The following is a 57,671-nucleotide window of genomic DNA, read 5'->3' as shown; positions in this document are numbered from 1 at the left end:
CTCCTAAAATAGAAATATTAACCTTTATTATCATAAAGGAAAAACTAATAGAAATCGATGGTGTTTCTACCTTAATTTCAGTGTTGTGTTCTATGTTAAAACCTGGTGTAAATACCCAGTCCAAACCCTTCCTCGCTCTCCGCTTCAATTAGCTCCCATACCTGCTTGCAGCTCGTGCTCTATCATCCAACCCGTCTGTCGATCAACAGCAGACGTTTCTTGTCGTCCTCACTAAACACCCGATGACCGTTCGCCTTTCGTTTAACCGGCAGAAGCAAGCCGATTTTCTCATCATAACGAACTGCATCCTCAGTCATTTGGCACTGCTTTATGGCTTCTAATAATGTATAAGACATGCTTTTTAATGATCTCTGGTATATTTATATAGTAGAAAAGAAAGGATAAAAGACTCATTTTTCAGTAATATCAGGATTTTATCACCATATCATATTGCAAAAGCTTTTTTTACAAAGTATACTGTTCCAGATTAATTCAAAGGAGAGAGAAATATACATGGAAAAACCGGCAGGATTTTGGATTCGTGTTTTAGCTTATTTAATTGATGGCATTATTGTATCTGTTCCTAGCTATATTATTCTATTTATTATCAATTCCGTATTTATCGCTGGATCCATCGCAACAGACCCATATATGACGCAAGACGAATATATGGTGAAATACTTGACGCTTGCCTTTTTGCCAACCATGCTGATCATGATCGTCATCAGTGTGTTATATTACGGGCTGCTTACAGCTTCTAAAATGCAAGGCACGCTCGGCAAAAAAATTCTCGGGCTGAAAGTAGTCAATGAACAAGGCGGACGCGTGTCTATCGGGCAGGCAATCGGCCGTTACTTTGCGTACATATTATCTGGAATTATCTTTTATATCGGCTTTATCATGGTCGCATTCGGAGAGAAAAAAGGCCTGCATGACATCATTTGCCGCACACGGGTTGTATATAAATAATTGAAAACCTGAAAAAGTCTAGACTCCAATATGAGTCTAGACTTTTATTTATCTATGATTTCTTCAAGATCGGCTGCCATTTCATATACGTAATGCTCCTCCAAAGCCACTCAAACGGCCCCATTCGAAATGCCCGAAGCCAAAGATGGCTGAAAATCATTTGAAGGGCACATACCGCGATCGTGATCAGCACGCCCGCAGCCGGATACACTTTGCCGTATAACCCCAACCCGTAATGATAGAAAATCAACGTACAGATGATCGATTGCATGAGATAGTTGGTAAATGCCATTCTCCCGACTGCAGAAAAGTATTGCAGCGGCTTAGCCAGTCTTGTCTTATGATATAGATACACAATCGTTGTGACGTAGAAAAACATAAGAAAAGGCGCTCCAACCAGCAAACATACTTCTATTTCGGTCACACTGTACAATATATGAGCGCTGATGCCAATGACCAGCCCAGACAGCCATACTCTTTTTAACGCTTTGCGGTGCTTTTCCGGCTGATGCAGCAATCTTGATTTTGCCGCCGCGGTGCCCAGCAAAAACATACTGAAATATGGGATGGAGGCAAAAAAGAAATTCAGCGGATTATAGGTCAGCATGCCATTCATTGACATATAAACGAAACGGTCGTGGATTCGCTGTTCCGCAATGTCTTTCAGGCTGCCGTTTCCGTAAGCATGCAGCGCCTGCTTCGCCTGCTGAATGGCCGCTTGTGCCCATTCTTGACCGTTCGCTTGATGAAAGCTTGCCAAAATGAACGGAAGCGAAAACAGGAGATACAAAGAGACTGCCCATATCAACAGTGTTTTCGGCTTTGCTTTTCTGAACAAAAGGAAAACCAAGCCAAGCAGGGCGTATTCCGTTAAGATATCCCCGTCCCATATCAAAAAAGCATGAATGGTTCCAAAGATGAAGAGTGCCAATAATCTCCTGATATAAAGCGGGACAAAACGTTTTCCTTTGCTTAACGCTTTCTCCATCATCACCACCATGCCAAACCCAAATAAAAATGAAAACAGTAAAATACATTTGGTTTGAATCAAAAATTTCAATATGTCTGCTGCAGCAAAATCTGCATCAGACCACTTTTCCGTGAAAAAATTATCCTTTCCAAGCATAGACAAATACATATCCGGATAACTGAAGTGCGCCAAGTTCACAAATAGGATGCCGAAAATGGCAATTCCTCTTAACACGTCAAGTACACCAATCCGCTCATTTGTCAGAGTCGGCTGTAATGAAGCCATATGAATCACGCTCCTTTATTTCTATACCTCAAGCGTATGAAAAATAGAAGCGAAGAAACATCGATTTAGATGGCAACGCCAAGGAAAAACCTTACAATCCTGTCACCTTCACAATAAAAAGCCAGGCTTCACAGGAAGCCCGGAGATATTATGGTTTCATGACCTTTAAATCTAATGTGTCGATATTCTGCAAGACACGGTCGAATCGCAAAGCTTGAGGTTCACTCGGGAAGATATGCCCCTCATACGGATCTCCTAACGTGCGGAAAAACGGCTCGAATAAGCCCGGAACCAATACCCCCACCATTTTTGTATAGTGAGAATCCAAGCGATAGGAGTGTACAGTGTTGGCAGGAACATGCAGAAAATCTCCTGGATTAAGCTGAATTTCTTCACCATCGGCCCACATCGTCATTTGCCCTTCAAGGCAATAGAATGTTTCTGTATGATGCTCATGGTAATGATCAACGATGCGATCGCCTTTAGGGCCTTCAGATGATACAACGATAAATTGCCCGTCTGTATTCTTTTGCGCAGCCACTATCCGGTGTAGCTGATCGCCCGTCAACAACCGGTCTCCTTCTCCAGACTCAAGCACATATGGAACAACGCCATCCGGAAGTTCTGTATTCTCCACTAATGTTGGAGCCCCGGCAGGGTTTTCATCCTCCGCAAACATAATGTCCGCCACCTCAGCCGCTTTTTCAAAACGCTCTTTTGACACTTCTTCGCTTGCGTGCGGCGGATGTTCAGCGTGATCATATGGCGTTCCAAGCACGGAATACATATGTGCGACATTTCCTTTCATTGTGTAAGACACCAGCCGTGTTCTATGGCTCTGCATCCGGTAGCTGTGCGGCGTTCCGGCCGGAATATTCGCATAATCACCAGCTACTAAAAGATAATGTTCACCATCAAGCGTTAGTTCAAGCTTACCGTCCAGAACAAGAAGCCCTTCATGCGTATTTTTGTGAATATGAAGCGGAAAGGCATCCCCTTTTCCCCCAGAAAGCAGTACGATCTCGAACAAATCTCCCGTGCTCTTTCCGTTTGCCATCACTGTCGCAACCTGTCTGCCGAACAAGTAGCGCTCTCCCTCTCCGCTGCGGAGCAAGTAAGGCACTTTTTCTTTGGGCAGTGAATGTTTACTTAACGTTTTCATGTTGTTTCCTCCAATTTAGACCAGTCTATATATTTTAGGTTTCTGACTAGACCGTTCTATATAATTGTAGGGGAAAGGATAACAAATTGCTACCCTTTTTTCCTCACCAATACTGGAATTTGTTCGGCAATGAGAAGAAGGGGCGTTTTGTCTTTATTCGTTAACGAAAGCATAATACCGCCTTCAATCATCGAATTGATCAGCATCCCAAGCTGATTTGCTTCTTCTTCTGCAAATCCGTTTTCCTTTAATTTTCTGGCGAAAACCGCTTCCCAGCTTTTAAACACCTTCATGCAAACCGTGCGCAGCGGCTCGCTGATTAACGCCGTTTCACTCGCCAGCAAGCCGACTGGGATCCCTTGAATGCTTTCCGTATTGTCAAACTGGCTGGCGGTTTTTTTGATAAAATGCTGAATCGCTTCTGTTGGATCAGAGGATTCATCCATACTTTGCTGTATCACATGCTCAACGATCTTTCCTGTATATGAAACCGCTTCAATTGCTAATTCTTCTTTGCCATTCGGAAAAAAGTGATAAAGCGATCCCTTAGGAGCACCGCTTTCTTTCACAATCTGGTTTAAGCCCGTCGCGTGATATCCTTGCAGCTGGAACAGACGTGACGCTGTGTGAAGGATTTTTTCACGTGAATCTCCTCTGCTAGTCATTGAAACATTCCCTCCTAGGTATGGTAGAGCGACTTATATAATATAAAAAAGAACCTTGGGATTGTCAAAAAGGGGTAGTGGCCTCCCGGTTGGGGTAAATGTAGACAAACATGTCTAGGAGGGGATTCTCGATGCCAAATGATGATACGGTCACCAATACCGAACAGCTTGAAAAACAGCAAAACCCGAAAACGAAGCTCAAACTGAAAAAAGTAAAGGATCAAGTCATCGTCATTACCGGTGCTACAAGCGGAATCGGCCTCGTCACCGCGAGAATGGCAGCCGAAAAAGGAGCAAAAGTCGTCGCAGCAGCCCGAAATGAAGATGCCCTTCAGGAGCTCGTTGACGAAGTAAAGAAAAAAGGGCACGAAGCCATCTATGTAAAAGCGGATGTGGGAAAAGAAGAAGACGTCAACCGCATCGCAGAAACCGCAATCAGCACATTCGGCCATTTTGACACATGGGTAACAACGCAGCAGTTTCGGTTTTCGGACACGCCATGGATGTGACCACCGAAGACATGAAGCGCGTGTTTGACACCAATTTCTGGGGTCCGGTCTATGGAACAAGGGCAGCCGTCAAACACTTTACAAGCAGAGGCGATCCGGGTGCTCTCATCAATGTAGGAAGCCTATTCGGCGACAGAGGAACCGTCATTCAATCCACCTACGCGTCTGCGAAATTCGCGCTTCACGGATGGACAGAAAGCATTCGAATGGAGCTTGAAAAAGAACAGGCACCCGTCTCAGTCACACTCATCCATCCAGGCAGAATCGACACACCCTACAACGAACACGCCAGAAGCTACTTGGACAAACAGCCGGCTCATTCCCGCTCTATGATCTATCCGCCGGAAGCTGCAGCCGAAGCCATCCTGTTTGCCGCTGAACATCCGAAACGCGACATGTACATCGGCTCGCAGGCAAAATCCATCGCCATGCTGGGTACACTCTTCCCCCGGCTGACCGACAGGCTGATGGAAAAAATCATGTACTACAGCCAGCATGCGGAAAGACCGTCCAAACCGCGTGAAGAAAGCGCGCTTTACCATGCGGGCTACGGCATGCATGACAGGGGGACAAATAAAGGGTGGCTTCGGTCAAGAAGCTATTATGCAAAGGCCACAAAGCGCCCGGCGGTAACTGCGGCTGCGGCTGTCGGGCTTGCTTGTGTCTGGGCTGCCGTTAAACGCACCAAATAAGAGCTTCCCATTTGATTGCACACCATAAAAACCCATGCAGATTTAACATGCATGGGTTTTTTGATGTTAATCGACAAAGGCCTTGTTCATACGCTGCAGAAGTTCGCCAAACATCTCTTTTTCATGTATTGACCACTCTTTCAGCATCTGTTCATAACGTTCTAGGCGCATCTGCTGATCTGCCTTTAATGCTTGTTTGCCGAGTTTTGTAATAGTAAACAGACTGACTCTTCTATCGGAAGGATCGGTAAAACGATAGATGAGCTCCTTGGCTTCTAAAGCTGCAGCTTGTCTCAAAAGCATTTGAATATGGAGAACTAGCCGTATCCATGAGTTCTGTCTCCATGACACTCTATGTGGTTCTCGGCTCATTTTTCGGACCGCTTGTCATCTGGCTGTTTCATATTTAATAAAGAAAGACTGCCCCGGAGGAGGGCAGTCTTTTTTGGGATACGAATCGGCGAAAGTAAACAGGCATTTTGGCCTGTTTATTTTAGTTCTCCGATATCTCTTAAATATTGTTCACGCTCTTTTTTATCGGGGTAAGCGGTTTTGATGTATTCTTCTTTTTCTTTCTTGGTGTATTCGCTCCAATCTGTAAAACGATTACCTACATCCTCAGGGTAACTCATTCCGTCCACTTTATTGGAATCATAAATTAAATCTGCTGAGAAGTAAAACTTATCTGGATTGTCATTTATATATCCATTTACTATTATTCTTCCCATTGGGTTTATTTCAACTTTATCCTCGAAAGTAATTTTTTTAATAAAATTATGAATATCTTCCTCCTTTAGATGTTCTTTAATTTTTGGTTTCATCTTTTCTACATATTCTTCTGCTTTTTCTTTATCGCTTTTTTCTTCTTTTTTCACTGTCTGTTTACCTCCAGTCTCTTCTGTTGTTCGATCTGATATATTCATTTTTTTTACTATTCCGTAAGAAATACCTAATACAACAATCAATACGATCGTACCTATTATAAGTATTTTTTTTACAAATGACATGGTATTTCATCCTTTTTTAATTTATTATACAATATATACAAGTTTTTGGAGAGTGAAGTTATGTCTAGAAAAAAGAATTCACTTACAGACGAAGATTATAATAAAGCATCAAGTGCTGCATATAATCTTAGAAACTATCGTATTGGTACTAACATTGAGATAAGTAATGGACAAAAGTTATATGTAGTTGATCATAAAAAAACGAAAAAAGGGCTTGATGCCCTTACTTTAGTATCCGAAAAAGATTACAAAATTTCCAACCATGGAAAAGACAAAGAAAAAATCCAAAACGCCATCATCGCATACCGTGGATCAGAACCCATCAGCCCCGGCCAATTCCAAGATACAATAAAACAATATCGTGATGAGCGGGAACAGCTTATTAAAGAAGTAGAGAAAAAGGGAATCAACATTCCTGAAGATGAAGATGGTTCCTTTTATGATTCAGCAAAAGGGCTTCGTGAATATTCAAATGAGATTTTGCAGGATTGGCTTCACATGGATACTAGTTATCTAGTTGGCAAAAAGCCGTTTGATGATGGAACAGATAATCAGGCCATACAGGCAGATCAATATGCAAAAACAATACATCAAAATTTTAAAAATGCTGACATTCAAGTAACGGGTCACTCATTAGGCGGTTCTAATGCAGGCTATGTCGTAGTGATGAATGATTTTATAGAACGCGGTGTCACTTTCGAGAATCCTAACATATATGAAAACCTGCCTGAGGATGTAAAAGCCCGAGCGTTAAAGGGAGAGTTTCGCAGTCGTTTAACAGAATATATTAATTTAAATGATGGATTATCCTTGCTGAATCGGGATGCTGCTGAAGTAGGCAAAGTAAAAGTGATGTATGACGAAGCTTTGCCGAATGGTGTACAGAATAATAGCCTCCCTGATGAAGTGAAAATGCTGGGCCTTGGACTTAAACATTATGGCAATCAATCTCTTGATATTACACTATTTGCTGAAGCCTTGATGGGAAGTCACGGCTTGGATCGATACAACTTCCATTCAGATGGCTCTGTCCAAACTGTGGATGATGTTTTAAAGAACAACCCTGACTTTGCATTAGCGATGCTTAAGCAAATGAAATCAACGAATGTGAAGGCCAATACAGGTGTTTCGATTCTGATCAAATCACATGTATTAATGAATACAAGTACTCAGTTGAAGCATATTGCCGAAACGGAATGGTCAAAAATGATACGCCAGATTGAAAGAATCGATGACAAAGTAAAGGATTCAATTGAGGATGTCAGGAATATGCATGCACGAATGGTTGGTTTTGGCGCCTATGATGAATTATCAGTTTCCGATGTCGATGATCTGATCAATAAGATCAAAATGAACAAACCGCACCACCTTTTTTACTCAAAAGAAAAATATGATCAGGCAGTAGATGCAGCGCTCAATCTGCAACACTTTCTACAGATGATTGCAGATGATCTCGGACATATGGGACATGCGTATCATGATGCAGATCTGGCAGCGGCCAGTCGAATGGGGATTTCATAAGGAGAGAAAGATACATGGATTTTATGAATAAGAAACCAACAGACGCTGACCGTTTTATGCAAAGAATGACGAGTCAGCATTCAAGCACTTCGATTTTTTCAAATGCTGGTGTAAATACCTCTGAAATGACACCTGAACAATTGGCTGCGTTCAAAGAGAGGAAGAGACAAGAACAAAAATTGGCGTTAATGAATTCAATCAAAAAACAATTAAGCTATGCATTCCAGGAAGACCGTAAGAATTTGTCTTCGATCCTTGAAAACATTACAGATGCCGAGCAGGCTATAAAGACAAAACGAGAAATCCTCAACCATCATATGTCTGGAAAAGCAATAGATAGTATCACTGATAAAATGAAAGATCACCTTTCATTCGATAAAGTTCATTCTGATGTTTCGAGAGTAATCAATTCCATTGGCTTATAAGGTAGATAGTCAATATCCCTTAAACTAAAGAAGATATCATCTCCGAAAAGTGGCGCAGCGAGAACGAATCACGAATGAAACTGTGCGTCTGGAAAACGATCATTAGCACAGAAAAAAGCAGACTGTTCCCAGTCTGCTTTTCCCATTACGATCTAAAGAAATCAACCAGCGGCTGAAAATCCTTAGACAAATCAACATCATTCGGCTCTGCTTGAAGCAGGCGGTCAATCATTTGCTCTAATTCCTCAATATCATTTTTATCTGTGTATTCAATGAAGTTTAAGCTTTCAAGCCAATCCCGGTAGGAATGTTTAGCTTTGCCGTAGCTATTTCCAAAGACGAGGCATGGCGTTTTTGTGATAATCGAGAAGATCATCGCGTGAAGGCGGTCGGTAATGACCAATTTACTTGAACCGATGCGGTCAAGCATCTCCATAAAATGCTTTTCCCGATCCTCGTAATCAATCATATCGACCGTATCAAGCACCGTGTCTGTACGCTCCGCGTAGGTTGTTTTTTCTGCCCATTTCATCATGTGTGAAATAAAATCTTCATCGGTTACCTTCTCCTTGTCCGCTCTTAAAATAAAAAGAACGCCGTCCCGTTCAAGCTCTTTCGGTACGATATCCAAAGACAGCACCATATCCGGTGTAAAGATCACATTTGAATTGAAGGTTTCTTTCACAACATCGAGCGTCTGCGTCTCCCGCACGGCAATCGTTAAATGTGGATTTTGATGGTACGCATCCTGTGTTTTTTTCTTTTCTTTGTTTCCGTCCTCTGTATCTTCAAAATAAACGGATTGAGGAAGAGAAATGGATTTATAGTCTTTAAACGCTGCAAAGACCTTCCTTCTGTCCTCCTCAATATCGAGATAAAGATTGCCTAAATTTCCTCCGCCGGTAAAGCAGACAATATCGTCTTCACGGATAATTTCCTTCACCAATTCGATGCCTTCATCCGTCGCATAGTCCATAATTTCAATATATTCATAGTACGGAAAACGATTTTTAATAAATTTCTCTTCCGCATACGCAATCGCTTGGTCTCCGATGTTTGTGTAACTCGGGGAACCAAACAAAAATACTTTTCGTTTATCATTTAATAAGGCTTCGGGTTTTACATTCGGCGCGATCCCTTTACCTAGTTTTTTGCCTTTGATTTCTTGTACAGTCATGTCTGCGTCCTCCTTCTAGGTTGTGCTTGTTACCTGTCTGTACCCATAAAGGAGGGTGAATATGCACGGGTATGTGCTTGCCCGGCTTTATATCAGATACATCGTTTTCGCCAGTTTTAAGGATGCCGCAATGTTTCTTGCCGTTCTTTCCATATTCTCGGCTGCATGCCCAATTGCGTCTGCAAGGGGCACGGCTCCCGGCACGATGCTAAAAAGGGCATCCATCCCGTGTGCATAGACTGCATCACTGTCTCGCGAAACGGATCCCGCAAGTCCAATGACAGGCACATCGTATGCCTTAGCAGCTTTGGCCACGCCAATCGGCGTCTTCCCGTAAACTGTCTGGCTGTCAATCCGCCCTTCGCCGGTAATCACAAGATCTGCATCCTGAACCTCGCTTTCAAACTGGACCGCATCGAGGACGATGTCAATGCCTCTCTTCAAATCAGCACGGAGAAAAGCAAGAAGACTCCATCCGAGACCGCCTGCTGCACCGGCGCCCTCTGTTTCCCTGAAGCTTGTTTCAAGCGTTTTCTCTGCCACATCCGCAAAGTGAGACAGGTTCTGGTCAAGGATAGGCACCATGTCAGGCGTGGCGCCTTTTTGAGGACCGAAAACAGCGGAAGCCCCTTTTGGCCCTGTTAACGGGTTATCCACGTCGCAGGCGACTTCGATTTTTACATTTCGTAATCTGGGATCAAGTCCTGCCAAATCTATTGAAGAAAGCTGAGAAAGCGCACCGCCTCCGGGTCCAATTTCATGGCCTGATTCATCAAGAAGCCTTCCGCCCAGCGCCTGAACCATCCCGGCTCCGCCATCGTTTGTGGCGCTTCCGCCGATTCCGATGATCAAATGCTCTGCACCCGCATCAAGAGCGGCTCCGATTAATTCTCCCGTTCCTTTAGTAGATGTGGCAAACGGATTTCTCTTCTCTGCGGGCACAAGGTGCAATCCCGATGCGGCAGCCATCTCAATCACAGCCGTTTTTCCGTCTCCCATTAGGCCAAAAAACGCTTTTACTGGTTCCCCGAGCGGACCCGTAACCATCTGCTCTTTTATGATTCCGCCTGTGGCATCGATTAATGACTGTACCGTTCCCTCACCGCCGTCCGCCATCGGCAGCTTCCGATATTCAGCATTCGGGAAAACTGTTTTGAAGCCTCTTTCTATGGCGTGAGCCGCCTCCAACGCTGATAAGCTTTCCTTAAAAGAATCTGGTGCAATAATGATTTTCATCCAATCGCCTCTTTCAAAAAGTGATGATTTACAGTGTCTTTTCTTCAATTTACCATAATTACTTTTGGAGATATATACCAATTTACCAGTAAAAATTTTATTAAAAATTAGAAATGAAAGTGTTTGCATTAATAAAACATTCACGTTATCATACTTGTATACAAGTATACTCCTTAGTGAAGAAGGTGAGCGTATGCTAGACTCCAAGGACCTGTTATATCCCGCAAAATGGCTTTCAAAAGCGTCCACCGGCGTTCGCGTTGCTTGCGAGCTGAGAATGCGAATTATTTCAGGCATGATTGAAAGCGGTACCATTCTATCAGAAAATACAATCGCGGCTGAGTTTTCCGTAAGCCGTTCGCCGGTTCGCGAAGCGTTAAAAATACTGGCTTCCGAAAAAATCATCCGATTAGAACGAATGGGAGCGGTTGTGATTGGGTTAACTGAAAAGGAAATCGCAGAAATATATGACGTGCGTTTATTATTAGAAACGTTTGTCTTTGAACGGCTTGTCAAAATCGACGTTGAGCCTTTAGTCAAAGATCTCAGCAAGATTCTAGAAATCATGAAAGTCTCCATCAAATACGAGGACGCGGACGAGTTTTCATTTCAGGATGTGTTATTCCATGAAACGATTATCCGCGCCATTGATCACTCATACATTCAGATGATCTGGAACAATCTAAAACCCGTAATGGAAAGCTTTATTCTTTTATCAATGCGGGTACGGTTAAAGGAAAAGTACGAAGATTTCTCAAGGATTCTGGACAACCATGAGCTATATATTCAAGCAATCAAAACAAAGGACAGGGCGCTGATGGTTCAGTCTCTGCACCAGAATTTTGACGATGTGCAAGAAAAAGTAGAGGACCTCTGGCTCTCACAACAAATGCTGGCAAAAGGAGCTGAACACCAAAATGACTAGTTATATGTTAGGAATCGATATCGGTACGACCAGCACAAAAGCTGTATTATTCACTGAAAACGGAGACGTGGTACAGAAAGAAAGCATCGGCTACCCGCTCCATACACCGGACATCTCAACAGCTGAACAAAATCCGGAAGAGATTTTTCAGGCTGTTATCCATACAACTGCAAGAATCACGAAACAGCACCCGGAAAAACAAATCTCATTTATTTCCTTCAGCAGCGCCATGCACAGCGTCATTGCCATGGACGAAAATGATCAGCCGCTGACGCCATGCATCACGTGGGCAGACAACCGAAGCGAAGGCTGGGCGCATAAGATTAAAGATGAGCTCAATGGGCATGAGGTTTACAAACGAACAGGAACACCCATTCATCCAATGTCACCGTTAAGCAAAATTACATGGATCACAAACGAACGAAAAGAAATTGCTTCTAAAGCCAAAAAATATATCGGCATCAAAGAGTACATTTTTAAACAGCTATTTAATGAGTATGTAATCGATTACTCATTGGCATCAGCGACAGGGATGATGAACCTGAAAAGCTTGGATTGGGACGAGGAAGCACTGACGATCGCAGGCATTACGCCGAATCACTTATCCAAACTCGTGCCGACAACCGAGATCTTTCAGCACTGCAGCCCGAAATTAGCGATACAGATGGGAATCAATCCAGACACACCTTTTGTCATCGGCGCAAGCGACGGCGTACTGTCCAATCTCGGCGTCAATGCCATTAAAAAAGGAGAAATCGCCGTTACGATCGGTACGAGCGGCGCTATCCGAACCATTATCGACCAGCCGCAAACCGACGAAAAGGGGAGAATTTTCTGCTACGCGTTAACGGACAAGCATTGGGTTATCGGCGGTCCGGTGAACAATGGGGGCATCGTTCTTCGCTGGATCAGAGATGAATTTGCTTCGTCAGAAATCGAAACAGCGACAAGACTGGGAATTGACCCGTATGACGTGCTGACGAAGATTGCTGAACGCGTCAGACCGGGTTCTGACGGCCTGCTGTTCCATCCGTATCTCGCCGGGGAACGCGCTCCGTTATGGAACTCGGATGTACGCGGCTCATTTTTCGGCCTGACCATGTCACATAAAAAAGAACATATGATACGTGCAGCATTAGAAGGGGTCATTTACAACCTGTACACTGTGTTCCTGGCGCTAACAGAATGCATGGACGGACCGGTCACCCGAATTCAAGCGACTGGCGGCTTTGCAAGATCAGAGGTTTGGCGGCAAATGATGTCGGATATCTTTGAATCAGAGGTTGTCGTTCCGGAAAGCTATGAAAGTTCATGTCTCGGCGCCTGCATTTTAGGCCTGTATGCGACAGGGACAATCGATTCGTTCGATGCCGTGTCCGACATGGTCGGCAGCACGTACAGACATACGCCAATTGAAGACTCAGCCAAAGAATATAGAACATTAATGCCGATTTTCATTAATTTATCAAGATCATTAGAAAATCAATATACCCAAATTGCAAATTACCAAAGAAGCCTAATTACACACAAATAGCACATGACATGAAGGGGAGGGCATTACCATGCCGTTAATCATTGTTGCACTTGGGATCCTAGCTTTACTGATTTTGATTATGGGCTTAAAATTAAACACATTTATTTCATTACTGATCGTATCATTCGGCGTGGCACTGGCACTTGGGATGCCGTTTGATAAAGTTGTCAGTTCCATTGAAGAAGGTATAGGGGGGACACTTGGCCACATCGCACTCATCTTCGGACTCGGTGCGATGCTGGGCAAGCTGATTGCTGATTCAGGCGGCGCACAGCGTATAGCAATGACGCTCGTCAACAAATTCGGCGAGAAAAATATACAGTGGGCTGTTGTGATTGCTTCATTTATTATCGGAATCGCGTTGTTCTTTGAGGTAGGATTGGTTCTCTTAATCCCGATTGTATTTGCGATTTCAAGAGAATTGAAGATTTCTATTTTATATCTCGGTATTCCGATGGTCGCAGCATTATCCGTCACACACGGTTTCCTGCCGCCGCACCCGGGACCGACAGCGATTGCCGGGGAATACGGCGCAAACATCGGTGAAGTGCTGCTGTACGGCTTCATTGTTGCTGTTCCGACCGTCCTGATTGCAGGGCCAATATTTACAAAGTTGGCGAAAAAAATCGTTCCTGCATCATTTGCGAAAAACGGAAATATTTCGTCACTCGGCACACAAAAAACATTCAAGCTTGAAGAAACACCAGGCTTTGGAATCAGTGTATTTACAGCAATGCTTCCGATTATCATCATGTCGATCGCTACCATCATTGATTTGCTTCAGGAAACAATAGGATTTGCGGATAACAGTTTCCTCGCTTTCATCCGTTTAATCGGAAATGCATCGACTGCCATGATCATCTCACTGCTCGTTGCTGTTTACACAATGGGAATCGCACGCAACATTCCAATCAAAACCGTCATGGACTCTTGTTCTACAGCCATCTCGCAAATTGGCATGATGCTGCTGATCATCGGGGGAGGCGGCGCCTTTAAACAAGTGTTAATCAACGGCGGTGTCGGCGACTACGTTGCAGATTTATTCAAAGAAACGGCATTATCACCGATTCTGCTGGCATGGCTCATTGCAGCGATCCTGCGCATCTCCTTAGGATCAGCAACCGTTGCCGCATTAAGCACGACGGGGCTCGTCATTCCCTTGCTGGGACAGTCAGATGCCAACCTTGCATTAGTGGTGCTCGCAACAGGCGCGGGAAGCGTCATCGCTTCACACGTCAACGATGCCGGCTTCTGGATGTTCAAGGAATATTTTGGATTAAGCATGAAAGAAACCTTTTCCACATGGACCTTGTTGGAAACAATTATCTCCGTTGCTGGACTAGGATTTATATTATTGTTAAGTTTAGTTGTATGAAATTAATGAAGGAGATGTAACACATGTTCAATACAATTGGTGTCATAGGCTTAGGCGTAATGGGAAGCAATATCGCCTTAAACATGGCAAATAAAGGCGAAAAAGTCGCCGTCTATAATTACACCAGGGATTTAACGGACCAGCTTGTGAAAAAGCTGGATGGACAATCGTTAAGCCCGTACTACGAGCTTCAAGATTTTGTTCAATCACTAGAAACACCAAGAAAAATCTTTCTGATGGTCACAGCGGGAAAACCAGTCGATTCCGTCATCCATTCGTTAATGCCTTTGCTTGAAGAAGGAGACGTCATTATGGACGGAGGCAACTCCCACTACGAAGACACAGAAAGAAGATATGACGAGCTGAAGGAAAAAGGAATCGGCTACTTAGGAATCGGCATTTCCGGCGGGGAAGTCGGCGCATTACAAGGGCCTTCCATCATGCCGGGCGGAGATCGAGACGTCTATGAAAAAGCCGCTCCGATCCTGACCAAAATCGCAGCGCAAGTCGGAGAAGACCCTTGCTGTGTCTACATCGGGCCAAAAGGGGCAGGGCACTTTACAAAAATGGTGCACAACGGCATTGAGTATGCAGATATGCAGCTGATTGCAGAAGCCTATACATTTCTTAGAGAAACGCTTCGTCTGCCGCTCGAAGAAATCGCCAGCATCTTTGAAACGTGGAATCAAGGTGAGCTGAAAAGCTATTTAATAGAGATTACAGCGGAGATTTTACGGAAAAAGGACGAACATACAGGTCAGCCGCTAATCGATGTCATTCTTGATAAAACCGGCCAGAAAGGCACAGGAAAATGGACAAGCATGCAAGCCATTGATAACGGCATTCCATCCGCTATTATCACCGAGTCCTTGTTCGCCCGCTACCTGTCGTCCTTAAAAGAAGAACGTATGGCGGCTGAACCATTGTTAGCCGGTCCGGAAACAGAGGAAAAACATTACGATAAGGACCTCTGGATTGAATACGTCCGACAAGCCTTATACATGGGAAAAGTTTGCGCCTACGCACAAGGCTTTGCTCAATATAAAATGTCATCTGAGCTTTACGGATGGAACCTGCCGCTGAAAGACATCGCTTTGATTTTCCGCGGCGGCTGCATCATCCGCGCGGATTTCCTAAATGTCATCAGCGAGGCATTCCAAGAGCAGCCAGATCTCTCAAACCTGCTGATTGCACCTTATTTTTCAGAAAAAATGAAAGCCTATCAGACAGGCATGCGAAAAGTCGTTTGTGAGGGAATCAGCGCCGGCAGCGCGTTCCCATGCCTAAGCACCGCGCTCTCTTACTACGACGGCTACCGTACAGGGCGTTCCAACGCCAACCTATTACAGGCGCAGCGCGATTATTTCGGCGCCCACACGTACGAGCGGACAGATATGGATGGCGTTTTCCATACCAATTGGTCTGATGCAAACTAATAGATAAGGCTGACAGCTGGAGCTTTTATACCAGCTGCCAGCTTTTTTTATAGGATAAACTCACATATCACAACTAATTGAGAATCAAACATATAAAATTTAATATGGGTCAAAGTGCAATTTATGCTGATAACACCAGCACTTTCCTTCACGATGAGTGGAAAAAGAGAAAATAATTAAGGGGTTTTGTCTTGACAAAAAATATATATTAATTAATAATTCATATATAATTAGAATTATTATTGAAAGCACTATTGCTTTCTAAACCATTTTTAGGAGGAATAACATTATGTCTTTAATCGGTAAAGAAGTACAACCATTCGAAGCAAAAGCATTCAAAAACGGTGAATTCATCGATGTAACAAACGAATCTCTGAAAGGCCAATGGAGCGTATTCTGCTTCTACCCAGCAGATTTCTCTTTCGTATGCCCAACTGAGCTTGAAGATCTTCAAAACCAATACGCTGCACTTAAAGAATTAGGTGTTGAAGTGTACTCTATCTCTACAGATACTCACTTCGTACACAAAGGCTGGCATGACAGCTCTGAAAAAATCGGCAAAATCACTTACGCAATGATCGGTGATCCATCTCAAACAATCTCTCGCAACTTCGATGTGCTTGACGAAGAAACTGGTCTTGCTGACCGCGGAACATTCATCATCGATCCAGATGGCGTGATCCAAACTGTTGAAATCAATGCAGGCGGTATCGGCCGTGACGCAAGCAACCTGATCAGCAAAGTAAAAGCAGCACAATACGTTCGTCAAAATCCAGGTGAAGTTTGCCCGGCTAAATGGGAAGAAGGCGGCGAAACGCTTACACCTAGCCTTGATCTAGTAGGTAAAATCTAAGGAGTGCATTCAATTGGTACTTGATCCAAATATCAAAGCACAATTAAATCAATACATGCAGCTAATTGAGAACGACATTGTTCTCAAAGTGAGTGCAGGTGAAGATGACACTTCTAAGGACATGCTGGCTCTCGTTGATGAGCTGGCTTCCATGTCATCTAAAATCACTGTTGAAAAAGCTGAATTGAACAGAACGCCAAGCTTCAGTGTGAACCGCGTCGGAGAAGACACTGGCGTCACTTTCGCCGGTATTCCTCTTGGACACGAATTCACTTCTTTAGTGTTGGCATTGCTGCAAGTGAGCGGCAGACCGCCTAAGGTAGATCAAAAAGTCATTGATCAGGTGAAGAAGATCAGCGGTGAATACCACTTTGAATCTTATATCAGCCTGACATGCCACAACTGTCCTGACGTTGTACAAGCTTTAAACATGATGAGCGTGCTGAACCCGAACATCACTCACACCATGATTGACGGTGCGGCATACAAATCAGAAGTTGAAAGCAAAAACATTATGGCAGTGCCAACGGTTTATCTAAACGGCGAATCCTTCGGAAGCGGCCGTATGACCCTCGAAGAGATTCTTGCGAAAATGGGCAGCGGCGCAGATGCATCTGAGTTTGCTGACAAAGATCCTTACGACGTTCTTGTTGTCGGCGGCGGACCTGCCGGCGCAAGTGCAGCCATTTATACGGCGCGTAAAGGAATCCGCACAGGTGTTGTCGCTGAACGCTTCGGCGGACAGGTTCTCGACACACTCAGCATCGAAAACTTCATCAGCGTAAAAGCAACTGAAGGACCGAAGCTTGCTGCAAGTCTTGAAGAGCACGTGAAGGAATATGATATTGATGTCATGAACCTTCAGCGCGCAAAACGACTTGAGAAAAAAGATCTGTTCGAACTTGAACTCGAAAACGGTGCTGTCCTGAAAAGTAAAACAGTCATCCTTTCAACAGGTGCCCGCTGGCGCAATGTCAATGTACCTGGTGAACAAGAGTTCAAAAACAAAGGTGTCGCATACTGCCCGCACTGTGATGGCCCATTGTTTGAAGGCAAAGACGTAGCCGTTATCGGCGGCGGAAACTCTGGTATTGAAGCAGCGATTGATCTTGCAGGTATTGTCAATCACGTCACTGTGCTAGAGTTCGCGCCGGAACTGAAGGCAGACGAAGTCTTGCAAAAACGTCTCTACAGCCTGCCAAACGTCACTGTACTTAAAAATGCACAAACAAAAGAAATCACAGGCGATCAGAGCGTAAACGGCATCACATACGTAGACCGCGAAACAGGCGAAGAAAAACACGTTGAACTCCAAGGTGTATTCGTCCAAATCGGTCTCGTGCCAAACACTGAATGGTTAGACGAAACCGTTGAACGCAACCGCATCGGCGAAATCGTAGTCGACAAACATGGCGCTACAAGCGTCCCAGGCTTATTCGCTGCCGGCGACTGCACAGACGGCCCTTACAACCAAATCATTATTTCAATGGGATCAGGAGCAACTGCCGCTTTAGGCGCGTTTGATTACCTTATCCGTAACTAATATGAAAAGCCGCTATGCTGCTCGAGCTGCAGTATAGCGGCTTTTTTTGCCCATCAAAAACCCGAACCAGGCACTTCGGTTAAGTGCACGATTCGGGCCATCTGCCTTATAATTCCTCACCATTCGTTTGAATGACGTTTTTGTACCACTCAAATGAATCCTTCTTATACCGCTTCATGGATCCGTTTCCTTCGTTGTCACGATCAACATAGATCATGCCGTAGCGTTTTTTCATTTCGCCTGTTGTAAAGGAGACGATATCAATAATGCCCCACGGCGTGTAGCCGATTAAATCTACACCGTCATAAGTGACCGCTTTTTCCAGTGCTTCAATATGTGATTTCAAATATTGAATACGTTCCGGATCATGGATGGTACCGTCCTCTTCAAGCGTATCGACCGCCCCAAAGCCGTTTTCAACGATGAATAATGGAATTTGGTATCGATCATAGAGACGATTTAATGTGTATCTTAAACCAGTCGGATCAATCGCCCAGCCCCAGTCACTGGAGGTGATGTACGGATTTTCAACACTATTCGGCAACCCGCCGTTTACGACATCTCCCGTATTGTCATTTTCGACATCGCTTTTCACTGTAGTCGACATATAATAACTGAAGCCCAAATAATCGACTGTCCCATTTCTCAATATCTCGTCATCGCCATCTTCGAACGTGATATTGTATCCTTCTCTTTCAAACTCTTTTAACGCATACTTTGGATAATAACCGCGAACCTGCACATCCGGGAAGAAATAACGCTGTCTCATTTCTTCTTCAGCAAGCATCACATCTTCCGGATTAGAGGAGTAAGAATAGATCGGCACGTGTGACACCATAGCCCCAATTTGGAACTCAGGGTTGATTTCCTTTCCTTTTGCCACTGCCAATGCGCTTGCAAGTAACTCATGGTGCGCCGTTTGGTACATAACTTCCTTGGCATTTTCATTTTCTCCGACCACAACTCCTGAGTTCGTCCATAGGAACAGAGGGTTGTTCACATCCATCTGGTTATTGATCTCATTGAATGTCATCCAGTACTTCACTTTATCTTTGTATCGGTTGAAGCAAACCTCAGCGAATTTGACGAAAAAGTCCACGACTTTGCGATTTCTGAAGCCGTCGTATTCTCTTGCCAGATGGAGCGGCAGTTCAAAATGAGACAGTGTAATCACCGGCTCGATTCCATGCTTCAGCAATTCATCAAATACATTATCGTAGAACTGCAAGCCTTCTTCGTTCGGTTCAGCCTCATCGCCTTTCGGGAAAATCCGGCTCCAGCCGATGGACGTCCGCAAGCATTTTAATCCCATTTCCGCAAACAAAGCGATATCTTCCTTGTATCTGTGATAAAAATCAATGGCTTCATGGTTCGGATAAAATTCGTTCTCTTCAATGGACCCCGTGATTTTTCTCGGTACGCCGTGCGCACCCGCTGTCATCACATCGACGACACTTGGCCCTTTACCGCCCTGATTCCATCCTCCTTCAAATTGGTGGGCAGCTAAAGCGCCGCCCCATAAGAAATCCTTCGGCATTTTTTCCATCTTATATTCCTCCCTAGCTTACGACTGTAAATAATTTTTGGTCTAACGCACTTACTTCAAGATTCTCGATGAGAATTTCCTGATACGCATGTGAATTCGTGATGATGACTGGGGTAATCGTTGTTAACCCTTTCTGTTCAATGAGTGCTTTATCAAATTCGGCAAGCACCTCGCCTTTTTTGATTGTATCTCCCTCTTTCACCTTTAAGGCAAAAGGAGTTCCGTCTAACGTCACTGTATCAAGCCCGATGTGCACAAGCAATTCGACGCCAGAGGTTGAACGCAGACCGATCGCGTGCTTTGTAGGTGCGACCATGACGACGGTTCCGTCAAATGGAGCATAGAGCTTATTATCGGATGGCTCGATCGCCAAGCCTTGTCCCATGGCACCTGAGCTGAATACCTCATCAGGCACCTTAGAAAGCGGAATGACCTTGCCGCTAAACGGAGCAAATACGGTTTCTTCATTTGCCTGTGCCGTTTGAAGACTTTCCTTTTCCGGCTGTGCAGCTGTATCTTCACCATAGCCAAAGATCTGAATCAGCACAACAGGAAGAATCACCGCAATCGCAGCACCGATTAAAATACCCCAGATGGACGTCGGGAATTGTTCATTGATGCCATTCACGATCGTCAGAGGTCCCGGAAGTCCGGCATATGCAAAGTAATACGGATTAAAGAAACTGGCCGTGATGGCACCAACCGCACCGGAAATACAGCCAAAGATAAACGGCTTCTTAAATCTCAAGGTCACACCGTAGATCGCCGGCTCAGTAATGCCAAACAGTCCGGTTATACCAGCTGACACACTGACTTTTCTCGTTTCCTTATTTCTCGCCTTTAAGATAACGCCAAGCACTGCGCCAACCTGTGCAACCACCGCAATCGTTTGATACGCCTGGAATGAATCCCGTCCGTATAGATCATAGTTCGCCAATACCATAGGCGTAATGCCCCAATGTACACCAAAGATCACGATGACCTGCCAGAATGCGCCGATGATCGCTCCAGCCAATGCCGGCACGTTCTCCGCCAAGAAGTTGTAACCGCTTGCAATTTCATTTGCGCCCAATGTTGTCACAGGGCCAATGAGGACAATTGTTACTGGCACCATAATGACCATACATAGGAAAGGAACAAATAACGGTCTGATCACTTCGTTCATTCTCTTATTCAAGAATCGTTCTAGGTAAGACAAAATCCACACTAGAAATAATGGCGGCAGCACGGAAGACGTGTATGTCGTTTGCGATAAAGCAATCCCTAAGAAGGAAATGCTCTTTCCGTCTGCGATTTGAGTCGCCATCTCCGCCCATGTCGGGCTGACTAACGCGGCACAGCACGCCACAGCAATATACATGTTGGTTTTAAAATGCTTTGATGCCGTAATCGCGATAAAAATAGGCAAAAACGTAAACGGCGCCCATGATATGAAACTAAAAACCTGATAAGTTCCCGTTTTCTCAAAGCCATCAAACAGTAAATTAATGAGAATTAATGCACCTTGCAAAATACCGGCCGCAGCCAAAATGTACACAAATGGCGCAAATACCGCTGACATGGTCGCGATAACACGGTTCAGGATCGTTCCTTTATTTTCGCTCTGGTCATCAGTCAGATCGATATTGACCAGCTTCGAAAACGCTTCGAAAACGTCCCCTACATGCTGTCCAATAACAATCTGAAATTGCCCGCTGTTCTCCACGACCGTAATTACGCCGGGCATGGATTTTACGATATCTTTCGCTTGCGGCTTAGACCGCTTCAGCACCAAGCGAAGCCTGGTTGCGCAGCGAGAAGCCCCTATCACATTCTCTTCCCCGCCTACCGCCTCCAAAATGTCTTTTGCTAGTCTCGTATAATCTCTCACTTTCCCCGACATTTTCACCCACCCCTTCGTTTTGGTTACGCTTACATTATAATTGTACCGGTATAATTTATCAATACTCTAACAAAGTATTTATACCTTCATCAAATCTGTAAGCGGTTTATGCTATAATTTTGACAAGTGAAACTAAACGAATGAATGAGGAATGCGTATGTTAAAGTACCAGCAAATCGCAGCGGAGATCGAAAAGTATATAGAAGAACACGAGCTTAAACAGGGAGATAAGCTGCCAGTGCTAGAAACCCTCATGGCCCAGTTTGAGGTCAGCAAAAGCACAATCACAAAGTCTCTGGATCTACTAGAACAAAAAGGCGCGATCTTTCAGCTTAGAGGAAGCGGCATCTTCGTCCGAAAGCATAAACGAAAAGGCTACATCAGCCTCCTGTCGAATCAAGGATTTAAAAAAGACCTCGAGGATTTCAATGTCACCTCAAAGGTCATTGAACTAGACGTGAGAAAGCCAACACCGGAAGCGGCAGAAAACCTCAATATCGGACTTGATGAAGACATCTATTTTGTCAAAAGGGTCCGCTACATCAACGGCCAAACCCTATGCTTCGAAGAATCCTATTACAACAAATCCATCGTGACGTACTTGAACAAGGAAATTGTGTCTCACTCAATCTTTCATTACATCCGGGAAGGACTGGGACTGAAGATTGGCTTTTCTGATTTGTTTCTTCACGTGGGCCAGCTTAATGAGGAAGAAGCGGAGTACTTGGGGCTGGAGGCAGGACTTCCGAAGCTTTATATAGAGAGTATTTTTCACCTGACAAATGGGCAGCCGTTTGATTTCTCGAAAATCTCTTATAATTATGAGCAGTCGCAGTTTGTGGTGCAGGCGAATAGTTTTTTGTTGTAGGGCAGCTGCATCTTGCTTCTAATGAAGAAACACCCCTATTCTATCAATCAACTATGGAAAGTGGTCGACATGTACAAAATCATCATTCCTGCCATACTAGCCATCTTCGTGCTCTGGATACTATTACAGATTTCACTAGAGATGAGCATTTTTAAGAATCCACTGAATTACTTTATCGTATTCATTATCTTTTTCCTCTTTATCAAGATGGCGAAAGAAAAGCATTGAACGGCTATAGGAAACCAGATTTGTACTGAAATCTGGTTTTTTTGTGTTTCACTTTATTCATCCATTTTATACGCACTCATTTCGCCGCCCTCATTCCCTCATTTTCATTGTCTCTAAAAGGAGTTATGCGTTACTATCGTATAAGGGTCCAATGATGAAAAATAATGACATACTTTTAAATTAACCTGATATGCACACGCTCATAAATAGGGGTTTATTCTAAAAAGGGGATGGACGGTTTTGGAAAGCAAGTACTTAGATTTACTCGCACAAAAATACGATTGTGAAGAAAAAGTGGTAACGGAAATCATTAATTTGAAAGCGATACTGAACCTGCCAAAAGGCACCGAGCATTTTGTCAGTGATTTGCACGGGGAGTATCAGGCATTCCAGCACGTGCTGCGTAATGGTTCGGGACGAGTCAAAGAGAAGATACGTGACATTTTCAGTGGTGTCATTTACGATAAAGAAATTGATGACTTAGCAGCATTGGTCTATTATCCGGAAGACAAATTGAAGTTAATCAAACATGATTTTGATGCGAAAGAAGCGTTAAACGAGTGGTATAAAGAAACGATTAACCGAATGATTAGGCTTGTTTCTTATTGCTCCTCGAAGTATACCCGCTCCAAACTGCGTAAAGCTCTGCCTGCCCAGTTTGCTTATATTACGGAGGAGCTGCTATACAAAACAGAACAAGCTGGCAACAAGGAGCAATATTACTCCGAAATCATAGACCAGATCATTGAACTTGGCCAAGCCGATAAGCTGATCACCGGCCTTGCTTACAGCGTTCAGCGATTGGTGGTCGACCATCTGCATGTGGTCGGCGATATTTACGACCGCGGACCGCAGCCGGATCGGATTATGGAGGAGCTAATCAATTATCATTCTGTCGATATTCAGTGGGGAAATCACGATGTCCTTTGGATCGGTGCTTACTCCGGTTCCAAAGTGTGCCTGGCCAATATTATCCGCATCTGTGCCCGCTATGACAACCTGGACATTATTGAAGACGTGTACGGCATCAATTTAAGACCGCTGCTGAATCTGGCCGAAAAATATTACGATGATAATCCTGCGTTCCGTCCGAAAGCAGATGACAACAGGCCAGAGGATGAGATTAAGCAAATCACAAAAATCCATCAAGCCATTGCCATGATCCAATTCAAGCTTGAGAGCCCGATTATCAAGAGACGGCCGAACTTTAATATGGAAGAACGCTTGTTACTAGAGAAAATTGATTACGATAAATATGAAATCACGCTGAACGGAAAAACATACCAGCTGGAAAACACCTGCTTTGCGACAATCAATCCGGAACAGCCAGATCAGCTATTAGAAGAAGAAGCAGAAGTCATAGACAAGCTGCTATTCTCTGTCCAGCATTCCGAAAAGCTGGGCCGCCATATGAAGTTTATGATGAAAAAAGGCAGCCTTTATTTAAAATATAACGGCAACCTGTTAATTCACGGCTGTATTCCTGTCGATGAAAACGGCAATATGGAAACGATGATGATTGAGGATAAACCATATGCGGGCCGTGAGCTGCTTGATGTCTTTGAACGGTTCTTGCGGGAAGCGTTTGCCCACCCGGAAGAAACGGATGACCTGGCGACAGATATGGCCTGGTATTTATGGACAGGCGAGTACTCCTCCCTCTTCGGAAAACGCGCCATGACGACATTTGAGCGATATTTCATTAAAGAAAAGGAAACACATAAAGAAAAGAAAAACCCGTATTACTATTTACGCGAAGACGAGGCAACCTGCCGAAACATCCTGGCAGAATTCGGCCTCAATCCAGATCATGGCCATATCATTAACGGCCATACACCCGTAAAAGAAATCGAAGGAGAAGACCCAATCAAAGCAAACGGAAAAATGATCGTCATCGACGGCGGCTTCTCCAAAGCCTACCAATCCACAACAGGCATCGCCGGCTACACGCTGTTATACAACTCCTACGGCATGCAGCTCGTCGCCCATAAACACTTCAACTCCAAGGCAGAAGTCCTAAGCACCGGAACCGACGTCTTAACGGTAAAACGATTAGTGGACAAAGAGCTGGAGCGGAAGAAAGTGAAGGAAACGAATGTTGGTGAGGAACTGCTACAGGAAGTTGCGATTTTGGAGAGTTTGCGGGAGTATCGGTATATGAAGTGAGGGATGCGGGGTTCAGAGAGGACTTTCTCTGGACTCTATTTACGTTTTCCACTAAGTACAGCAAATTGCTAACAAAGTCTGGTTTTATGCTTGTTTAATAGTATTTCAATACAAATACAGAGAGCGTTATTTGCGCAAAAACAAAAAAACAATACAGAATTAATTAGTTTAGAGAGTAGTAATTATCAAGTGTTCTTAAATTAGTTATTCATAAATAAATTTCAATTAAACCTGAAATATACCTTTATTCTCTTGCTTGAATCAATCCCTAACATCATAAAGCCTAGCTTTCCCAGGAACATCCTGAAATATAAAACCGAATTTTTGTTGAGCCCATACAAGAAAATTCCCATTATTCTGTCCACATTCAGGACAATTAATTGTAGAACTATTATGCGCAACTTTATTCCAAGTACAAATAATAAAGTGTAATCCACATTCTATACATTTTACTTTCATTTGAGTGTAAGTTGCTGTAGTTTGAACTAATGTACTAATTAGCTGTTCACCTTCCTCAGTGATTTCGATTGAATTTCCATTCGTATAAATTAGGCCTTTAGCAAGTAACTCTATAACAAATACAGGGTACTGTGCTTTTCCATTAAATTTTTTAGTAATATATTGTCCACCAATTTCAAACAATATAAAATCCTCTCCTACTTTTTTAAAAGTTGCTGGTATTCCTTCGCATAGAATGGTAGAGAGTAATTCTAGCGCTTCACTACTCAAAGACTTCTCTTCATCTTCTTTATTGAGTTTAAGCGTTTCAGCGAATATAGATGATATTAATTCAATTTCTTTTCTCTCTATTGATCTGCTTTTTGGAAGGTAACCTGTGCTCACCAATTCATAAACATCATCTCGAATCTTTTTAAGTTCTTTTTCAGAAAAATTTTGAGTCATTTTTGTTTTTGTATGAATACTAGCGTGACACTCAATACAAACAGGTATTAAATTATCGAAATCATCTGATCCTCCATCAGCCTTTTCTCGTATATGGTGCACCTGAACATGTAGTGGTTTAAATAATCTACAAATACAACAAATTCTTGCACACTTAGCCAGAACTTCTGAACACACTTCCAAAGTTAATGCCACTTTTAACTACTCCTCTCATAAATATTCTTTGCCTTTCTTTTTTACTCGTGTATTCTATTTTGTTTTCGACAAAAAGTTCTATTTTCCTGTTTACCATCACTTATGATAGGGTGAAGTTTCTTCGAATAAAAAAGTCGCCTCCAAGTTATTTGGAAGGCACTTTACTTTATTAATTCCTTTTAGTTTTTCTTCGGGAATTAAATTATTTATTAATTTCACATCCACACGTGGCCCACTTTTATCTAAAATGGAAATTCAATTCGAGAGTCATCACTAATTGGTTTATAAAAAGTAAAACGCTTATATTTTAGTTTTCTATAAAAATGTTTACTCTTGTTTAGTCCAACACGATTCTCAAATTCATCCGTAGAAATGTGGTTTTCAAGGGACAACTGATATAACAGTATCCATGAGCTCGATAATGCGGTTAGTTCACCTATAATATTATCGTCTAAATCTTCGGCGTATTCTCCAATTATCATAATAATTGCTAGTTCATTTTTACTTCGGATGACATTTTTCACAATGTCCTTTTCAATACTACTTATCCCTAGACTTTTTAATAAGTAAATTAACCAAATAACCTCTAAATCTTTTTTATCTCTTACATACTGTAAAATCAATTTCTTTATTATTTTTATATGATTTTCACCAAATGTAAGTTTATCCTTATCTTTTATTATTAATTCACACACTTTAATTAATGATCTATTATCATTAACTAAGATATTAAGTAGATAAGATACATAAAGTTCGTAATCTTTTACCTGGAATCTTTCATTAATTGATTTCACCAAATACCTGATAGCACCCTTATTACCCTCATTTTCTAGGTTGAAGTATTTATTAAAAATTTCAATAAGATCATTAGATTCAGCTTTACTACTTACATATTCTTCATAAATCATCTGAAGATTTTCAACAACGTAATAAGGAAATTTTACGTACTTAGTTTTTTCATTATTAATCGAAAAATGATATTTCCCAAGTATATCTGAAATAATAGTTTTATATAGATCTATATCTTTCTCTTCGTAAATAATAATTTCGAAGTCATCGACGTATCTAAAAAAAGAGACTCCAGCATTTTCTATTTCTTGATCAATACGTGTTAATAAAGCCTCCGCAAGGAAAAATGAAAGTAAAGGACCCGTAAGCAAACCGTTTGTTCTATTGGAATTTAGTCCTCTCACTTTTCTATCTAACTTTTCATATCTCTTATATATATCGGAAATACGTCCATCTGCTTTATTACCTAAGAAACATTTATATTGCTCCATGGCTTTATCATAACCCAACAAAATAGAAGGAAAAATATGGGTATATACACTGCCATAGAAATTAGATATATCTAAATATAAAATCCCTTTTGCACCTTGAGCACGCTTTATTTTTTCAGCTACATTTGGTATATAAGTTGATTGTATAAATCTACTCTCATCCACCCCTTCATCCTCAAAAAGTCCGTAACTTGTTTCATGCTTCAATATTTCACCATTACTTTGTACTATTTTGGAAAATGAGTTTTCACTTTCGGCTGACAACTCGATTAGTTCTTTGATTATTTCCTCGCTCTCCATATAGTTAACTGCTGAAATATAAGCAGTTATTTCCGGTAGATGAATTACCCTTCGACTTTCATTATCTTTAAATCGACTCATAGTAAACTTATAAGGCTCTATGTAATCGATACTATTCGGTACTTTTATATCTTTGAATATATCAAGCGTTTCACTTTTCAAATTAAAGTTACTAGGAAGATACTCTGAGAAAAGCCCTTTAATTTTAAATTCTTTGACCACTTTCTCTATGACTTCTTCTCCTATCTCAACTTTCATAATTAGAAACCCCCTCTTCTCTTTTCCTAATAGAGTTAGTAATTAAATAGAGATTTCAAACTTCCGTTTTACTATCAATTATAATACGGCTCACCCTAATATATCTTAATGAGGTTATGTAAAATTAAATTTTTTCTATTACTCTTTTATAAGATAAACTTTATATTTAATTTATCTTCCCCAAGTTTCTTTAATTCAATTTCTAAAGTCTCTATATCATAGTAATCAAACAATTTCGTGAAATTATTCATTAAATGAATATGTACACCAGTATTATTAGGAGGTATCATATTGAAGTTAGGACTATTATAATATCCAAAATGAGCCAGTTCATCTGAGAAGATTGATGAAATGGTATCTATACCAGATGTCCTATAAACAACATAATCTTTAAATTTATTCACATCATAATTGCAAGCCCATAGAATTTTTTCTAATGAGAAAATATTAACAACCCAGACATCTGAATAATCTTCATCTAAAAAATTTTGTGATGATTCAGCTAAATTTAAATAATCATCCAATGTAATAACTATTTTCACAAGACGTTCTACTTGATTATTTTTTATAGAAAAAATCTGTTTTCTTGTGTTTCTATCGTCACTATCATAAAAAACACTTGTTTCATTTGAATTTATATAATTTTCAATTCTATTACATTGCTTACGTGCTTTTTTGATAACCGAACTAAAGCGATTCCTCAATCTCTTTTCGGCTTTATTTCTATCTCTGAATACCTCATGAAAATCTTGTGCTTTACATTCAATTGAAGCCAATAAATTATTACCAACTATTAAAAAGTCATTTTCACTACCATTTTCATCATAAATTGAATGATATACTTTTTCATTTTTAAAAAAGCTTACTAACAGTTCTTTCACGTATTCTTCTAATAGATAACCTTTTTTATCTTTTGAGTATTCGTTTTGAAATAATTCTTTTAAAACATATTCCAATATGAAGTGAGTTTGCGGAACAAGATAATTTTTCTTAGATGATATCCCTATTTTACCTCGTAATAATTTGGTGATATCTGTTGGAAATACACCTTTACATTGTGATCTATCCAAAAATAGCTTAGATATAATCTCTTCTGGAAGATTATTTTCGTCTACATACCTTTTTAAATCCTTCCTAGTTATCACTTGATTCGTAATTCTTCTTTCATTAGTAAACATATCCACTTGTTCATCTGAAGTTAGAAATAGTATAAAAGGGACAAGTTTGTAAATAGAAAAACCATAAACTTTATTCGATACTGTATCAAATAATTTAAATAGTTTTAGATATTGGGATATAGAAATTGATGAGAAATCAAAATGATAAGTCATATATGCTTTAAAACTTACTGATTCTATTTCCTTACTCATTTTAGTTTGTTCATGAACATATAAATCATATACTCTATTTATAAAGTTAATGAATATAGATTCCTCTAGTTTCAGGTCTTTTTTGCGTACTTTGCATATAAAACCATTATCTATTGTCATACTACCAAATAATACAGCAAGGTTAACTGCTAACTTCAATGAAAAAATATAATTATCAGGAAAGCACTTTCTCTTATATATAACCATATTTATTATGTTTGTAAATTCTTTGAAATTAAGTAATTTATAATGATTTTTAGCTATATTTATAATATCATTTAAGTCATTAGTTATAGAGATTAATTTTTCAAGTTTTTTGTAATACTCCATAAACTACTCCTTCTTTCTCTTACTATTATGCAACTTTTATGCTATCAATCATTTTTCATTTACAAAGTTTGCAACCCCGCCAATTCCAAATGCTATTCCTGTTCCAAATCATCATAATGTGCCTTTACATAGTTACCGTAAACTTTTAGATAGTTTCGGTTTAGAAATTTTCAAAACAACATAAATATGTTATTTTCCTTTTAAAATAAGAAATTTATTAGTTCATGTTTTCAATCACCAGATATAGGCCTAACATAGATAACAGATTTATTTAGAATATTAAAGGAACTTACTGAATGATTTTATTTTATTGCCCTTACTTAAAAAAAGTAAGGGCTACTTCCATTATAATTACAAATGATACTCCATTCTTTAAACTAAGTAACTTTTATATAGAATTAAACTCATTGTATATTTGTATTAATTGTAAATTACTTTTTATAAAAAAATCATTTACTTGTGATAAGGCTCCCCACGATTAATCCGAAAAGCCCGATAAATCTGCTCGACTAGTATGAGACGCATCAACTGATGAGGAAACGTCATCTTCGAAAACGACAACTTCTCATCCGCTCGCTTCATCACTGCGTCACTCAATCCGAGTGATCCGCCGATGACGAAGGTGACTTTGCTTTTTCCATAAGTAGCCAGCTTATCTATTGTATCGGCTAGTTCTTCGGATGTTTTCATTTTTCCTTCGATGGCGAGGGCGATGACGTGGGCGTCGGGGCTGATTTTTGATAGGATGCGGTCGCCTTCTTTGTCTTTTATGATTTTCATGTCCTGGTCGCTTAGGTTTTCCGGCGCTTTTTCGTCCGGGAGTTCGATGATGTCGATTTTTGCGTAGGCCGAAAGTCGTTTGGTGTATTCTTCAATGCCTTGCTTGAGGTATTTTTCTTTTAGTTTTCCGATTGTCACAATATTGATATTCACAGGTCATCCCCACTTTAGAAACAAGTTATTCATATATGTTGTCCACAATTGTGGATATCTTTTCTGTATTTTGTGTAAGATCATTCGTTCCCCACTATATATACTGCGGGGTCTCCACATAATTCACAGGCTGTGGATAAACTGTTAGTATGTTCGATTTTTCTGATTTCGGGCGGCAGCTCGTGGTCGTCTATGTACATATCCAGCACGGTTTCGATGTGTTCTTCACAGGAATAATACGTTTGTTTCATGTCAAATCCTCCGATGGTTTCTTGCATTTTTGCAAATATTCTCTTCCCAATATAACCTATTTATTCACATGTTAGTAGTGCTTCGGGCTGAGTTTTATCCACAAATCGACAAACAAGCTGTTGATGACTCTATTTCGCTCGTATGTTAGTTTGGTTGTAACCGATGTTTGGGGAGATCTGCATGTGCGCTTCAGATGGGTTTGGCTTTTTGTGATCATGTTGCTGCTTGCTGGGTGTCAGTCGTCTTATTGGGTGTTAGAGAAGGATCGGATCGGTGAAGGGAGTTCCGAGCTAGAATTAAACGCAAATTACCTTCAAACACATGATGAAGTGAAAGGATACCAAGTCTTCACCATATCAGAAGGCAAAAAAATGGTCGTGGTCTCTCTCGGAAGCAGCGAGAAGGATAAGAAGCTTGAGGTGTCAGACGTCAAATTCTCGCCTAAAGAAACGATTGTGACTGTGAAGCGAAAGCCGGTTTCCGAGGAAAATGAGAAAAACCCTTATATTCTGATTGGACTGGACAAAATCGAAGGGGATTTAATTGTCCAAGACGAATCAGGAGATCGCTTTGAAGAAACCGATTATCAGCAATAAAGCCGGCGTTCGATTGAACCGCCGGCTTTTTTTTATTTCAATGTTCCATGCGGATCAATCACAAATTTCTTCGCCGCTCCTTTGTCAAAATCGCTGTATCCTTTTGGCGCGTCGTCCAGAGAAATGACGGTGGCGTTGACGGCTTTTGCGATTTGCGCCCTGCCGCTCAGGATCGCTTTCATTAAGTTGCGGTTGTATGTCATAGCGGGTGTTTGTCCGGTGACGAAGGTGTGGGCTTTGGCCCAGCCGAGTCCGAAACGGATTTTTAATGACCCTGTTTTGGCGTCCGCATCCTTTGCACCGGGATCTTCGGTCACGTATAAGCCTGGAATGCCAAGGCTTCCGCCGACCTGGGTGACATCCATGATCGAGTTCAGCACGGCGGCGGGGGCTTCCCCTTGATTGCCGTGTCCGGATGCTTCAAAGCCGACACAGTCCACTGCAGCATCCACGGTCGGTTCACCTAGTATTTGTTCAATTTGCTCGCCAAGGCGGTCGTGTTTTTGCACGTTGACCGTTTCACAGCCAAAGCTTCTGGCCTGTGCCAGTCTGTCTTCATTCAAATCGCCTACAATCACTGTGGAAGCGCCAAGGAGCTGGGCGGAGTGCGCGGCGGCTAAGCCGACAGGTCCCGCTCCTGCGATATAGACAGTCGATCCCGTTTGCACACCCGCTGTGTACGCCCCGTGGAAACCTGTCGGAAAAATGTCGGACAGCATGGTTAAATCAAGAATTTTCTCCAACGCCTGTTCTTTATCCGGGAAGACCAACAGCTGAAAATCGGCGTACGGCACCATGACGTATTCCGACTGCCCGCCGACCCAGCCGCCCATATCAACGTAGCCATAAGCCGATCCCGGCCGGTCCGGATTGACATTCAGGCACACATGCGTTTTCTGCGTTCTGCACATCACACAGCGCCCGCAGGCAATATTGAAAGGAACGGATACGATGTCGCCTTTTTTGATAAATTCAACGTCCCGACCTGTTTCAATGACTTCTCCCGTAATTTCATGCCCCAGCACCAAGCCATCAGGCGCCATCGTGCGGCCTCTGACCATGTGCTGGTCGCTTCCGCAAATGTTTGTGGTAATCACCTTCAAAATCACCCCGTGCTCACATTTCCGGTTTACATTCGCCTTCGGAACGCCGGGTCCGTCCCTCAAGATTAACTCCGGATAGCCGATATCCTCCACCGCCACGTTTCCTTTGCCTTTGTACACAACCGCTTTGTTTCCTGTCAACGCCATTCCTCCCATTCATGTGTTTGGACTTTGCGTCCTTGAACATGACTTCGGTTCGCCATGACCCTTTCCCTTTTTCACACCTGCTTTTTCTGTATTCTTACAACAACAAATATGCCAAGAAAGCAGCCGATAATGATTCCGATGATGTCGAACCAATCTGCTTTACCTCCGTTTAACAGGAACATCGTAGCCGCCGAAATCAGACTGATGATAACTGCAAGAAGAATGACCCGTTTGGTGCGCATATGCTTCCTCCTTTATCTGCATCCATTCTATATATTCATTTTACAGTAATTAACACCTGTTTGCTTGAAAAGGCCATTCGAGCTTTATATGTTTAGATGGAGGCTGGACAACGTTCTATCATTGGTATGTATCACATTGCGTAACAGAAAAAAGAGACTTCACAAGTCTCTTCATAAATAGCGGTCAGTTGAATAATAATTTCCTGAGAAATAATGTGACAATACTGGCTGCTAATGCAATTGCAGTATAAAGCACAACCCAAAACATGAATGAACTGTTGCCAGAGGCTAACGTAAACAACAATATCAAACTCGCAATAAGCACGATGAGCGGACCCATCCAAACTTTCTTACATATGAAATAACCCGCTGCACCAATTACGCCTGATATCATCGGAAAAACAAAAACGATGAGCAGTATAACGGCTCCCAAGTCGGAACCCCCTTCACCTTAAAAATCCTTCATCATCTCAAAATCATACAGCTTCAAATGACTCTTCGGCGTCACGATCTCCTTTACCTTCCCAATCTCTTTTTCCTTCACTTTCTTTCCGGTTTTCAGGCTGTATTGTTCAATGTATGCAGGCTGGTTGTAGGTATATGTGAAGAAATAGAGGCTGCTGCCTTTTTGTGTAATTTCTTTGAAATCGGCCTTCATTTTTTCTGGGGAAAGGGCGAAGGCAATCCGGCTTTTTCCTGTCTTTGCATCGATCTTGTATACCTTTCCGAAGCCGTCAATGAAGTACAGGTGCCTATCATAAGAGAAAAAGCTGTTTTTGAAGCTGAAGGGCATGGAGCTGTATATTGTTTGCTCGTCATTTTTGTATTCGGCGATATCGTAAAGCTTCACCTTGCCGCTTTTCTTATTGATTTTCACCATTTGATAGAGATTGCTGGCTTTTTGCCCCCGAACCATCACATATACAGCTTGATCGTCCGCAGCAAGCTGAGACTCGATTGAGGCTCCTTCCCGATACTGCCATTCTGTGATGGCATGATAGGTAAGCTTCTTTTGATCGGCCTGAATCTGGAGGAGCTGATAGCCTTTCTCGTCGTCTGTCGGGACAAGTGCGTAAATGGCGCCACCGTGAAAACCGGAGGCTCGGATGTAGTACGGGATGACGTCTTTTTTCCACTCCCCGTCCAACTGGCGGTACAGCTCTGAGCGGTATCCGCCTCCCTTTTTGTCATAGCCGGAGTTGTAGAGGGTGTAAAAGCCGTCCGTGTTTTGCAGAAACCCCGCGCTGTCACCTGTATGCTGATAGGCTCTTTTATGGGAGTGCAAGCCGTTTTTGATCGTGAAAATCGTGTGTTTGTCCTCCAGCATCACACTGTCGTCATGAACCTTGGCGGAACCCAGCTCAAGGCCCTTCATCTGAAATGAAGACAGCGTCCCGTCTTGGCTGATAAACAGGGCATAGCTTTTCCCGCCGCCGAATGCATCTTGATCTGCAGAGGTTGAGAAATACAGCAGGACTTCTTTGTCGGTCAGAAATTCAGGGTCTCGGAGATCCTGCTGACTCACGGCTTTATGGCTTTTGAGAGGAGAAACGAAGACAAATAGTGCGATTCCTGCGAGAATCAGCATGACAATGGTGATCATCCATTTTTTCATATCCGTCTCCCTAATTAATGGTCATGACGGTTGTCGTATAGGAAGAACTTGTGATGTCGCGCGGGTAAACGCCTAATCCTTTATTGCTGTCGATATCAATGCCGGCTTTCAGTAAAAATGCAGACCATAGGAGCTTCGAACAGTTTTTGGCGCCGTCATGGCCGGTATTTCTGTTATTGACGAAGTTAAATGAGTATGGGTCGCCGACTCTTGAAACCGCCCAGTCGGCAGCGGATGTTTTTTTAGATGAGGTGACGTTGACTGTTTGTACGATGGAGTTGTCTTCCACGTCTCTGGCATTATAAGCGATCTGCCTGACGCCGTCGCTTGGAACCGATTCAACAATCTTGTCAGCGGCGGAGTACATACCGACGTGGCCATGGTTGTAGTAGGCTGTGTAGGAGTTGGTGTAGTAGATGTTTCCTTTCGTGCTAGTGGGAAGTTTTTTCGTACCGGATGAGCCGCCCATCACGGAAATGCCGCTTTCCTTGGCGAGCTGGTCACCTTCTGCTTTATCGTCGGTGATTTCCTTGTAAAACTGTTTGAGAATCACATCGGTCTTTACGTGCTGCTGTTTGGCAATCTGGCTGGCGGATTTTGTGATTTCTTCTGCGGTCGTGCCTGGCTGAAGCGCTGCGATTTCTTCAGCATAGTTCGTGGTCCTCGCAGCTTTTGCGGGAGAAACAAACAGGCCGACGCACATTGTAAGCGCTACCAAAATAATTGATACCTTTTTCTTCATACTCATGACATCTCCTCTTTTCATGTGTGTAGGAAAGATGCTTTCCTTTATCAACATTATATTAGGGAAATGTGGAAGGTAACTAGGTGATTTACAGAATTTTTAGAAATCATTTACAGGAAGGTTGTCTCACAAAAAAAGGCCTTCCCCAGGCCTAAAGCTTCTTACTCATGATCACATCAGTCTCCTGCAATCCGGTTTGCTCATACAGCCGCCTTACCGTCTCATTGTGAGCGAATACGTGGAGAGACAGCTTTCGAATGCCCATGTTTCCCGCCATCTCATCCAGTGCGTTCAAGGCTTGCTTCGCAAAACCTTTTCCCCGATATGATTCATACAATCCGAAATCGTAAATAAACGCTTCCTGCTGCGGGTGTTCCGGTTCTGCGTGAATCCAGAGCCAGCCAGCCGTTTCCTTTCCGTTCAGGATGATACTCCACAAATGGTGATGATGCGTGTGCAGCCCATTCGGCAGCAAATCAGAAAAAGTCTGTTTGGACAAAAGCATGGCCTCTGCAGGGAGCCACGATCCTGCCTTTATCTTTTCTTTTGCATAATGCTTAGTCGTGTATGTCAGATAGGATCGAAATTCCTCGGCTTGCATAGGTGTCAGTGTAATGGTCATATCGCCTCTCCTTTATTTATTGACTAGAGGATTTTACATAAAATAGAAGGAGGTGTTACTATCATGATAAGCAATGAGATTGATAAATGAATAGAGAAGGGAGTTTCAAATGAATAAGATTGCACCTGCAGAAATCGCTAACATGCTCAACGATTGGTACCTTGCGATCAAGAAACATGAAGTTGAAGAGTCCGCCCGTATCTTTGAAGAAGTGAAGCCTTTATTGGATGATATGGAAGAGGATCAGGAGGTGCTTGCCTACTTCTCCTTATTAGAATTGCGCCATAAAGTTTTGCTTCATGAAGCGAGAGGGCTGGGCTTTCAGCATGAGGAGTCTCCTCATATGAATGCTACGTCAGACATGCTGAAATATTACTTTTTTCTGTTTGAAGGCATGTATGAAGCCTATAAAAATCATTACGAAATTGCCATCGGGCTCTATAAAGAAGCGGAGCAGTATCTCAGCAACATCCCCGATCCGATCGAAAAGGCCGAATTTCATCTAAAGGTCGGAAAGCTCTATTATAAGCTGGGACAAAATATTGTGTCTCTCAACCATACACGGCAAGCGGTCAAAACGTTCAGAGAAGAAACGGATTACAAAAAGAAACTCGCCTCCGCGTTAATTACGATGTCAGGCAATTTTACCGAGATGAACCAGTTTGAAGAGGCGGAAAGCTATTTGGATGAAGCCATTCGCATGACGAGAGAATTAGAGGACCATTTTTTTGAAGCCCAGCTTTTACATAACTTTGGACTTCTCCATGCCCAAAGCGGAAAATCAGACGAGGCGATCTCAAAATTAGAAGAGGCGTTACAGAACGAAGAATACGCCCGATCTGCCTATTACTATCATTCTGTTTACTTGCTGATACGAGAGCTGTTTAAGACGGAAAAGAAAGAACAGGCCCTAGCTTATTACCAAAATTTGAAGGAAAAATTAAATACTGAGCCGAATAAGGTATGTGAGGCAAAAATTGATATTTTATATGCCATTTACGCAGAAGGAGGTCATGCGGAAACGTTTCACTTATGCAAAGAACATATGGATGTGTTGATGTCGGAGAGAGAATACGACAGTGTAAGAGAACTTTCCATTTTGGCTGGCCAACGGTATAGGGAAAATGAGCTTTACAAAGAAGCTGCCCACTTTTTTTATGAAGCATTACAGATTGAAGAACTCATTAAACAAACGGAGGTTATGTAAATGAAAAAATTTCTAATTGGCGCAGGCGTTGCAGCAGTGATTTTATCCGGCTGGTTTATTGCGGATCATCAATCCCACTCACAAGAGATGAAAGTCGCTGAGAAAATGATTGGATAATAAAAAAACCCCCGCTGGGATGCGGGGGTTTTCACATGTCTACAGCAACTTCTTCCCTAACAGGGATTCTACAAGCTCTACTGCTGTTTGGCCAGTCTTGTTTTCATGATCAAGGATCGGGTTGACCTCAACGAATTCAGCTGAGGTGATGATGCCTGCGTCATACAGCATTTCCATAGCCAGGTGGCTTTCGCGGTAGCTGATGCCGCCGACGACAGGGGTTCCGACACCCGGTGCGTCGTTTGGATCAAGTCCGTCCAGATCAAGACTGAGATGGACGCCGTCGCAGTCTGACAAATAATCGAGGGTTTCTTCGATCACCTTTGTCATGCCGAGACGGTCGATTTCATGCATCGTGTACACCTTCATGCCGCTTTCCTTAATATACTGGCGCTCTCCTTCATCAAGTGACCGGGCGCCGATAATGACGACATGTTCCGGTTTGATTTTAGGCGCGTAGCCTTCAAGGTTAACCAGTGACTCGTGCCCGATGCCGAGGCTGACCGCAAGCGGCATGCCGTGAATATTGCCTGAAGGTGATGTTTCAAGCGTATTCAGGTCACCGTGCGCGTCATACCAGATGACGCCGAGCTTATCGTAATGCTTCGCTGTACCTGCGAGCGTGCCGATCGCGATACTGTGATCGCCTCCCAGAACAAGCGGGAATTTTTTCTCTTCAATCACGGTGTTCACCTTTTGAGCGAGCTTTTCGTTTCCTGCCAGTACGGAATTTAGGTTTTTCAGTTCTTCATCGTTTTTGATCTTTTCACGGCTGATCGGAATGTCACCGAGATCTTCAACCGTATAACCCATTTCTGACAGCCTCTCAATCAGATGGGCATACCGGATGGCACTTGGTCCCATGTCCACTCCGCGTCGTGCTTGTCCTAAATCCATTGGCATTCCAATAACCGAAATCGTTTTATCCATCTGTGATTCCACCTCAACATATAAGATAATGTCCTATGCGGGTTATAACAAAGATGACTTACGGACAACGTTTTTAAAGCTCTAGCTGACGATTTGCCTGCTTGCGTTTTTTAATGACGACATGATAAATGATGTAGCAAATGACCATAAACGGTACTCCGCAATACAGCGCGATACGCTGCTCCGGATCAAACGCGAGACTGATGAGAACGACTGTATTTAACGTTAGGCCGATCAGCGGAAGCACCGGATATAGCGGTGTTTTAAATTTCAAATCTTCCGTCTTGCCGCCTTCACGGATATATTTGCGTCTAAACATGATTTGGGAAAGCGAAATCGTAATCCAGCCGACCTGTGCGCTCATGCCCGCCAAGGATAGAAGCACCATATATACGGTTTCAGCCTGCGCAAATTTTGTCAGAAGTGACAGGCAGGCAACAGCCATCGTTACGATTAACGCGTTCATCGGCACACCGCGTTTATTTGTCTTGCCAATCGCTTTGAAGGCCTGTCCTTCATTCGCCATCGCGAACAGGATACGTGTCGATGCGTATAGTCCTGAGTTTGCAACGGATAACAGCGCGATTAAAATCACAAAGTTCATGATGTCAGCAGCGTATGGAATTCCGATTTGCTCAAATACGACAACAAACGGACTCTCCACGACTCCCGCCTGTTTCCACGGAATCATGCCGGCAATGACAACGATTGATAGAACAAAGAAGAACAGTGTTCTCCAAACCGTCTGTCTGATTGACCGCGGAATCGTTTTTTCAGGGTTTTCACTTTCTCCCGCAGCAACCCCGATCAGCTCTGTTCCCTGGAACGCGAAGTTCACAGTAATCATTGTGATCAGCATTGCTTTTATACCGTTCGGGAATAACCCATCTTCATAAAAATGCGTCAGAAACGGTGCTTGCTCTCCGCCTTTTAGGTCAATGAAGCCGAACATAGCGGCTCCGCCGAGAATAATAAATAAAAGGATAATCAATATTTTAATGCCCGAAAACCAAAATTCAGATTCTGCAAAGGCTTTCGCGGTTATCGCATTTAAGGTAAACATGAGGGCCGCAAAGACCAGACACCAGATCCAGACCTCCACATGCGGAAACCAGCGCTGCATCAGCTGTCCCGCTGATAAAAATTCAATAGCGCATGTAACCGCCCAGCCGAGCCAGTATAGCCAGCCGAACGCAAACCCGAAGGCCGGGCTGATAAATTTTGTCGCATAGGTCTGGAAGGACCCAGACACAGGAAAGGCGACCGCAAGCTCCCCTAAGCAAAGCATGGTCAAAAACATGATAAAGCCGCCCACTAAATAAGACAGAACCGCACCGAGCGGCCCTGCTTGGTTAATGGTAAACCCGGTTCCCAGGAAGAAACCGGTTCCGATCACTCCGCCCAATGAAATCATAAACAAGTGGCGAGATTTCATTGTCCGCTGGAGCTGATTTCCGTTATCTTGGTTCGTATTCACATTCTGCACCCCTTCAGCAACTTGTATTGGATCTAAGCTGGAACATCTACATGGTGCGTATCCCAGTTTGCTGTCCAAAGAGTCTCTATCTATTTAATATAAAATTCACTTCTTCTCATAAAGATACATTATACTAAAATACTGTAGCTGAGCAAATAGGGAGTGCTAATTTTTATGTTGTAAATTTATACAAACGAAGTGAATATCCCGCCATGATGCGGATTTATGCCTTTTGCAGCACATGCTTAATTTTTTCAATCGCCCAATCCAAATCCTTTTTGGAAATGATTAATGGAGGGGCAAAACGAATGACGGTATCATGCGTTTCCTTGCATAAAAGTCCTTCATCTTTTAAACGCTCACAATACGGACGCGCCGCTTCCGTCAGTTCCACACCGATAAACAGCCCTCTGCCGCGGACTTCTTTAATGATAGGGTTATCAATGCTCTCCAGCTCTTGTTTAAAATACTCGCCAAGCTCAAGAGAACGCTCCGCCAGCTTTTCATCTTCCAGCACTTCCAGTGAGGCGATGGACACCGCACACGCCAGCGGATTTCCGCCAAATGTGGAGCCGTGTGAGCCCGGGTTAAACACGCCTAAAACGTCGCGGTCCGCCGCAATGCATGAGATCGGGAACACACCGCCGCCAAGCGCTTTCCCCAAAATGTACATATCAGGATCAATGCCATCCCAGTCACAAGCGAATGTCTTGCCTGTACGTCCGAGACCCGTCTGAATTTCATCGGCAATCAACAGCACATTTTCTTCCTTACAAATTGCCGCCGCTTCCTGCAAAAACCCTTCAGGCGGAATCACAATGCCCGCTTCGCCTTGAATCGGTTCAAATAAGAATGCCGCTGTGTTTGACGTAATCGCCTGGCGCAGCGCTTCCGCATCTCCGTAAGGAATTAGTTTGATTCCCGGAAGCATCGGACCGAATCCTCTTTTATACTCTTCTTCAGAAGAAAGAGAAACCGCCAGCATCGTCCGGCCATGGAAGTTCCCGACACATGCAATAATTTCCGCTTGATTGTCGGCTACGCCTTTCACTTCATAAGCCCAGCGCCTCGCTGCTTTTACCGCAGACTCAACCGCTTCAGCCCCCGTATTCATCGGCAAAATCATCTCTTTACCCGTCAGCTTAGCCGCCTTTTCGTAAAACGGTCCGAGCTGATCGTTGTGAAACGCGCGAGACGTCAGCGTAATTTTATCAGCCTGATCCTTTAATGCCTGAATGATCTTCGGATGTCTGTGCCCCTGATTCACCGCAGAATAAGCACTCAGCATATCCATATATTCATTGCCTTCCGGGTCCTTTACCCAAGCACCCAGCGCTTCAGAAATAACAATCGGCAGTGGATGATAATTGTTGGCACCGTAATGAGACGTCTGATCAATAATTTCTTTGGATTTTGATAAAGCTGGCATATTTGAATTCCCCCTTGTTTTCTGTTTCCACACTATATCCTGCTTTCCCTTTTTATAAATGCAAGTTTCGTGCCAACTCGCACATTCGTGTATTTTCTACAATATTCGAGGCATGGGTGCAAAAATATTCAGATATTTCGCGCGAAATTTTCATAAAGTGCAAAATTCTTTTGCATATCCTCTCCATTCTTTTATAAAATAGAAGCAATATTAAGAAAATAAATGAGGGAGGTTTATACTTTGGTCAAAGACAGCGAATTCCTCACATTAGTGTTTCAGAGCATTTTGGATGAAATTGATGTCGGCCTGCACGTGGTGGACGAGCATGGTAACACGATTGTTTATAACAACAAAATGATGCAGATTGAAGATATGGAGAAGCAGGACGTCTTAAATAAAAACCTGATGGATGTGTTTATGTTTTCGAAGCAGCAGGACAGCACGCTTGTGCAAGCCCTACAGGAAGGCAAAACGATCAACAATGTAAAGCAAAGCTATTTCAATAATAAAGGCCAGGAAATCACGACGATCAATCATACATATCCGATTATCCAAAACGGCGAAATCAAAGGCGCTGTCGAAATTGCCAAGGATGTGACAAAGCTTGAACGCCTGATCAGAGAGAATATGAATAAAAAAGGAAACGCGACGTACACATTTGACAGCATTCTCGGCACCAGTCCGGCGATTCAGGATGTCATCGAAAACGCCAAGCGGGCGACCCGAACGTCTTCATCGGTGCTTCTCGCAGGTGAAACCGGCACGGGAAAAGAGCTGTTCGCACAAAGTATCCATAACGGCAGCGACCGATCAAGCGGCCCGTTTATTTCTCAAAACTGTGCGGCTCTGCCTGACAGCCTGGTGGAAAGCATCCTGTTCGGGACGAAAAAAGGTGCGTTTACAGGTGCCGTTGACCAGCCTGGCCTGTTTGAGCAAGCCCATGGCGGCACACTTCTGTTAGATGAAATCAACTCGCTGAATTTGAGCTTGCAGGCAAAATTGCTGCGTGCCCTGCAAGAACGGAAAATCAGGCGCATTGGTTCGACCAAGGATACACCGATTGACGTGCGCATTATCGCCACGATGAATGAAGACCCGATTGATGCCATTGCTGGAGAGCGAATGCGGAAGGACTTGTATTACAGGCTGAGCGTCGTGACGCTGATCATCCCGCCTCTTCGGGAGCGCAAAGAGGACATTTTGCTTCTCGCGTCGGAATTCATCCAGAAAAACAACCACCTATTTCAGATGAATGTCGAACAGATCAGTGAAGATGTGAAGCAATTTTTCTTATCCTATGATTGGCCGGGCAATATTCGCGAGCTTGAGCATATGATCGAGGGTGCGATGAATTTCATGACAGATGAACAAATGATTACGGCTAACCATCTGCCATATCAATACCGCATGAAAATCAAGCCGGCTGACACATCGGAGCCAGAAACCGAAGGGCATCAGCCAACAGCTGATTTAAAAGAAAAAATGGAGAGCTTCGAAAAATATGTGATCGAGAACATCCTAAGAAAACACGGCCATAACATTTCAAAAACCGCCCAGGAGCTCGGTATCAGCAGACAAAGCCTGCAATACCGGCTGAAGAAGTTTTCTCTGCACGCAAAATAACAACCAGTAATCATACATAAAATAAACGCTGAAAATGGAAAGCTGACAAGTTACACACTGTTTCACGTGTAACATCCATGTATTTTCTATGGAACGGGCGTGACCCCCGTTCCGCTTTTTTGCATAAAAAAACAGCCTGGCATTGGCGCCAGGCTGTTTCCATTATCTTCCTAACCGATCTGCAGAGGACAGTTTCACTTCAACGGACTTTTCTTTTCCGCCTCGGTAAAACGTCACCTTCACCCGATCACCGACACGTTTTTGATAAAGCCGCTTCCGAAGATCCACAATATCATTTACTTTTTGCCCGTCAAATTCAGTGATGACATCCAGCTCCTTGAGTCCCGCTTTTCCGGCAGGTGAAAAGGCATCTACACCCATTATCACCGCTCCGTTGGTCACATGTTTAGGAAGCTTCAGCGTTTCATCCCAATGGTAGCTTGCGATATCATTTAACGATTTCATTTCAATGCCAAGGAACGGACGCTTCACTTTGCCGTATTTCTCTAAATCCTCTATCACCGGAATCACAAGGTTAGATGGAATAGACAGTCCAATCCCTTCAACCGCTGACTCCGCGATTTTCATTGAATTGATGCCGATGACTTTTCCGTCCATATTTAACAAAGCGCCGCCGCTGTTCCCCGGGTTTATGGCCGCATCGGTTTGCAGCACCTCTGCATTCCAGTCAGGCTGACCGTCATCATTGGAATCAACCGGAATCGCTCTCTCTGTTCCCGAAATGACGCCCTGTGTGACAGAGCCTGCAAACTCAAGGCCTAACGGATTGCCGATCGCAATTACCGGTTCGCCTGATTTCACTTTATCTGAGTTGCCAAAATCAGCGACGGCTTTGATTTTATCGCTTTTCACCCGCAAGACGGCAAGATCCATCAGCTGGTCGCTGCCGACAAGCTCAGCAGACACGCGCGAACCGTCTTTTAAACTGATTTCAATTTGGGAAGCGCCCTCGATCACATGATGGTTGGTCACGACATAAGCTGAGTTGTCATTTTTCTTGTAGATGACGCCTGAGCCGCTCCCAGCCTCACCGCTTTCTCCCCAAATATCTGTTTTTTGAATGTTTACGACACCGACAACAGCTGGCGACACATTGCTGACAATCTTAGTGACAGCGTTGTTCACACTGACATTCACTGTTCGAATTGGCTCCTGCCTGTTGTTCAGCTGCTGATCCGCCTCACCTGTATCTAACCCCTCATTTGAAAGGTATGGCATTAGAAACGCCATCAATACAGCGCCGACAATCACCCCGATCAGACTTGAAAGAAAATAACCTTTTTTGCTTCTCTTCGGCTGTTCAGGAGTATTATGTTCCTCACGCTCGTAATCCACCATATTCCATCCTTTCAGAGAACGTTGATATGGTTATATTGTGGATTAGAAACTCCTATAATAGTCATGTTACATAAGAAAAAATTATACAGCGCAAAGCGGAGTAGCCTTTTTCGGGTCGGTATCAAACAAATCAAATGTCTCGCCTGCCACAAACCCTTTAGAAGCCAAGGTCTGCTGGACAGACATTCTGGCCAGCTCTTTCATATTGTTGTCTTGACTCAAATGGGCGAGGTAGATACGAGATGTCTCATCGCCGATGACATCAGTCATCGCCAAAGCAGCATCTTCATTTGAAACGTGCCCGACGTCACTTAAAATGCGCCGCTTAATACTCCAAGGGTATCTTCCCATTTGCAGCATGCCGACATCATGATTGCTTTCAAAAACGAACACATTCGCCGAACGGATAATGCCCTTCATCCGGTCGCTGACATATCCTGTGTCTGTCATTAACGCGAGCTTGCGCCCATTACAATGAAACACATAAAACATGGGCTCAGCCGCATCGTGAGAGACGCCAAACGATTCTACATCAAGTCCGCCAAACGACTTCACCGTCTCCATCGGAAACTCAAACTTTTGATCGGTATCAATTTTGCCGATCTGGTTCTCCATCGCCTTCCACGTCTTCTCGTTCGCATAGATCGGAAGCTTGTACTTTCTGGCGATGACGCCGAGGCCTTTAATATGGTCACTATGCTCATGCGTCACAAAAATGCCGTCCACATCATCCAGCTTACGTCCGATTTGCGCCATTAATCCGTCCATGGCTTTCCCGCTCAAACCGGCGTCCACTAAAAACGCGTGATCCTCTGTTTCCAGGTAAAACGCATTTCCCGTACTCCCGCTCGCAAGTACGCTAAATTGCAAGCTCATTTCAGTTCACTCCATTATTTTGATTGATCTGTATCTAAAATCGTACTCTCCAAAGCATTCACAGTAAAATACTCTTGCACTTTCTTTTTCTCGCCGTTCACTTTTTTATCATACTCCACCGTAACTCTCCATACCGGCGCCAGCACCTGCGTACTTGTCAGCGGATATTGCGCCACATAGCCGAATTTCACACTCTTTATGGTGCAGTATTCTTTTAACTGATTTTGATAGTACAATAATTCAACCGCATCAAGCTCAGTAATTAAGCTCTCTTTCTGAATCTGCTTAAAGGTCTCAAGGGTCGACTGCTCGTATGACACAGCCTCGTTTTTATCGTTTAAATGCAAAATCACTTGTCCGATCATATTAGAGGAGTTGTCAGTCTTCTGATAAATGTAATGGCCTTCATACGTTTGGAAGTAAATGATTTCTTTTTTAGATTTATCCACCTTCCAAAGCTTATATTTTTCACCATCTTGAATTTTAGAAGACACAAGCGCCTGTGCATCGCCCTCTATGTTTTTCTTGGAAAGGCCAATCGGGCTCGTAAACTTCATCTTTAGGTTCGTTACTTTATGATCATCACTAGGCATATCCATCATAGGTTTTTGATCCTTGAGTGATTCAATATCATCCTTCGTGAAGACTTTTTGATTCGCCGTGATCCGATAGCCTTCTATCGCTTCCTTATCCAGACCTTCATACGTGATATGGTCTGCCTTCATATCATGCTCTACATCGTTTTTAATGACTTCATATTCTTTACTGATCGATCGCTTCTCAAAAAACTGATAGCCTAAGAAAATATCTAAAATGAGGAAGGCAACGATGAAGATTGTTTTTGTCTTATTCCACTCCATTGTCTGCCCCCTCCTTCGTCAATAATTCCTTCGTAATCGGCACCATTTTTCCGTTTATTTTCATAGCCCAAACCGGTTCAAGCTCAACAAGAGGATCATCGTTGGTTGATGTTGACACCAACTGATACGCAGGGAAAATCTGATCAATTTTGTCCGTATCATACGCCGTTTGTTTGGTTAGAAGAGCCCTCACTTCACTGCCGCTCATCAGCTCTGTTTCACTTGTTTTAATCGGATTCGTTCCAAGACTGTAATTCGGCCGTTTATAGCTGAGAATATCGTCATTGGCCCATTGCACGGTGATCGCCGAAGTGCCGCCAAACGGTTTAGACATACTGTTAATGACCGGGAGCTGGTCCATAAAGATATAGAAACTCAGCTGCTGGCTGTCATTGATATTAAAAAATTGATAGTGATCCGTCCAGCTTCCTGTATCCTCTAGGTATTTCTGACTCTTTTTGATTAACTCACCTGTTTGATACGAGGTGCTCTGCACTAAATTACGCTGCTGAAATTGGACATGCCGCTGAGTCAGGCTGACATCTAAACGGCTGATGCCATCCGTCAGTACATTTCTGTTATTATAATTTGAATCTTCTCTTACGATGCTCGGATCGCTGAACAGTGCCTGTTTAAAAGTGTTTGTCTTAATTGATTCCGTGACAAATTCCTTTTTATCCATCGTAAGCGATTTGTTCGGAAGCAAGAACTCTTTCTTTGTTCCAATCGAAAACAAGCTGTACGCAGGCATGTTTGATTTTTTGTTTTGTAAATCATTCATGATATTCCGGTAGTTTGCTGATTCAACCGTCACTTCCAGAATAAGCTGCTTGCTGTAAGATACCAAATAAATCTTCTTATTCGTTTTTGTTTCTTCGAATGGGATCATAATATGATCAAACGAGCTGTATTCAAACGATTGATTGGACCATTTAAGCAGCGTTTGAATAATATCAATAGGTATCGTGTCACTGAATTGCAGATCAAGCTTGGCAGCAGAACCGCCTCTTCCATAAAACCAGCTCTTGAATCCGGCCTTATCATATTGATCCGATATATCTTTAATGCCTTTTACATCCCAATGCGGCAAATCTGACCAGACTTCATCATAAAGTGTTTCATCATCGACCTTATAATGAGCACCGTCATCATGAATAAACATTTCCCGCGGTTTTACCGTTTCAGACAGTTTTTGGGTATTTTTCTCAATTTTATGTTTCTCACGCACCATAGACTCTGCTGATGACGAGCCTTCAGAAAAATTAGGCTGAAATGTCCATATGCTCCATGTAAAAACAAGACTGATGACGACAAGTACCGTAAGTAATATTGTTTTTATATTTTCACGCTTCATCCCAATCATCCTCTTGTTCTTCTTTATATGGAAGAGTAAAAGTTATCGTTGTGCCTTTTCCTTCTACACTGTCTGCCCAAATATCTCCGCCGTGCGCCTGAACCATTTCCCTCGCAATGGCAAGTCCCAAACCGGTCCCGCCGAGCTTTCTCGTTCTCGCTTTATCGACCCTGTAGAAGCGGTCAAAGACTTTTTCGACATCCTTTTTCGGAATCCCGATCCCTTCATCCTTAACACTGATATAGAGAAGTTCTTCCTCTTCATTTACGTCAATCGAGAAGGTGACATGTCCGCCTTCAGGAGAATATTTTAAAGCGTTGGAAATAATATTATCGAGCACCTGCGTAATTTTATCCTGGTCAATCTCCACATACAGGTTTCTATCCGGCAGATTGCGGATAAATTCCACGTGCTGTTCCTTCGTCATTTCAAAGCGATCAATAATGAGGGACATAAATCGGACGATTTGAATCCACTCACGATTAAATTGATAATCCTTGCTGTCAAATTTAGAAAGCTGAAGCAAATCGTTTACAAGCCGGATCATCCGCTCTGTTTCATTCTGCGTCACCATTAAGAAACGCGGTGCAATGTCTTTGTTTTCCCATGCACCTTCAGCTAACGCCTCTAAATAACTGCGCATTGTCGTAAGCGGCGTGCGCAGCTCGTGTGATACATTCGCCACAAACTCTCTGCGTTCCTGATCAATTTTCTCCTGCTCGGTTACATCGTAAATGACCGCAATTAAGCCGTCGATTTTGCCATGCTCCCTTTGAATCACGGAGAAATTGACGCGAAGCACTGTCAGTTCATCGTCCCGCTCAATTTCGAGCAGCATAGAGTCCTGCTGTTCAACTAAATCTTCAAATGTATAATTCTCTTGAATCCCCAGCAAGCTTGTAATCGGCATTTCCAAAGCTGTTTCACGTGAAACGTTCAGCAGCTCCAGCGCCGGGCTGTTCAAGAGGATAATTGCTCCGTTTCGGTTTGTGGCAATAACGCCGTCCGTCATATAAGCAATAACAGAGGAAAGCTTTCTGCGTTCACCCTCTGTCATGGCCTGTGCATCTTCAAGCTCTCTCGTTAAGTGATTAAACGTTGTGGCGAGCTGTCCAATTTCATCATGACCATACTTTCTAACCTTCCTGGAGAAATTCCCTTTCGCAAGCTCCATTGCCTGTTTCCTCATATCTGAAAGCGGGTGGGTAATGGTTCTGGCTAGAAAAATACCGAGAAGGGCTGTCAAAACGAGGGCCAAACCAGTGCCGGAGGCCAGTATTGTGTTGATGGTCTTCATTTGGCCAAAGACATCTTCCATGCTCGCTACCACATAAATCGCTCCGACAACCTCTTGGTTTTCAGTGGTAACGGGCTTTGCGGAAATGAGGACTCTTATTTTGCTTTTCGGGTCATAATATTTTCTAGAATAAGACTGTTTAGTAGAAAAAATTCTTTTGAAAATGAGATCCGTCGTTTGTTTCCCTGCAACTTCTTCTCCATATGGCCTTGAAGAGCCAACCACTTCATAGCTTTTATCAACAAAAGTAATTTCCCGAATCTCATCACTCTTCGTGAAGTCATTCAAAATACGGCTGACATCATCCTTAATGACGGTGCTGTCGTTATCACTCTTATATTCCTGCTCAATATAATAAGAAAGGTTGTCGATTCGCTGATTAAGCGATTGTTCATAAGAAGTAATCAGCGACTTCTCTACCTGATTGACAAAATACACACCAATGACTTGCATCGCGATGATAATCAAAAGCACATAAATCAAGGTAATCTTAAATTGGATCGACCGAAAAAAACCAACCTTATTCATTGGGCATTAGTCCTGTTCTGGGTTTCTCAAGTAATAACCGACACCGCGGCGTGTGACAATCCAATTTGGATGGCTTGGGTTGTCCTCAATTTTTTCACGAAGGCGGCGCACTGTTACGTCAACCGTTCTGACATCGCCAAAGTAATCGTAGCCCCAGACTGTTTGCAGCAAGTGCTCACGTGTCATGACTTGACCGATGTGTTTTGCCAGGTAATGCAGCAATTCGAACTCACGATGGGTCAATTCGATCGTTTCATCTCTTTTAGACACTACATACGCGTCAGGGAAGATCACGAGGGAGCCGATATGAATGTCGTTGGAAGATGATTCTTCCTCCGCTGGCGCTGTTGTCAGCTGGCGGCGCAGGTTCGCTTTCACACGGGCCAAAAGCTCACGTGTGCTGAACGGTTTCGTAACATAGTCATCAGCACCGATTTCAAGCCCGATGACCTTATCAATTTCTGAATCCTTAGCCGTCAGCATAATGATAGGCATATCGTATTTCTTTCTGACTTCACGGCATACTTCAACGCCGTCTTTATTTGGAAGCATAATATCTAAAAGTATTAAATCAGGCTGAAGCTCTTCCACCATTTCGACGGCTTCATTTCCGTCATAGGCGCAATGCACTTCATAGCCCTCTTTTCTTAAGTTGAATTCTAATATATCTGCAATCGGTTTTTCATCATCTACTACAAGGATCTTTTTATCCATCATTTTTAATTTTCCTCCTGCCGAATGGTCTTCATTTCATCTATATCACATTCGTTACATCACTTATGGCCCAAATAGAACAATGGGTCCTTGTCTATTATAACGGTTTAAGGTCAAAAGATAAAAAAAATAAAGGTTTAGAAAAAAACACATTTTTCACCTTCATCCACCAGTTGTCTATCTTTTGTCATGTTTTTCAACTTTTCTTAAAAAAGATAATTTAAATGAAACCTCCGCTCACCTGCGTGCGTCTTTTCATTGACGTCTTCTTCTTTGAACCGGCCGCAGGGCCGGTTCTCCCTTTTTCTTCTATTATAACACTCCGCATGTCTATCTTTTCTTAAAAGAAAAAACGCACCTACGATTGCAGATGCGTTTGGTAAGTGGCTCGGGACGGAATCGAACCGCCGACACACGGATTTTCAGTCCGTTGCTCTACCAACTGAGCTACCGAGCCAAATGATTTATTTTTCTCTACTAAGTAAAGTAAAATGGCGGTCCGGACGGGACTCGAACCCGCGACCTCCTGCGTGACAGGCAGGCATTCTAACCAACTGAACTACCGGACCTTACAGTAATTTGTCTGGAGAGCTGTCGTGTCAGCTCTCGCAGACAAATAAGGAATTTAGCAATAACGCTAAAGTAAATCAATGACCCGTACGGGATTCGAACCCGTGTTACCGCCGTGAAAGGGCGGTGTCTTAACCGCTTGACCAACGGGCCTTCACAAAAATGGTGAGCCATGAAGGACTCGAACCTTCGACCCTCTGATTAAAAGTCAGATGCTCTACCAACTGAGCTAATGGCTCCTAAGATGCCGGATTTTCCATAGAGCAAACGACTTGGATCAAGTTCTTATCTTGTACTCTATTGAAGTAGTTTCCGTAACAACGAGATTTATAATATCACGAACAAATAGAAGTGGCAATAACTTTTTTGGTTTTTTTTCATATTTTTTTCTCAGACCAACTTATATGCAGTTTTCAAACAAAAAAAAGCCCCTGAAAACAGGGGCTTACGGGTATTCTGCTTAGTTCGCACGATACACGCTGCGAAGGACATTTGTTTGTGAACGGTCTGGGCCGACAGAGAAAATAGAAAGCGGAATGCCTGTCAGCTGAGACACGCGCTCAAGATAGTGACGCGCGTTTTCAGGAAGCTCGCTCAAGCTTTTCGCACCTGTAATATCCTCAGTCCAGCCCGGCATTTCTTCATATACCGGCTCACATTCAGCAAGTGCTTTAAGGCTTGCAGGGAATTCTTCGATGATTTCGCCTTTATAGCGGTACGCTACACAGATTTTCAGCGTTTCAATTCCTGTTAGAACGTCAATTGAGTTCAAAGAAAGATCTGTAATTCCGCTGACACGGCGGGCGTGGCGGACAACGACACTGTCAAACCAGCCGACACGGCGTGGACGGCCTGTTGTTGTTCCATATTCACGTCCGACTTCACGGATTTGATCTCCGATTTCGTCTTTCAGCTCAGTCGGGAAAGGACCATCGCCGACACGAGTCGTATAGGCTTTTGAGACGCCGACTACGTGCTTTATTTTTGTCGGGCCGACACCTGAACCGATGGTTACACCGCCGGCAACCGGGTTAGATGACGTAACAAACGGGTATGTTCCTTGGTCGATATCAAGCATAACCCCTTGTGCGCCTTCAAATAACACGCGGCGGCCTTCATCAAGCGCATCATTTAAAACAACTGATGTATCGCAGACATATTTCTTAATCTGCTGTCCGTATTCATAATACTCATCTAAGATATCTTCTATTTTAAATCCTTCTGTCTCGTACATTTTCTCAAGCAGACGGTTTTTTTCTTCAAGATTGCGTTCGAGTTTCTCCGCAAACGCGTCACGATCCAACAAGTCTGCGATACGAATGCCGATTCGGGCTGCTTTATCCATATAAGCAGGGCCGATTCCTTTTTTCGTTGTGCCGATCTTGTTTGCTCCTTTTCGCTCTTCTTCCACTTCATCCAACTTCAAATGATACGGCAGAATCACGTGAGCTCTGTTGCTGATTCTCAGGTTATCTGTACTGACGTTGCGCTCATGAAGATACGCAAGCTCTGTGACTAATGCTTTTGGATCTACAACCATTCCGTTTCCAATCACACACGTCTTATCTTTATAGAAAATTCCAGACGGGATTAAGTGAAGCTTGTATGTGACTCCGTCAAACTTGATGGTGTGCCCTGCGTTATTTCCGCCTTGATAACGGGCGATCACTTCTGCATTTTCTGATAGGAAATCTGTGATTTTGCCTTTTCCTTCATCGCCCCATTGCGTACCTACTACAACTACTGAAGACATGTCCGTGCACCTCCGTTAACCTTTCAAAAACGATTCTATTCAAACAAATCAAGTTTATCAGTGAAGAAACAGAAAGTCAATTGCAAATCCGAACATTAAATTCTTGTAAATCCTCATTCGTTCGCTTTAATTGATATTAGAAGCGTTTTCTTGAAGCTTTTCCTCGAAAAGCTCATGAAACTTCCATCCTTTAGCAGAGGAAAGAATTACTTGTCTGAAATCCCTTTTGTGTTCATGAACACGATTCGCCAGCCGTCTGGATCCTCTATTGTCACCCCTCCATGACTCCAGTACGGGTTCTCAGGTTCCGCCTCCTGATAGCCCATTCTTTTTAATTTTGCAGTGATGGCTTTGATTTCTTCTTCGTTCGGCACATAAAAGACGAGCAGGCTGTCTGGATGGGGCACGGGCGCTGTACTTTCCCCTTCATGCTGGGTGAACTCCAAGTGGTAATCGGTGTGGGGGAGGCCAAACATGACACCGTCATACCCATTATGCTGATGAAATTCACCAAGTCGTTTTAACCCCAGCCCTTCTTCATAAAACCGAATGATCTGGTCAAGCCGGCCCGTGGGTCTCGCTATCCGAATTTGTGCGGCATGAAATTGTGAAAAACGATTCCTCATTGTTACCCTCTCCTTTTTGCCTCATTTTATTAAACCGCTTTCATTATTACATCCGCTAAGCGGCTGGTTTCTCTTCCGTCTTTTGGATGAAAAAAACCCCAAGAAAAAGCTCTTGGGGTTTACGCACCGGGCGGAACACCTGCGTCGTCAAAACGCCGTTCCAGGTTGACGAATTTATTGTATTCTTTTACGAACGCAAGAGACACGGTTCCTACCGGGCCGTTACGCTGTTTGGCAATAATGATTTCGATAATGTTTTTGTTCTCAGTTTCTTTGTCATAGTAGTCATCACGATAAAGGAACGCAACAATATCTGCATCCTGCTCAATACTTCCTGATTCACGGATATCAGACATCATCGGACGTTTATCCTGACGCTGCTCAACGCCACGCGAAAGCTGAGAAAGGGCGATAACAGGGACTTGAAGCTCTCTGGCGATCGATTTCAGTTCACGGGAAATTTCTGATACTTCCTGCTGACGGTTATCCTTTGAACGTCCGCTTCCCTGGATCAATTGCAGGTAATCGATCAAAATCATGCCAAGACCGCTTTCCTGCTTCAAACGGCGGCATTTGGCACGGATCTCACTGACGCGTATACCTGGTGTGTCATCGATATAAATTCCGCTGTTGGACAGGCTTCCCATTGCCATCGTCAGCTTGCCCCAATCCTCTTCTGTCAGATTTCCTGTACGAAGGTTTTGGGCATTGATATTTCCCTCGGCACAAAGCATACGCATAACGAGCTGCTCAGCGCCCATCTCAAGACTGAAAATGGCTACACTCTCGTCGGTCTTCGTCGCTACGTTTTGCGCGATATTCAGGGCAAAGGCCGTTTTCCCTACTGACGGACGGGCAGCCACAATAATCAAGTCATTGCGCTGGAATCCGGCAGTCATCCGGTCAAGCTCAGAAAACCCTGTTGGAATCCCGGTAATATCACCTTTTCGATTGTGAAGCTGTTCGATGTTGTCATACGTCTGAACAAGGACATCCTTGATATTTTGGAAGGCGCTTGTATTTTTGCGCTGCGCCACTTCCATAATCGTTTTTTCCGCTTCACTGAGTAAATCTTCAACTTCGTCCTCGCGGGTATATCCGTCCTGAGCGATTGTTGTCGCTGTTCTGATTAACCGGCGAAGAATTGATTTTTCCTCAACGATTTTTGCGTAATATTCTATGTTAGCCGCTGTCGGCACCGAGTTTGCGATATCAGTCAGATACGATATGCCTCCCACTTCTTCCAGCAGGTCCGTGTTGGCAAGCTCTGACGTCACCGTAACTAAATCAACCGGTTCACCGCGGTCTCCGAGCACCAGCATCGCATTATAAATTTTTTGGTGGGACATTCTATAGAAATCATCTGGAATCAATACCTCTGAAGCCAGTGTTAAAGCAGACGGCTGTAAAAAAATAGCGCCTAACACGGCTTGTTCGGCTTCTATATTTTGCGGCGGCAGCCGATCATTCAGAAGGTCTGTCATGCTAAGCACCGTCCTCTCATTAAAAAATCTCCAAACTCCATTTTACCATTTATCCAGAAAAAAAATAGAAAAATTCTTTGTTTCCTATTTTTTTCAGTCAGCAGATTGGATAGTTTCGGACAGTGTCAGCCTGGGGAAAAAAACTGATAAAACTTGAGGGAGGAATAAATATGCTGAAAAAATACGCCGTAACACCCAACGTCGATGTGGACGGCTGGTTTATCACAGTGGATAATGTGGCGCCTACAGCTTTATACACCTCTAAAGACGCCGCAATTGAAAAAGCGAAGCAGGTAGCCAAAGAGAACAGTCCGGCAAAGCTTGTGATTTATGACCAGCATAAAAATGTGGAAGAGGAACTCTCTTTCTAACAAACTGAAAGCCTTCGCTGCCGCGGGGCTTTTTTTAACGGGTAAGACACGCTATTCCATCCATTTGAATCCGGTACGCATCATGATATCCGCCGCCTTTTGATACAGCTCCCACTCTTCAAATGAAGCAAATTTCCCCATTAGCTCCTGAAGCTTATGCCGCAAAGCGATATATTCTTCCAATGTGACAGCTCTCTCAGTGTCGATCTGATGCTCATACAGCATTTGTTTTAATAATGATAACGGTTTATTCATGATGAACCCTCCTTATCTCTTTTATAAGGGGCATTTTCGGATTGCACCATTCCTTTGTGATATCTTCTTACGTTTCACATCTGATTCTTGTACAATGGACAAAAGAGAGGAGGGATCTTTGTGAGACCTTTGCAAATTTCTGCTGAAACTGCACAAAAGCTTGCAGAGTCTTTGAATCTGCCGCTTGAACAGATCATGCATATGCCTCAGCATATCCTGCTTGCCAAAATGGCTGAATTGCAGAAAGAGGACAAATCATAACCCGCACTCGCATACTTGCTTACATGTATCGGAATGATATTAAGTATATGTTAGAAAAGAGGAGTAACTGCTTTGCCACATCCACAAAATAAAAAAATCCAATCGTTTTGGCTGATTGCCGGTATTATCTTTATCGCGTTTAACTTAAGACCTGCAATCACTTCAGTTGGGCCGGTCATCAGCTCCATCAGGACAGAGCTGCACATGTCCAATGGGGCAGCCGGTTTTTTGACCGCACTGCCGCTGCTTTCGTTTGCCGTTCTTTCTCCGCTCGCGCCTAAGCTAGGACGTCGTCTCGGAAATGAGCGAACCTTATGGCTTGGTCTCCTGGTACTGTTTATCGGTGTTTTGATTCGCTCTGCCGGCTATACTGCCGCTTTGTTTTTCGGAACGGCACTCATCGGAATCGGAATTGCGATCGGAAACGTACTTTTGCCAAGCTTAATCAAACATAAATACCCTGAAAAGCCAGGGCTCATGATCAGCCTGTATACGACATCAATGAATATATTCGCTGCTTTAGCATCAGGTATCAGCGTACCTTTAGCGGCCCAGTTGGATGGCGGATGGAAACAGGGATTTCTCTTATGGGGAGGCTTGGCATGTCTAGCCTTGCTGATTTGGATACCCCAGCTTCGCCATCGGGATGTGTCCAACCAGACACCGCAGCTTCAAACAAGTCCGATTTGGGCTTCCAAAATGGCATGGTTCGTCACCATCTTCATGGGTCTGCAATCCTTCTTATTTTACAGCAGTATCGCCTGGTTTCCTGAAATACTCCGTTCACACGGAATTGATACGTCAACCGCCGGATGGCTGGTATCACTCATGCAATTTGCGAGTCTGCCTTCCACTTTTCTGACACCAGTTTTAGCTGATCGCGTAAAACATCAGCGCGGGATCGTTGCCGCGCTGACCGCAGTCTATCTGATCGGTCTATGCGGATTATTAACAGGCGGCAGCCATGCTATGCTTGCCATCTGGATGGTGATTATCGGTATCGGACAAGGCTCCAGCATTAGTCTGGCACTTACTCTCATTGGGCTCCGCAGTGAAAATGCGTATCAGGCTGCAGCGCTGTCAGGTATGTCCCAGTCATTTGGCTACCTTCTTGCTGCCATCGGGCCGATCTTTGTCGGGTATCTCTTTGACCAGACACATTCATGGACAATGCCGATTGTGCTACTTATTGCTGCTTTAATTGTCATGGGAACAGCAGGACTCGGGGCAGGACGCGATCGATACGTCCTTCAGACAGAGAGAAAGCGAAATTCAGCATAGAAAATGGGCGGGGAACTTGTCTCCGCCTCTTTTTTATGAAAAAAACTGCAAGACATTCTTTGAATCTTTATGGTTTATTCATAAGTTTTTCATATTTGTTTTTTACAATAAGACATCATAAAGAGGTGAAAAACGATGAGAACCAAACGTTTCGACACAGTCCTTATTTTTATTTTGCTTGCAGCGGCTTTTCTCAACATATATCACATTTGGCAGGATGACGCTGCGAACCAATATTATCTGGCAGCGGTGAAAAGCATGACGCAAAGCTTCCACAATTTCTTCTATGTGTCATTTGACCCTTCCGGATTTGTAACAGTTGATAAACCGCCTGTTGTTTTATGGATTCAAACCCTCTTCGCGCTGATCTTTGGTGTTCATACGTGGAGTGTCATCATTCCTCAGGCTCTCGCCGGGGTTGGTTCGGTAATCCTCCTGTACAGAATGATCAAACCGACTTTCGGCATTGGAGCGGCCCGCACCGCCGCGCTTGTCATGGCGCTGACACCGATCGCAGTCGCCGTCAGCCGGACAAACAACATTGACAGCATGCTTGTCTTTACCTTATTGCTCGGTTCATCATGCCTGCTTCGGGCGGTCAAACAAGGCAAGCTGGTTTGGCTCCTGACGGCATTTGGCCTAATCGGCCTTGCATTTAATATGAAAATGATGCAAGCCTTTATGGTATTGCCTGCATTTATGTTATTCTGCCTGATTGCTTCTCGGGTATCGCTTAAGAAGAAAATAGGATCGCTGCTTCTGTCTCTTATCCTCCTAACCGGTATATCGCTCTCATGGGCGGTTATTGTGGATTCAACCTCCTCCTCCAGCCGGCCTTATATCGGAAGCAGCCAGACAAACTCTGTGTTAGAACTCGCCTTCGGTTATAACGGAACAGAGCGGCTGCTCGGGCAAACCACCGGCCTTGCACGCGGTGATATGAATGCCGCAGGCGGCGGTGGCATGCAGAGTAATGGCACAAGGCAAGCGCCAAATCACAATGAATTTTCTGATGGAACCTCTTCATCTGAGAACGGAAACAGCAAGGCAGATGAAAATCAAAACAGCAACGGTTCCATCAGGGACAATGCACAGGCTCCTCAGCCGCCTTCTGGCCAAATCGGCACTTCCAATGGAAGGGGAGGCGCACCTCCAACAGGCGGACCAAACGGCGGAAATGGAGGACCCGGCGGTGGGGGCGGAAAAAGCATGAACATGTTCGGCACAGGTGATGCAGGACCGCTTCGTCTCTTCCAATCGGCTCTTTCCGGCCAAATCAGCTGGATGCTTCCATTCGCATTGATCGGATTACTTGGTGTAATTGTCAGCTGGTGCCGTGATCGCCGCGGTCAGGCGGCAGAATTGAAAGAAACGATATTCTGGACAGCGTGGCTCGTGCCTGTGGCAGGTTTCTTCAGCATCGCAGGATTCTTC

Annotated in this window: 53 protein-coding genes, 4 tRNA genes and 3 pseudogenes (1 of these 60 only partly in view); 22 read left to right on the top strand and 38 right to left on the bottom strand. The window is 43.5% G+C overall.

Features of this window, described 5'->3' with window-relative positions:
- Window positions 1–182 precede the first annotated feature (182 nt).
- Entirely contained in the window at window positions 183–356 is a 174-nt protein-coding gene (locus LJF29_RS10220; RefSeq protein WP_229148312.1) for a MerR family DNA-binding transcriptional regulator, read from the bottom strand.
- A gap of 157 nt (window positions 357–513) precedes the next feature.
- On the opposite strand from LJF29_RS10220, the gene LJF29_RS10215 reads away from it, so the two are divergent.
- Entirely contained in the window at window positions 514–969 is a 456-nt protein-coding gene (locus LJF29_RS10215; protein WP_202656518.1) for an RDD family protein, read from the top strand.
- Window positions 970–1,021: 52 nt separating this feature from the next.
- Here the strand turns inward: LJF29_RS10215 and LJF29_RS10210 are convergent, their stop codons facing one another.
- The 3 genes from LJF29_RS10210 to yxaF form a co-directional block, all read right to left on the bottom strand.
- Complete coding sequence (locus LJF29_RS10210) at window positions 1,022–2,224, bottom strand: DUF418 domain-containing protein (RefSeq protein ID WP_229148310.1); 1,203 nt, start codon at window positions 2,222–2,224, stop codon at window positions 1,022–1,024.
- A gap of 148 nt (window positions 2,225–2,372) precedes the next feature.
- Window positions 2,373–3,386 (bottom strand): quercetin 2,3-dioxygenase, encoded by a 1,014-nt coding sequence (locus LJF29_RS10205; protein WP_229148308.1) that lies wholly within the window; start codon window positions 3,384–3,386, stop codon window positions 2,373–2,375.
- Window positions 3,387–3,475: 89 nt separating this feature from the next.
- Window positions 3,476–4,051: a transcriptional regulator YxaF gene (gene yxaF / locus LJF29_RS10200; protein ID WP_229148306.1), complete on the bottom strand. Its 576-nt coding sequence runs from the start codon at window positions 4,049–4,051 to the stop codon at window positions 3,476–3,478.
- Window positions 4,052–4,182: 131 nt separating this feature from the next.
- Here yxaF and LJF29_RS10195 point away from each other — a divergent pair.
- A pseudogene (locus LJF29_RS10195) lies at window positions 4,183–5,252 on the top strand (SDR family oxidoreductase).
- Window positions 5,253–5,318: 66 nt separating this feature from the next.
- On the opposite strand, the pseudogene LJF29_RS10190 reads toward LJF29_RS10195, so the two are convergent.
- Window positions 5,319–5,567 (bottom strand): annotated as a pseudogene (locus LJF29_RS10190) (MarR family winged helix-turn-helix transcriptional regulator); the annotation flags it as partial.
- On the opposite strand from LJF29_RS10190, the pseudogene LJF29_RS21305 reads away from it, so the two are divergent.
- A pseudogene (locus LJF29_RS21305) lies at window positions 5,546–5,662 on the top strand (LrgB family protein); the annotation flags it as partial. The pseudogenes LJF29_RS10190 and LJF29_RS21305 overlap by 22 nt on opposite strands.
- Before the next feature lie 78 nt (window positions 5,663–5,740).
- Here the strand turns inward: LJF29_RS21305 and LJF29_RS10185 are convergent.
- Entirely contained in the window at window positions 5,741–6,259 is a 519-nt protein-coding gene (locus LJF29_RS10185; RefSeq protein ID WP_010332558.1) for a DUF1433 domain-containing protein, read from the bottom strand.
- Window positions 6,260–6,319: 60 nt separating this feature from the next.
- Between LJF29_RS10185 and LJF29_RS10180 the strand changes: the two genes are divergently transcribed.
- Together LJF29_RS10180 and LJF29_RS10175 are read left to right on the top strand one after the other, a co-directional pair.
- Window positions 6,320–7,780 carry a lipase gene (locus LJF29_RS10180; protein WP_229148301.1) on the top strand — a complete coding sequence of 487 codons (1,461 nt, stop codon included), beginning with the start codon at window positions 6,320–6,322 and terminating at the stop codon, window positions 7,778–7,780.
- A 14-nt stretch (window positions 7,781–7,794) separates the two neighbouring features.
- The gene (locus LJF29_RS10175) at window positions 7,795–8,205 is read left to right on the top strand and encodes a hypothetical protein (RefSeq protein ID WP_229148299.1); all 411 of its coding nucleotides are present in this window, start codon (window positions 7,795–7,797) and stop codon (window positions 8,203–8,205) included.
- Between the two features lie 145 nt (window positions 8,206–8,350).
- Here LJF29_RS10175 and LJF29_RS10170 read toward each other — a convergent pair whose 3' ends face one another.
- Window positions 8,351–9,382: a polysaccharide pyruvyl transferase family protein gene (locus tag LJF29_RS10170; RefSeq protein ID WP_229148298.1), complete on the bottom strand. Its 1,032-nt coding sequence runs from the start codon at window positions 9,380–9,382 to the stop codon at window positions 8,351–8,353.
- 87 nt (window positions 9,383–9,469) lie between these two features.
- A complete protein-coding gene (locus LJF29_RS10165; protein ID WP_229148292.1) occupies window positions 9,470–10,618 on the bottom strand; it encodes a glycerate kinase in 1,149 nt (382 codons plus the stop codon).
- Between the two features lie 193 nt (window positions 10,619–10,811).
- On the opposite strand from LJF29_RS10165, the gene gntR reads away from it, so the two are divergent.
- The 6 genes from gntR to ahpF all read left to right on the top strand — a co-directional run bounded on the left by gntR (window position 10,812) and on the right by ahpF (window position 18,284).
- Complete coding sequence (gene gntR, locus LJF29_RS10160) at window positions 10,812–11,543, top strand: gluconate operon transcriptional repressor GntR (protein ID WP_010332563.1); 732 nt, start codon at window positions 10,812–10,814, stop codon at window positions 11,541–11,543.
- On the top strand, window positions 11,536–13,077 hold the full coding sequence (gntK, locus tag LJF29_RS10155) for a gluconokinase (RefSeq protein WP_229148291.1): 1,542 nt from the start codon (window positions 11,536–11,538) through the stop codon (window positions 13,075–13,077). The genes gntR and gntK overlap by 8 nt, the downstream gene beginning before the upstream one ends.
- Window positions 13,078–13,105: 28 nt before the next feature.
- Entirely contained in the window at window positions 13,106–14,452 is a 1,347-nt protein-coding gene (gene gntP / locus LJF29_RS10150; protein ID WP_168749245.1) for a gluconate permease GntP, read from the top strand.
- A gap of 23 nt (window positions 14,453–14,475) precedes the next feature.
- Entirely contained in the window at window positions 14,476–15,888 is a 1,413-nt protein-coding gene (gene gnd, locus LJF29_RS10145; RefSeq protein WP_229148289.1) for a decarboxylating NADP(+)-dependent phosphogluconate dehydrogenase, read from the top strand.
- Window positions 15,889–16,177: 289 nt separating this feature from the next.
- Window positions 16,178–16,741: an alkyl hydroperoxide reductase subunit C gene (gene ahpC, locus LJF29_RS10140; RefSeq protein ID WP_010332567.1), complete on the top strand. Its 564-nt coding sequence runs from the start codon at window positions 16,178–16,180 to the stop codon at window positions 16,739–16,741.
- A 13-nt stretch (window positions 16,742–16,754) separates the two neighbouring features.
- On the top strand, window positions 16,755–18,284 hold the full coding sequence (gene ahpF, locus LJF29_RS10135; RefSeq protein WP_151174649.1) for an alkyl hydroperoxide reductase subunit F: 1,530 nt from the start codon (window positions 16,755–16,757) through the stop codon (window positions 18,282–18,284).
- 106 nt (window positions 18,285–18,390) lie between these two features.
- Here ahpF and bglA read toward each other — a convergent pair whose 3' ends face one another.
- Together bglA and LJF29_RS10125 are read right to left on the bottom strand one after the other, a co-directional pair.
- Complete coding sequence (bglA, locus tag LJF29_RS10130) at window positions 18,391–19,830, bottom strand: 6-phospho-beta-glucosidase BglA (RefSeq protein WP_229148287.1); 1,440 nt, start codon at window positions 19,828–19,830, stop codon at window positions 18,391–18,393.
- Window positions 19,831–19,843: 13 nt separating this feature from the next.
- Entirely contained in the window at window positions 19,844–21,712 is a 1,869-nt protein-coding gene (locus LJF29_RS10125; protein ID WP_229148285.1) for a beta-glucoside-specific PTS transporter subunit IIABC, read from the bottom strand.
- 157 nt (window positions 21,713–21,869) lie between these two features.
- Here LJF29_RS10125 and LJF29_RS10120 point away from each other — a divergent pair, with 157 nt between their 5' ends.
- From LJF29_RS10120 to fbp, 3 genes are all read left to right on the top strand, one after another.
- Window positions 21,870–22,580 (top strand): GntR family transcriptional regulator, encoded by a 711-nt coding sequence (locus LJF29_RS10120; protein ID WP_229148284.1) that lies wholly within the window; start codon window positions 21,870–21,872, stop codon window positions 22,578–22,580.
- 69 nt (window positions 22,581–22,649) lie between these two features.
- Window positions 22,650–22,808 carry a hypothetical protein gene (locus tag LJF29_RS10115; protein WP_229148282.1) on the top strand — a complete coding sequence of 53 codons (159 nt, stop codon included), beginning with the start codon at window positions 22,650–22,652 and terminating at the stop codon, window positions 22,806–22,808.
- Between the two features lie 240 nt (window positions 22,809–23,048).
- Window positions 23,049–24,974: a fructose-1,6-bisphosphatase gene (gene fbp / locus LJF29_RS10110; RefSeq protein WP_229148281.1), complete on the top strand. Its 1,926-nt coding sequence runs from the start codon at window positions 23,049–23,051 to the stop codon at window positions 24,972–24,974.
- A gap of 261 nt (window positions 24,975–25,235) precedes the next feature.
- Here the strand turns inward: fbp and LJF29_RS10105 are convergent, their stop codons facing one another.
- The 5 genes from LJF29_RS10105 to LJF29_RS10085 all read right to left on the bottom strand — a co-directional run bounded on the left by LJF29_RS10105 (window position 25,236) and on the right by LJF29_RS10085 (window position 30,794).
- Window positions 25,236–26,072 (bottom strand): HNH endonuclease, encoded by an 837-nt coding sequence (locus LJF29_RS10105; RefSeq protein ID WP_229148270.1) that lies wholly within the window; start codon window positions 26,070–26,072, stop codon window positions 25,236–25,238.
- 242 nt (window positions 26,073–26,314) lie between these two features.
- Window positions 26,315–27,910 (bottom strand): RNA-directed DNA polymerase, encoded by a 1,596-nt coding sequence (locus LJF29_RS10100; RefSeq protein WP_229148268.1) that lies wholly within the window; start codon window positions 27,908–27,910, stop codon window positions 26,315–26,317.
- A 146-nt stretch (window positions 27,911–28,056) separates the two neighbouring features.
- The gene (locus tag LJF29_RS10095; RefSeq protein ID WP_229148267.1) at window positions 28,057–29,610 is read right to left on the bottom strand and encodes a nuclease-related domain-containing protein; all 1,554 of its coding nucleotides are present in this window, start codon (window positions 29,608–29,610) and stop codon (window positions 28,057–28,059) included.
- A gap of 453 nt (window positions 29,611–30,063) precedes the next feature.
- Entirely contained in the window at window positions 30,064–30,543 is a 480-nt protein-coding gene (gene rlmH / locus LJF29_RS10090; RefSeq protein WP_003226975.1) for a 23S rRNA (pseudouridine(1915)-N(3))-methyltransferase RlmH, read from the bottom strand.
- A gap of 80 nt (window positions 30,544–30,623) precedes the next feature.
- The gene (locus LJF29_RS10085) at window positions 30,624–30,794 is read right to left on the bottom strand and encodes a CxxH/CxxC protein (protein ID WP_003236479.1); all 171 of its coding nucleotides are present in this window, start codon (window positions 30,792–30,794) and stop codon (window positions 30,624–30,626) included.
- A gap of 183 nt (window positions 30,795–30,977) precedes the next feature.
- On the opposite strand from LJF29_RS10085, the gene LJF29_RS10080 reads away from it, so the two are divergent.
- A complete protein-coding gene (locus LJF29_RS10080; protein WP_229148266.1) occupies window positions 30,978–31,391 on the top strand; it encodes a hypothetical protein in 414 nt (137 codons plus the stop codon).
- A gap of 32 nt (window positions 31,392–31,423) precedes the next feature.
- On the opposite strand, the gene fdhA is transcribed toward LJF29_RS10080, so the two are convergent.
- The 6 genes from fdhA to LJF29_RS10050 all read right to left on the bottom strand — a co-directional run bounded on the left by fdhA (window position 31,424) and on the right by LJF29_RS10050 (window position 35,865).
- Window positions 31,424–32,650 (bottom strand): formaldehyde dehydrogenase, glutathione-independent, encoded by a 1,227-nt coding sequence (fdhA, locus tag LJF29_RS10075; RefSeq protein ID WP_229148265.1) that lies wholly within the window; start codon window positions 32,648–32,650, stop codon window positions 31,424–31,426.
- A 62-nt stretch (window positions 32,651–32,712) separates the two neighbouring features.
- On the bottom strand, window positions 32,713–32,883 hold the full coding sequence (locus tag LJF29_RS10070; protein ID WP_229148263.1) for a hypothetical protein: 171 nt from the start codon (window positions 32,881–32,883) through the stop codon (window positions 32,713–32,715).
- A 184-nt stretch (window positions 32,884–33,067) separates the two neighbouring features.
- The gene (locus LJF29_RS10065) at window positions 33,068–33,316 is read right to left on the bottom strand and encodes a DUF2651 family protein (RefSeq protein ID WP_229148262.1); all 249 of its coding nucleotides are present in this window, start codon (window positions 33,314–33,316) and stop codon (window positions 33,068–33,070) included.
- Window positions 33,317–33,334: 18 nt separating this feature from the next.
- The gene (locus LJF29_RS10060) at window positions 33,335–34,498 is read right to left on the bottom strand and encodes a hypothetical protein (protein ID WP_229148259.1); all 1,164 of its coding nucleotides are present in this window, start codon (window positions 34,496–34,498) and stop codon (window positions 33,335–33,337) included.
- A 10-nt stretch (window positions 34,499–34,508) separates the two neighbouring features.
- Window positions 34,509–35,246, bottom strand: a complete 738-nt coding sequence (locus tag LJF29_RS10055; protein ID WP_229148257.1) for a YiiX/YebB-like N1pC/P60 family cysteine hydrolase — start codon at window positions 35,244–35,246, stop codon at window positions 34,509–34,511.
- Window positions 35,247–35,394: 148 nt separating this feature from the next.
- Entirely contained in the window at window positions 35,395–35,865 is a 471-nt protein-coding gene (locus LJF29_RS10050) for a GNAT family N-acetyltransferase (protein ID WP_229148256.1), read from the bottom strand.
- Between the two features lie 109 nt (window positions 35,866–35,974).
- Between LJF29_RS10050 and LJF29_RS10045 the strand changes: the two genes are divergently transcribed.
- Both LJF29_RS10045 and LJF29_RS10040 read left to right on the top strand, forming a co-directional pair.
- Window positions 35,975–37,072 (top strand): Rap family tetratricopeptide repeat protein, encoded by a 1,098-nt coding sequence (locus LJF29_RS10045; RefSeq protein ID WP_010332586.1) that lies wholly within the window; start codon window positions 35,975–35,977, stop codon window positions 37,070–37,072.
- Entirely contained in the window at window positions 37,073–37,189 is a 117-nt protein-coding gene (locus tag LJF29_RS10040) for a Phr family secreted Rap phosphatase inhibitor (protein ID WP_010332587.1), read from the top strand.
- A gap of 39 nt (window positions 37,190–37,228) precedes the next feature.
- Here LJF29_RS10040 and rocF read toward each other — a convergent pair whose 3' ends face one another.
- The 3 genes from rocF to rocD all read right to left on the bottom strand — a co-directional run bounded on the left by rocF (window position 37,229) and on the right by rocD (window position 41,025).
- Window positions 37,229–38,119 carry an arginase gene (gene rocF / locus LJF29_RS10035; protein ID WP_010332588.1) on the bottom strand — a complete coding sequence of 297 codons (891 nt, stop codon included), beginning with the start codon at window positions 38,117–38,119 and terminating at the stop codon, window positions 37,229–37,231.
- 73 nt (window positions 38,120–38,192) lie between these two features.
- The gene (locus tag LJF29_RS10030; RefSeq protein ID WP_229148254.1) at window positions 38,193–39,596 is read right to left on the bottom strand and encodes an amino acid permease; all 1,404 of its coding nucleotides are present in this window, start codon (window positions 39,594–39,596) and stop codon (window positions 38,193–38,195) included.
- Between the two features lie 223 nt (window positions 39,597–39,819).
- Entirely contained in the window at window positions 39,820–41,025 is a 1,206-nt protein-coding gene (rocD, locus tag LJF29_RS10025) for an ornithine aminotransferase (RefSeq protein WP_229148253.1), read from the bottom strand.
- A gap of 240 nt (window positions 41,026–41,265) precedes the next feature.
- Between rocD and rocR the strand changes: the two genes are divergently transcribed.
- A complete protein-coding gene (gene rocR / locus LJF29_RS10020; RefSeq protein ID WP_229148251.1) occupies window positions 41,266–42,648 on the top strand; it encodes an arginine utilization regulatory protein RocR in 1,383 nt (460 codons plus the stop codon).
- A 162-nt stretch (window positions 42,649–42,810) separates the two neighbouring features.
- On the opposite strand, the gene LJF29_RS10015 is transcribed toward rocR, so the two are convergent.
- The 13 genes from LJF29_RS10015 to dnaB form a co-directional block, all read right to left on the bottom strand.
- Window positions 42,811–44,007 (bottom strand): S1C family serine protease, encoded by a 1,197-nt coding sequence (locus LJF29_RS10015; RefSeq protein WP_229148250.1) that lies wholly within the window; start codon window positions 44,005–44,007, stop codon window positions 42,811–42,813.
- Between the two features lie 81 nt (window positions 44,008–44,088).
- Window positions 44,089–44,883 (bottom strand): MBL fold metallo-hydrolase, encoded by a 795-nt coding sequence (locus tag LJF29_RS10010; RefSeq protein WP_010332595.1) that lies wholly within the window; start codon window positions 44,881–44,883, stop codon window positions 44,089–44,091.
- A 14-nt stretch (window positions 44,884–44,897) separates the two neighbouring features.
- Complete coding sequence (locus LJF29_RS10005; protein WP_229148249.1) at window positions 44,898–45,743, bottom strand: two-component system regulatory protein YycI; 846 nt, start codon at window positions 45,741–45,743, stop codon at window positions 44,898–44,900.
- Window positions 45,730–47,097, bottom strand: a complete 1,368-nt coding sequence (gene yycH / locus LJF29_RS10000) for a two-component system activity regulator YycH (RefSeq protein ID WP_229148248.1) — start codon at window positions 47,095–47,097, stop codon at window positions 45,730–45,732. Before yycH ends, LJF29_RS10005 begins: the two co-directional genes overlap by 14 nt.
- Window positions 47,087–48,922, bottom strand: a complete 1,836-nt coding sequence (walK, locus tag LJF29_RS09995) for a cell wall metabolism sensor histidine kinase WalK (protein ID WP_010332598.1) — start codon at window positions 48,920–48,922, stop codon at window positions 47,087–47,089. Before walK ends, yycH begins: the two co-directional genes overlap by 11 nt.
- A gap of 6 nt (window positions 48,923–48,928) precedes the next feature.
- Window positions 48,929–49,636 carry a cell wall metabolism DNA-binding response regulator WalR gene (gene walR, locus LJF29_RS09990; RefSeq protein WP_010332599.1) on the bottom strand — a complete coding sequence of 236 codons (708 nt, stop codon included), beginning with the start codon at window positions 49,634–49,636 and terminating at the stop codon, window positions 48,929–48,931.
- A gap of 384 nt (window positions 49,637–50,020) precedes the next feature.
- Window positions 50,021–50,093 (bottom strand) — tRNA-Phe (locus tag LJF29_RS09985).
- Window positions 50,094–50,128: 35 nt separating this feature from the next.
- Window positions 50,129–50,205 (bottom strand) — tRNA-Asp (locus LJF29_RS09980).
- Window positions 50,206–50,287: 82 nt separating this feature from the next.
- Window positions 50,288–50,359: transfer RNA gene (locus tag LJF29_RS09975), tRNA-Glu, on the bottom strand.
- A 10-nt stretch (window positions 50,360–50,369) separates the two neighbouring features.
- A tRNA-Lys gene (locus LJF29_RS09970) sits at window positions 50,370–50,445 on the bottom strand.
- A 221-nt stretch (window positions 50,446–50,666) separates the two neighbouring features.
- A complete protein-coding gene (gene purA / locus LJF29_RS09965; RefSeq protein WP_010332600.1) occupies window positions 50,667–51,959 on the bottom strand; it encodes an adenylosuccinate synthase in 1,293 nt (430 codons plus the stop codon).
- A gap of 206 nt (window positions 51,960–52,165) precedes the next feature.
- Window positions 52,166–52,585 carry a VOC family protein gene (locus LJF29_RS09960; RefSeq protein WP_229148245.1) on the bottom strand — a complete coding sequence of 140 codons (420 nt, stop codon included), beginning with the start codon at window positions 52,583–52,585 and terminating at the stop codon, window positions 52,166–52,168.
- Window positions 52,586–52,704: 119 nt separating this feature from the next.
- Entirely contained in the window at window positions 52,705–54,069 is a 1,365-nt protein-coding gene (dnaB, locus tag LJF29_RS09955; RefSeq protein WP_010332602.1) for a replicative DNA helicase, read from the bottom strand.
- A gap of 170 nt (window positions 54,070–54,239) precedes the next feature.
- Between dnaB and LJF29_RS09950 the strand changes: the two genes are divergently transcribed.
- Window positions 54,240–54,440, top strand: coding sequence for a DUF2188 domain-containing protein (locus LJF29_RS09950; protein ID WP_010332604.1), 201 nt, complete (start codon window positions 54,240–54,242; stop codon window positions 54,438–54,440).
- 51 nt (window positions 54,441–54,491) lie between these two features.
- On the opposite strand, the gene LJF29_RS09945 is transcribed toward LJF29_RS09950, so the two are convergent.
- Window positions 54,492–54,695, bottom strand: coding sequence for a hypothetical protein (locus LJF29_RS09945; protein ID WP_010332605.1), 204 nt, complete (start codon window positions 54,693–54,695; stop codon window positions 54,492–54,494).
- 120 nt (window positions 54,696–54,815) lie between these two features.
- On the opposite strand from LJF29_RS09945, the gene LJF29_RS09940 reads away from it, so the two are divergent.
- The 3 genes from LJF29_RS09940 to LJF29_RS09930 form a co-directional block, all read left to right on the top strand.
- Complete coding sequence (locus tag LJF29_RS09940; protein WP_003242786.1) at window positions 54,816–54,956, top strand: YycC family protein; 141 nt, start codon at window positions 54,816–54,818, stop codon at window positions 54,954–54,956.
- Window positions 54,957–55,028: 72 nt separating this feature from the next.
- Window positions 55,029–56,237, top strand: coding sequence for a CynX/NimT family MFS transporter (locus LJF29_RS09935; RefSeq protein ID WP_229148244.1), 1,209 nt, complete (start codon window positions 55,029–55,031; stop codon window positions 56,235–56,237).
- Between the two features lie 135 nt (window positions 56,238–56,372).
- On the top strand, window positions 56,373–57,671 hold the 5' portion of the coding sequence (locus tag LJF29_RS09930; RefSeq protein WP_229148243.1) for an ArnT family glycosyltransferase. The gene runs 801 nt beyond the window's last position; only the first 1,299 of its 2,100 coding nucleotides appear in the window; its start codon is at window positions 56,373–56,375; its stop codon lies off the right edge, out of view.

Source organism: Bacillus sp. LBG-1-113 (assembly GCF_020708615.1).
GTDB classification, from domain to species: domain Bacteria; phylum Bacillota; class Bacilli; order Bacillales; family Bacillaceae; genus Bacillus; species Bacillus mojavensis.
The sequence above is the reverse complement of the archived record's forward strand: the minus strand, read 5'-3'. Positions and strand labels throughout refer to the sequence as shown.

Coding starts and splice junctions, on each gene's coding strand:
- LJF29_RS10220 (WP_229148312.1), bottom strand. CDS start 356: ATGTCTTATACATTATTAGAAGCCATAAAGCAGTGCCAAATGACTGAG.
- LJF29_RS10215 (WP_202656518.1), top strand. CDS start 514: ATGGAAAAACCGGCAGGATTTTGGATTCGTGTTTTAGCTTATTTAATT.
- LJF29_RS10210 (WP_229148310.1), bottom strand. CDS start 2,224: ATGGCTTCATTACAGCCGACTCTGACAAATGAGCGGATTGGTGTACTT.
- LJF29_RS10205 (WP_229148308.1), bottom strand. CDS start 3,386: ATGAAAACGTTAAGTAAACATTCACTGCCCAAAGAAAAAGTGCCTTAC.
- yxaF (WP_229148306.1), bottom strand. CDS start 4,051: ATGACTAGCAGAGGAGATTCACGTGAAAAAATCCTTCACACAGCGTCA.
- LJF29_RS10185 (WP_010332558.1), bottom strand. CDS start 6,259: ATGTCATTTGTAAAAAAAATACTTATAATAGGTACGATCGTATTGATT.
- LJF29_RS10180 (WP_229148301.1), top strand. CDS start 6,320: ATGTCTAGAAAAAAGAATTCACTTACAGACGAAGATTATAATAAAGCA.
- LJF29_RS10175 (WP_229148299.1), top strand. CDS start 7,795: ATGGATTTTATGAATAAGAAACCAACAGACGCTGACCGTTTTATGCAA.
- LJF29_RS10170 (WP_229148298.1), bottom strand. CDS start 9,382: ATGACTGTACAAGAAATCAAAGGCAAAAAACTAGGTAAAGGGATCGCG.
- LJF29_RS10165 (WP_229148292.1), bottom strand. CDS start 10,618: ATGAAAATCATTATTGCACCAGATTCTTTTAAGGAAAGCTTATCAGCG.
- gntR (WP_010332563.1), top strand. CDS start 10,812: ATGCTAGACTCCAAGGACCTGTTATATCCCGCAAAATGGCTTTCAAAA.
- gntK (WP_229148291.1), top strand. CDS start 11,536: ATGACTAGTTATATGTTAGGAATCGATATCGGTACGACCAGCACAAAA.
- gntP (WP_168749245.1), top strand. CDS start 13,106: ATGCCGTTAATCATTGTTGCACTTGGGATCCTAGCTTTACTGATTTTG.
- gnd (WP_229148289.1), top strand. CDS start 14,476: ATGTTCAATACAATTGGTGTCATAGGCTTAGGCGTAATGGGAAGCAAT.
- ahpC (WP_010332567.1), top strand. CDS start 16,178: ATGTCTTTAATCGGTAAAGAAGTACAACCATTCGAAGCAAAAGCATTC.
- bglA (WP_229148287.1), bottom strand. CDS start 19,830: ATGGAAAAAATGCCGAAGGATTTCTTATGGGGCGGCGCTTTAGCTGCC.
- LJF29_RS10125 (WP_229148285.1), bottom strand. CDS start 21,712: ATGTCGGGGAAAGTGAGAGATTATACGAGACTAGCAAAAGACATTTTG.
- LJF29_RS10120 (WP_229148284.1), top strand. CDS start 21,870: ATGTTAAAGTACCAGCAAATCGCAGCGGAGATCGAAAAGTATATAGAA.
- LJF29_RS10115 (WP_229148282.1), top strand. CDS start 22,650: ATGTACAAAATCATCATTCCTGCCATACTAGCCATCTTCGTGCTCTGG.
- LJF29_RS10100 (WP_229148268.1), bottom strand. CDS start 27,910: ATGAAAGTTGAGATAGGAGAAGAAGTCATAGAGAAAGTGGTCAAAGAA.
- LJF29_RS10095 (WP_229148267.1), bottom strand. CDS start 29,610: ATGGAGTATTACAAAAAACTTGAAAAATTAATCTCTATAACTAATGAC.
- LJF29_RS10085 (WP_003236479.1), bottom strand. CDS start 30,794: ATGAAACAAACGTATTATTCCTGTGAAGAACACATCGAAACCGTGCTG.
- fdhA (WP_229148265.1), bottom strand. CDS start 32,650: ATGGGAGGAATGGCGTTGACAGGAAACAAAGCGGTTGTGTACAAAGGC.
- LJF29_RS10070 (WP_229148263.1), bottom strand. CDS start 32,883: ATGCGCACCAAACGGGTCATTCTTCTTGCAGTTATCATCAGTCTGATT.
- LJF29_RS10060 (WP_229148259.1), bottom strand. CDS start 34,498: ATGAAAAAATGGATGATCACCATTGTCATGCTGATTCTCGCAGGAATC.
- LJF29_RS10055 (WP_229148257.1), bottom strand. CDS start 35,246: ATGAGTATGAAGAAAAAGGTATCAATTATTTTGGTAGCGCTTACAATG.
- LJF29_RS10050 (WP_229148256.1), bottom strand. CDS start 35,865: ATGACCATTACACTGACACCTATGCAAGCCGAGGAATTTCGATCCTAT.
- LJF29_RS10045 (WP_010332586.1), top strand. CDS start 35,975: ATGAATAAGATTGCACCTGCAGAAATCGCTAACATGCTCAACGATTGG.
- LJF29_RS10040 (WP_010332587.1), top strand. CDS start 37,073: ATGAAAAAATTTCTAATTGGCGCAGGCGTTGCAGCAGTGATTTTATCC.
- rocF (WP_010332588.1), bottom strand. CDS start 38,119: ATGGATAAAACGATTTCGGTTATTGGAATGCCAATGGATTTAGGACAA.
- rocD (WP_229148253.1), bottom strand. CDS start 41,025: ATGCCAGCTTTATCAAAATCCAAAGAAATTATTGATCAGACGTCTCAT.
- LJF29_RS10015 (WP_229148250.1), bottom strand. CDS start 44,007: ATGGTGGATTACGAGCGTGAGGAACATAATACTCCTGAACAGCCGAAG.
- LJF29_RS10010 (WP_010332595.1), bottom strand. CDS start 44,883: ATGAGCTTGCAATTTAGCGTACTTGCGAGCGGGAGTACGGGAAATGCG.
- LJF29_RS10005 (WP_229148249.1), bottom strand. CDS start 45,743: ATGGAGTGGAATAAGACAAAAACAATCTTCATCGTTGCCTTCCTCATT.
- yycH (WP_229148248.1), bottom strand. CDS start 47,097: ATGAAGCGTGAAAATATAAAAACAATATTACTTACGGTACTTGTCGTC.
- walK (WP_010332598.1), bottom strand. CDS start 48,922: ATGAATAAGGTTGGTTTTTTTCGGTCGATCCAATTTAAGATTACCTTG.
- walR (WP_010332599.1), bottom strand. CDS start 49,636: ATGGATAAAAAGATCCTTGTAGTAGATGATGAAAAACCGATTGCAGAT.
- purA (WP_010332600.1), bottom strand. CDS start 51,959: ATGTCTTCAGTAGTTGTAGTAGGTACGCAATGGGGCGATGAAGGAAAA.
- LJF29_RS09960 (WP_229148245.1), bottom strand. CDS start 52,585: ATGAGGAATCGTTTTTCACAATTTCATGCCGCACAAATTCGGATAGCG.
- dnaB (WP_010332602.1), bottom strand. CDS start 54,069: ATGACAGACCTTCTGAATGATCGGCTGCCGCCGCAAAATATAGAAGCC.
- LJF29_RS09950 (WP_010332604.1), top strand. CDS start 54,240: ATGCTGAAAAAATACGCCGTAACACCCAACGTCGATGTGGACGGCTGG.
- LJF29_RS09945 (WP_010332605.1), bottom strand. CDS start 54,695: ATGAATAAACCGTTATCATTATTAAAACAAATGCTGTATGAGCATCAG.